Annotated in this window: 44 protein-coding genes, 1 tRNA gene and 1 riboswitch (1 of these 46 running past the window's edge); of the genes, 18 read left to right on the top strand and 27 right to left on the bottom strand. The window is 70.4% G+C overall.

What is annotated here, in order from left to right:
- Positions 1-368: 368 nt before the first annotated feature.
- From ACFWRV_RS05535 to ACFWRV_RS05550, 4 genes are all read left to right on the top strand, one after another.
- On the top strand, positions 369-1,349 hold the full coding sequence (locus ACFWRV_RS05535) for a carbohydrate ABC transporter permease (RefSeq protein WP_384328614.1): 981 nt from the start codon (positions 369-371) through the stop codon (positions 1,347-1,349).
- Positions 1,346-2,260 carry a carbohydrate ABC transporter permease gene (locus ACFWRV_RS05540; RefSeq protein ID WP_384328617.1) on the top strand — a complete coding sequence of 305 codons (915 nt, stop codon included), beginning with the start codon at positions 1,346-1,348 and terminating at the stop codon, positions 2,258-2,260. The genes ACFWRV_RS05535 and ACFWRV_RS05540 overlap by 4 nt, the downstream gene beginning before the upstream one ends.
- 64 nt (positions 2,261-2,324) lie before the next feature.
- Entirely contained in the window at positions 2,325-3,755 is a 1,431-nt protein-coding gene (locus tag ACFWRV_RS05545; protein ID WP_384328620.1) for a GH1 family beta-glucosidase, read from the top strand.
- 558 nt (positions 3,756-4,313) lie between these two features.
- On the top strand, positions 4,314-4,901 hold the full coding sequence (locus tag ACFWRV_RS05550) for a DUF417 family protein (protein WP_384328623.1): 588 nt from the start codon (positions 4,314-4,316) through the stop codon (positions 4,899-4,901).
- A gap of 5 nt (positions 4,902-4,906) precedes the next feature.
- Here the strand turns inward: ACFWRV_RS05550 and ACFWRV_RS05555 are convergent, their stop codons facing one another.
- Entirely contained in the window at positions 4,907-6,307 is a 1,401-nt protein-coding gene (locus ACFWRV_RS05555; protein ID WP_384328626.1) for an MFS transporter, read from the bottom strand.
- 480 nt (positions 6,308-6,787) lie between these two features.
- Between ACFWRV_RS05555 and ACFWRV_RS05560 the strand changes: the two genes are divergently transcribed.
- Together ACFWRV_RS05560 and ACFWRV_RS05565 are read left to right on the top strand one after the other, a co-directional pair.
- The gene (locus tag ACFWRV_RS05560) at positions 6,788-7,471 is read left to right on the top strand and encodes a hypothetical protein (RefSeq protein WP_384329169.1); all 684 of its coding nucleotides are present in this window, start codon (positions 6,788-6,790) and stop codon (positions 7,469-7,471) included.
- A gap of 184 nt (positions 7,472-7,655) precedes the next feature.
- Positions 7,656-8,207, top strand: coding sequence for a DinB family protein (locus tag ACFWRV_RS05565; RefSeq protein WP_384328630.1), 552 nt, complete (start codon positions 7,656-7,658; stop codon positions 8,205-8,207).
- Between the two features lie 20 nt (positions 8,208-8,227).
- Here the strand turns inward: ACFWRV_RS05565 and ACFWRV_RS05570 are convergent, their stop codons facing one another.
- Entirely contained in the window at positions 8,228-9,184 is a 957-nt protein-coding gene (locus ACFWRV_RS05570; RefSeq protein WP_384328633.1) for an NAD(P)-dependent alcohol dehydrogenase, read from the bottom strand.
- Between the two features lie 106 nt (positions 9,185-9,290).
- On the opposite strand from ACFWRV_RS05570, the gene ACFWRV_RS05575 reads away from it, so the two are divergent.
- Positions 9,291-9,962, top strand: a complete 672-nt coding sequence (locus ACFWRV_RS05575) for a TetR/AcrR family transcriptional regulator (RefSeq protein WP_384328636.1) — start codon at positions 9,291-9,293, stop codon at positions 9,960-9,962.
- Between the two features lie 115 nt (positions 9,963-10,077).
- Here the strand turns inward: ACFWRV_RS05575 and ACFWRV_RS05580 are convergent, their stop codons facing one another.
- The 12 genes from ACFWRV_RS05580 to thrC form a co-directional block, all read right to left on the bottom strand.
- Entirely contained in the window at positions 10,078-11,322 is a 1,245-nt protein-coding gene (locus ACFWRV_RS05580; protein ID WP_384328639.1) for a mannosyltransferase family protein, read from the bottom strand.
- 131 nt (positions 11,323-11,453) lie between these two features.
- Entirely contained in the window at positions 11,454-11,954 is a 501-nt protein-coding gene (locus ACFWRV_RS05585; RefSeq protein ID WP_384328642.1) for a hypothetical protein, read from the bottom strand.
- Positions 11,947-12,447, bottom strand: a complete 501-nt coding sequence (locus tag ACFWRV_RS05590; RefSeq protein WP_384328645.1) for a SigE family RNA polymerase sigma factor — start codon at positions 12,445-12,447, stop codon at positions 11,947-11,949. The genes ACFWRV_RS05585 and ACFWRV_RS05590 overlap by 8 nt, the downstream gene beginning before the upstream one ends.
- A gap of 225 nt (positions 12,448-12,672) precedes the next feature.
- On the bottom strand, positions 12,673-14,526 hold the full coding sequence (locus tag ACFWRV_RS05595; RefSeq protein WP_384328648.1) for an ABC transporter ATP-binding protein: 1,854 nt from the start codon (positions 14,524-14,526) through the stop codon (positions 12,673-12,675).
- Positions 14,465-14,950 carry a lasso peptide biosynthesis B2 protein gene (locus ACFWRV_RS05600; protein ID WP_384328651.1) on the bottom strand — a complete coding sequence of 162 codons (486 nt, stop codon included), beginning with the start codon at positions 14,948-14,950 and terminating at the stop codon, positions 14,465-14,467. The genes ACFWRV_RS05595 and ACFWRV_RS05600 overlap by 62 nt, the downstream gene beginning before the upstream one ends.
- Positions 14,947-15,198, bottom strand: coding sequence for a lasso peptide biosynthesis PqqD family chaperone (locus ACFWRV_RS05605; protein ID WP_384328654.1), 252 nt, complete (start codon positions 15,196-15,198; stop codon positions 14,947-14,949). The genes ACFWRV_RS05600 and ACFWRV_RS05605 overlap by 4 nt, the downstream gene beginning before the upstream one ends.
- Positions 15,195-17,144, bottom strand: coding sequence for an asparagine synthase-related protein (locus tag ACFWRV_RS05610; RefSeq protein WP_384328656.1), 1,950 nt, complete (start codon positions 17,142-17,144; stop codon positions 15,195-15,197). Before ACFWRV_RS05610 ends, ACFWRV_RS05605 begins: the two co-directional genes overlap by 4 nt.
- Before the next feature lie 50 nt (positions 17,145-17,194).
- On the bottom strand, positions 17,195-17,317 hold the full coding sequence (locus ACFWRV_RS05615; protein ID WP_205081835.1) for a keywimysin-related RiPP: 123 nt from the start codon (positions 17,315-17,317) through the stop codon (positions 17,195-17,197).
- A 681-nt stretch (positions 17,318-17,998) separates the two neighbouring features.
- The gene (gene groL, locus ACFWRV_RS05620) at positions 17,999-19,621 is read right to left on the bottom strand and encodes a chaperonin GroEL (RefSeq protein WP_361333079.1); all 1,623 of its coding nucleotides are present in this window, start codon (positions 19,619-19,621) and stop codon (positions 17,999-18,001) included.
- Between the two features lie 349 nt (positions 19,622-19,970).
- A complete protein-coding gene (locus ACFWRV_RS05625; RefSeq protein ID WP_003967346.1) occupies positions 19,971-20,177 on the bottom strand; it encodes a cold-shock protein in 207 nt (68 codons plus the stop codon).
- A gap of 443 nt (positions 20,178-20,620) precedes the next feature.
- A complete protein-coding gene (locus tag ACFWRV_RS05630; RefSeq protein WP_384328661.1) occupies positions 20,621-20,899 on the bottom strand; it encodes a MoaD/ThiS family protein in 279 nt (92 codons plus the stop codon).
- Positions 20,900-20,931: 32 nt separating this feature from the next.
- Positions 20,932-22,227, bottom strand: a complete 1,296-nt coding sequence (thrC, locus tag ACFWRV_RS05635; protein ID WP_384328664.1) for a threonine synthase — start codon at positions 22,225-22,227, stop codon at positions 20,932-20,934.
- Between the two features lie 18 nt (positions 22,228-22,245).
- Positions 22,246-22,373, bottom strand: a riboswitch (SAM riboswitch).
- A gap of 153 nt (positions 22,374-22,526) precedes the next feature.
- Here thrC and ACFWRV_RS05640 point away from each other — a divergent pair.
- Positions 22,527-23,477, top strand: a complete 951-nt coding sequence (locus ACFWRV_RS05640) for a glucosyl-3-phosphoglycerate synthase (protein WP_384329172.1) — start codon at positions 22,527-22,529, stop codon at positions 23,475-23,477.
- Between the two features lie 64 nt (positions 23,478-23,541).
- Positions 23,542-24,930 carry a trehalose-6-phosphate synthase gene (locus ACFWRV_RS05645; protein WP_384328667.1) on the top strand — a complete coding sequence of 463 codons (1,389 nt, stop codon included), beginning with the start codon at positions 23,542-23,544 and terminating at the stop codon, positions 24,928-24,930.
- Positions 24,931-24,981: 51 nt separating this feature from the next.
- Here ACFWRV_RS05645 and otsB read toward each other — a convergent pair whose 3' ends face one another.
- The 3 genes from otsB to ACFWRV_RS05660 all read right to left on the bottom strand — a co-directional run bounded on the left by otsB (position 24,982) and on the right by ACFWRV_RS05660 (position 29,489).
- Positions 24,982-25,833: a trehalose-phosphatase gene (otsB, locus tag ACFWRV_RS05650; RefSeq protein ID WP_384328669.1), complete on the bottom strand. Its 852-nt coding sequence runs from the start codon at positions 25,831-25,833 to the stop codon at positions 24,982-24,984.
- Positions 25,834-26,016: 183 nt separating this feature from the next.
- Positions 26,017-28,611: an FtsX-like permease family protein gene (locus ACFWRV_RS05655; protein ID WP_384328672.1), complete on the bottom strand. Its 2,595-nt coding sequence runs from the start codon at positions 28,609-28,611 to the stop codon at positions 26,017-26,019.
- Positions 28,605-29,489 carry an ABC transporter ATP-binding protein gene (locus ACFWRV_RS05660; RefSeq protein WP_384328675.1) on the bottom strand — a complete coding sequence of 295 codons (885 nt, stop codon included), beginning with the start codon at positions 29,487-29,489 and terminating at the stop codon, positions 28,605-28,607. The genes ACFWRV_RS05655 and ACFWRV_RS05660 overlap by 7 nt, the downstream gene beginning before the upstream one ends.
- A gap of 356 nt (positions 29,490-29,845) precedes the next feature.
- Here ACFWRV_RS05660 and ACFWRV_RS05665 point away from each other — a divergent pair, with 356 nt between their 5' ends.
- From ACFWRV_RS05665 to ACFWRV_RS05695, 7 genes are all read left to right on the top strand, one after another.
- Positions 29,846-31,069, top strand: a complete 1,224-nt coding sequence (locus ACFWRV_RS05665; protein WP_384328678.1) for a sensor histidine kinase — start codon at positions 29,846-29,848, stop codon at positions 31,067-31,069.
- On the top strand, positions 31,069-31,713 hold the full coding sequence (locus tag ACFWRV_RS05670) for a LuxR C-terminal-related transcriptional regulator (RefSeq protein WP_384328681.1): 645 nt from the start codon (positions 31,069-31,071) through the stop codon (positions 31,711-31,713). Before ACFWRV_RS05665 ends, ACFWRV_RS05670 begins: the two co-directional genes overlap by 1 nt.
- A gap of 227 nt (positions 31,714-31,940) precedes the next feature.
- On the top strand, positions 31,941-32,885 hold the full coding sequence (locus tag ACFWRV_RS05675) for an ABC transporter ATP-binding protein (RefSeq protein ID WP_384328684.1): 945 nt from the start codon (positions 31,941-31,943) through the stop codon (positions 32,883-32,885).
- The gene (locus ACFWRV_RS05680) at positions 32,882-33,856 is read left to right on the top strand and encodes an ABC transporter permease (RefSeq protein WP_384328687.1); all 975 of its coding nucleotides are present in this window, start codon (positions 32,882-32,884) and stop codon (positions 33,854-33,856) included. Before ACFWRV_RS05675 ends, ACFWRV_RS05680 begins: the two co-directional genes overlap by 4 nt.
- Before the next feature lie 46 nt (positions 33,857-33,902).
- Positions 33,903-34,307, top strand: coding sequence for a GntR family transcriptional regulator (locus ACFWRV_RS05685; RefSeq protein ID WP_384329174.1), 405 nt, complete (start codon positions 33,903-33,905; stop codon positions 34,305-34,307).
- Between the two features lie 66 nt (positions 34,308-34,373).
- The gene (locus ACFWRV_RS05690; RefSeq protein ID WP_384328690.1) at positions 34,374-35,618 is read left to right on the top strand and encodes a sensor histidine kinase; all 1,245 of its coding nucleotides are present in this window, start codon (positions 34,374-34,376) and stop codon (positions 35,616-35,618) included.
- Positions 35,619-35,722: 104 nt separating this feature from the next.
- Positions 35,723-36,373 (top strand): response regulator, encoded by a 651-nt coding sequence (locus ACFWRV_RS05695; RefSeq protein ID WP_384328693.1) that lies wholly within the window; start codon positions 35,723-35,725, stop codon positions 36,371-36,373.
- Positions 36,374-37,515: 1,142 nt separating this feature from the next.
- Here ACFWRV_RS05695 and ACFWRV_RS05700 read toward each other — a convergent pair.
- From ACFWRV_RS05700 to ACFWRV_RS05720, 5 genes are all read right to left on the bottom strand, one after another.
- Positions 37,516-39,156, bottom strand: coding sequence for a protein kinase (locus ACFWRV_RS05700; protein ID WP_384328696.1), 1,641 nt, complete (start codon positions 39,154-39,156; stop codon positions 37,516-37,518).
- 74 nt (positions 39,157-39,230) lie between these two features.
- Positions 39,231-42,452, bottom strand: coding sequence for a type I restriction endonuclease subunit R (locus ACFWRV_RS05705; protein WP_384328699.1), 3,222 nt, complete (start codon positions 42,450-42,452; stop codon positions 39,231-39,233).
- 13 nt (positions 42,453-42,465) lie between these two features.
- Positions 42,466-43,788, bottom strand: a complete 1,323-nt coding sequence (locus ACFWRV_RS05710) for a restriction endonuclease subunit S (RefSeq protein ID WP_384328702.1) — start codon at positions 43,786-43,788, stop codon at positions 42,466-42,468.
- Complete coding sequence (locus tag ACFWRV_RS05715) at positions 43,785-45,815, bottom strand: N-6 DNA methylase (RefSeq protein WP_384328705.1); 2,031 nt, start codon at positions 45,813-45,815, stop codon at positions 43,785-43,787. Before ACFWRV_RS05715 ends, ACFWRV_RS05710 begins: the two co-directional genes overlap by 4 nt.
- Complete coding sequence (locus ACFWRV_RS05720; RefSeq protein ID WP_384328708.1) at positions 45,812-47,539, bottom strand: N-6 DNA methylase; 1,728 nt, start codon at positions 47,537-47,539, stop codon at positions 45,812-45,814. Before ACFWRV_RS05720 ends, ACFWRV_RS05715 begins: the two co-directional genes overlap by 4 nt.
- A gap of 162 nt (positions 47,540-47,701) precedes the next feature.
- On the opposite strand from ACFWRV_RS05720, the gene ACFWRV_RS05725 reads away from it, so the two are divergent.
- Both ACFWRV_RS05725 and ACFWRV_RS05730 read left to right on the top strand, forming a co-directional pair.
- Positions 47,702-48,280 carry a hypothetical protein gene (locus tag ACFWRV_RS05725; protein ID WP_382201255.1) on the top strand — a complete coding sequence of 193 codons (579 nt, stop codon included), beginning with the start codon at positions 47,702-47,704 and terminating at the stop codon, positions 48,278-48,280.
- A gap of 224 nt (positions 48,281-48,504) precedes the next feature.
- On the top strand, positions 48,505-50,196 hold the full coding sequence (locus tag ACFWRV_RS05730; RefSeq protein WP_384328712.1) for a DUF6119 family protein: 1,692 nt from the start codon (positions 48,505-48,507) through the stop codon (positions 50,194-50,196).
- A gap of 362 nt (positions 50,197-50,558) precedes the next feature.
- Here the strand turns inward: ACFWRV_RS05730 and ACFWRV_RS05735 are convergent.
- The 5 genes from ACFWRV_RS05735 to topA all read right to left on the bottom strand — a co-directional run.
- A tRNA-Thr gene (locus ACFWRV_RS05735) sits at positions 50,559-50,632 on the bottom strand.
- A gap of 106 nt (positions 50,633-50,738) precedes the next feature.
- Positions 50,739-52,268 (bottom strand): alpha/beta hydrolase, encoded by a 1,530-nt coding sequence (locus ACFWRV_RS05740; protein WP_384328715.1) that lies wholly within the window; start codon positions 52,266-52,268, stop codon positions 50,739-50,741.
- A 79-nt stretch (positions 52,269-52,347) separates the two neighbouring features.
- Positions 52,348-53,553: a DNA polymerase III subunit delta' gene (locus ACFWRV_RS05745; protein WP_383263238.1), complete on the bottom strand. Its 1,206-nt coding sequence runs from the start codon at positions 53,551-53,553 to the stop codon at positions 52,348-52,350.
- 185 nt (positions 53,554-53,738) lie between these two features.
- Positions 53,739-56,993, bottom strand: a complete 3,255-nt coding sequence (gene tmk, locus ACFWRV_RS05750) for a dTMP kinase (RefSeq protein WP_384328718.1) — start codon at positions 56,991-56,993, stop codon at positions 53,739-53,741.
- A gap of 162 nt (positions 56,994-57,155) precedes the next feature.
- On the bottom strand, positions 57,156-57,671 hold the 3' portion of the coding sequence (gene topA / locus ACFWRV_RS05755) for a type I DNA topoisomerase (protein ID WP_384328721.1). It continues 2,400 nt past the right edge of the window; 516 of the gene's 2,916 nt are visible here — the last part of the coding sequence; its start codon lies off the right edge, out of view; its stop codon occupies positions 57,156-57,158.

The following is a 57,671-nucleotide window of genomic DNA, read 5'->3' on the forward strand; positions in this document are numbered from 1 at the left end:
CGCGGGCGCGCGGGCGCCCCCCGCCGCGGCGGGCCGGCCCGGCCCCACCCCCGTAACGCCTGACGCGCGGGGCGGACCCGCCGGGGCCCGTATCCGTGACGCGCGGGGCGGACCCGCCGGGGCCCGTGCCCGTGACGCACGGGGCGGACCCGCCGGGGCTCCGCACCCGTGACGCACGGGGCGGACCCGCCGGGGCTCCGCACCCGTGACGCACGGGGCGGACCCGCCGGGGCTCCGCACCCGTGACGTGCGGGGGCCCGGCCGAGCCGGCCACGCGCCTGGCACACGGCAACGGGCCCGCCGAGACCCCGTACCCCTCATCCCCGTACCTCATCGACTCACCGCCCCCGATCCCGAAGGGCCGCACCGTGTCCCTCACCGCCACCGCGAAGGCCGGGCCCCGCAGCCCCGCCGGAACCGGGCCCGGCCCCGACGACGGCCGGGCCGCCGCGCTCCGGCGCACCTGGCGCAAGGCCTCCCCGTACGCCTACATCGCCCCCTTCTTCACGCTCTTCCTGGCCTTCGGCCTCTTCCCGCTGCTCTACACCGCGTTCGTCTCCCTCTACCGGGTCGAGCTCCAGACGAGCGGCGAGATGGAGTGGCGGGGCATCGCCAACTACACGGCGCTGTTCACCGACGAGTTCTTCTGGACCTCGCTGCGCAACACGTTCACCATCGGCGTGCTGTCCACGGTCCCGCAGCTCGCGATGGCGCTGGGCCTGGCGCACCTGCTCAACTACAAGCTGCGCGGCCGGACCTTCATCCGCACCGCGATCCTGCTCCCGTACGCGACCTCCGTCGCCGCCGCGACGCTGGTGTTCGCGCAGCTCTTCGGCAAGGACTTCGGGCTGATCAACTACGTGCTCGGGCTGGTCGGCTTCGGCCCGGTGGACTGGCAGACCGGCACGGTGGCCTCGCAGATCGCGGTGTCGACGATCGTGATCTGGCGGTGGACCGGCTACAACGCGCTGATCTACCTGGCGGGCATGCAGTCGATCCCGCACGAGCTGTACGAGGCGGCGGAGATGGACGGGGCGTCGCGCTGGCGGCAGTTCATCCACGTGACGCTGCCCGGCCTGCGCCCCACGATCGTCTTCACCGTCATCATCTCGACGATCGGCGCGACCCAGCTCTTCGGTGAGCCGCTGCTGTTCGAGGGGTCGATCTCCGGCGGCATCTCGCACCAGTACCAGACCCTCGGCCTGTACATGTACGAGCAGGGCTGGGGCTTCTTCCACCTGGGCCGGGCCGCGGCCATCGCCTGGGTGATGTTCGTCCTGATCGTGGTGCTCGTCGGGGTCAACGCCCTGCTCGTGCGCCGCCGCGCCGTCAAGGAGGCCGGCCGATGACCGCGCTCGCCGCACCGCCGACCGCCCCCCAGAAGGGCGATCCGCCGCAGAGCCCGCCCGCCGCCAGGCGCATCGGCCGGGGAGGCGCGGGCCGCACGATGAAGGGCGGCTGGCTCTCCTACCTCATCCTCGGCTTCGCGCTGCTGATCTCGGCGTTCCCGTTCTACTGGACCATCGTCACGGCCAGCCGGTCCAACGCCGACATGGCGAAGGTCCCGCCGAGCCTGCTGCCCGGCCCGAACCTGATCAAGAACTTCGAGCAGGTCCTCGAAGAGGCGGACATCGGCAAGGCGCTGCTGAACTCGCTGATCGTGTCCGGTTCGATCACGATCGGCACGGTCCTGTGCTGCACGCTGGCCGGATTCGCCTTCGCCAAGCTGAAGTTCAAGGGCCGCAACGCCCTGCTGACGCTGACGATCGGGACGATGATGATCCCGCCGCAGCTCGGTGTGATCCCGCTCTTCATGCTGATCGCCGAACTCCAGTGGGTGAACCAGCTCCAGGCGGTGATCCTGCCCGGCCTGGTCTCCGCCTTCGGTGTCTTCTTCATGCGCCAGTACCTGGTGCAGTCGCTGCCGGACGAGCTGATCGAGGCGGCCCGGGTCGACGGCGCCTCCACCGCGCGCATCTTCTGGTCGATCGTGATCCCGATCGCGCGGCCCGGCATGGCGGTGCTCGGGATGCTCACCTTCATGACGGCGTGGAACGACTTCTTCTGGCCGATCATCGCGCTCTCCTCGCAGGAGCCGACCGTGCAGGTCGCGCTGCGTCAGCTCGGCGGCGGTTACGTCAACGACCAGTCGGTGATCATGGCCGGCACGCTGCTCGGCACGCTGCCGGTGCTGCTGGTCTTCGGCCTGCTGGGCCGGCAGATCGTCGGCGGCATCATGCAGGGCGCGGTGAAGGGCTGACCCGAGCGCCCTCCCGCTGCCCGCCCCTCTCCCCCTCCTCCCCTCACTCTGGAGTGTCCGTCTCATGACCGCTGTCGATGAAGCCCGCCCGGCGACCTCCCCAGGCGCCCGCCCCGAGACCGGTACGGTGCTCCGCTTCCCGACCGGCTTCCGGTGGGGCACGGCCACCGCCGCCTACCAGATCGAGGGCGGGGCCGCCGAGGACGGCCGTACGCCGTCCATCTGGGACACCTTCAGCCGCACCCCCGGCAAGGTGCGCAACGGCGACACCGGCGACATCGCCGCCGACCACCTGCACCGGATGCCGGACGACGTACGCCTGATGAAGGAACTGGGCGTCACCGACTACCGCTTCTCCGTCTCCTGGCCCCGGGTCCAGCCGACCGGCCGGGGCCCGGCGGTGGAGCGCGGCCTGGACTTCTACCGCCGCCTGGTCGACGAGCTGCTGGCGGCCGGCATCAGACCGGTGGCGACGCTCTACCACTGGGACCTGCCGCAGGAGCTGGAGGACGCGGGCGGCTGGCCGGAGCGGGACACGGCGCACCGGTTCGCGGAGTACGCGGGCCTGGTGGCGGGCGCGCTGGGCGACCGGGTGCCGACCTGGACAACCCTCAACGAGCCCTGGTGCGCGGCGTTCCTCGGGTACGGGAACGGGGTCCACGCCCCCGGCCGGACCAGCGACCTCGCGGCCCTGCGCGCGGCCCACCACCTGAACCTCGCGCACGGCGCGGGCGCGAGGGTCCTGCGCGACCGCCTGCCGGAGACGGCGGAGATCTCCCTGACCTTGAACCTCCACGCCCTGCGCCCCTTGAGCGACACCGAGGCGGACCGGGACGCGGTGCGCCGGATCGACGCGGTGGCGAACCGGATCTTCCTGGACCCGGTGTTCCACGGCCGGCTGCCGCAGGACCTGGTGGCGGACACGGCGGCGGTGACGGACTGGTCGTTCGTGAAGGACGGCGACCTGGAGGTCACGTCGGCCCCGATCGACTCGCTGGGCATCAACTACTACTCTCCCAGCGTGGTTTCGGCGGGCGCGTCGGAGTCCCCCTCGCCCTGGGCGGGCGCGGAGCAGCATGTGGCGTTCACCCCGGCGGCGGGCCCGCGCACGGCGATGGACTGGCCGGTGGACGCGAACGGCCTGTACGAACTGCTGACCCGCCTGCGCGACGAACTCCCCGGCCTGCCGCTCCTGGTGACGGAGAACGGGGCGGCGTACGACGACTACGCGGACCCGGAGGGCGAGGTACACGACCCGGAGCGGGTGGCGTACCTGGACGGTCACCTGACGGCGGTGCACCGGGCGATCGCGGACGGGGTGGACGTACGCGGCTACTTCCTGTGGTCGCTGCTGGACAACTTCGAGTGGGCGTACGGCTACAGCAAGCGGTTCGGCATCGTGCACGTGGACTTCGCGTCCCAGCGGCGTACGGCGAAGGACAGCGCGCGGTGGTACGCGGACGTGGTCGCTCGGGGCGGGCTGGAACGGGGCTGATCCCCCACCTGCCCAGGGCCCCGGGGTGCGGACACCCCGGGGCCCTTCAGCGTGCGCGACGGCTGATTCCTCCCGGATTCGGCCGGGCGGCTTTCGGCCGGATGGCAGATCGGGGATGCGCGGGAGGCGGGCGAGCAGCAACCGCGACGAACAACGGGGCCCCGGAGTGGCCGAAGGCCCATCCACCCCGGTGAACCGAGGGCGGACCCCGCCGGGCTCTGCGGAGGGCGCACCCCGCCCCCGTACGGCGACCGCGCGAGCAACCGCTTTCACTCCCCCAAGCAACATGGCGCGAATGCATCCCTCGGGACGGGCCCCGCGGGACACGCCCCTTGACGACCGCCCAACCCTCGTCCGTATGGTCTAGACCAAGCAGTGAGGGCGGCCGGCCCCGTCGATCACGCACCGGCCCCAGCTTTGCTTCCCGCCCCCCACCTCCGGGCGCGCACCGCCCCGCACGATCCACGAGTTCCCCCCGTCGCCCCAGGTGCCCGACGAGCCGCGCGGGTCCACCCATGCACGTTTTCCCACCCCCACAGACATCACGGGAGATCGCACATGAGCAGCCACGCCGTAGAGCCGAGCCTGCCCCCGACCGCCGACAGGCCTGAACCCCCGCCCCACAAGAACGAGTTCGACCGCGCCCGCCGCCCGGCCGGTTTCCGGGCCCTTCGACGGCTCACCGAGCACGTCGACGCCCACGCCCTCGCCCTGCTGAGGGCGACGGTCGGCATCGTCTTCGTCGGCTTCGGCGTACTGAAGCTGTTCCCGTCGGCGAGTCCGGCGGAGCAGCTGGCCGTGGACGCGGCGACGAAGATGACCCTGGGTTTGCTGCCGGAGACGGTGCTGCTCCTCTCCCTCGCGGCACTGGAGACGGCCATCGGGATCGGCCTGATCGCGGGCCGCCGCCTGTTGCGCCCCGCCCTGCTCGCGTTCTTCCTCCACATGGGCGGCGTGTTCTCGACCCTCTTCCTTCTCCCCGACGCGATGTGGCAACCCCACTCGCCCGCCCCGACCATGGAGGGGCAGTACGTCGTCAAGAACGTCGTCCTGGTGGCCGTCTGCCTGGTCGTGGCGGCGAACGAATGGAGTCGCGGGGCCGGCACCCGGAGGCCGGACGGAACGGCCCGGCCGCCGACGGGGTGAGGGCGTCAGCCGACGTGGGCCGGCACTTCGGCGGCCTGGTGCGCGGTGATGGCGAGCCGGGCGCCCCGGAGCATGGTCGCGGCGATGACCGCCGCGAGGGCCAGGGTGACGGCGGTGGCGAGGAAGACCGCGGAGTAGCCGTCGGTGATGGCGGTGGCCCGGCCGCCGCCGTCGGCGCCGGAGCGTTCGACGGCACCGAGGTAGATCGTGGTGAACACCGACAGACCCACGCATCCCCCGATCTGCATCGCGGAGTTGACCAGGGCCGATGCCGCACCGGCATCGTGGTGGCCGACGCCGACGAGAGCGACGTTCTGCACCGGGATGATCACGAAGGCGATCCCGACGCCGACGACCACGAGGCCACCGAAGACCTCCGTCCAGTAACTCCCGTCGGCGGTGATGAAGGTCAGCCACAGCATCCCGGCCGCGGCGATCAACGGGCCCGCGGTCATCAGCACGCGGGGGCCCCGGGTGGGCAGCAGCCTGGCGGCGACGGGCGCGGTGATCATGGTGGCGAAGGTCATCGCGAGGCTCGCGAGGCCGGCCAGGAGCGGGGAGAGCCCGAGCACGATCTGGAGGTGGAACATCAGGTAGAGCGTCATCCCGATGTAGACGGCGCCGATGGTCGCCTGGATGAGGAACGCCCCGGCGCGAACGCGGTCGCGCACGATCCGCAACGGCAGCAACGGCTGCGCGGCACGGGCCTCGATCCCCACGAAGACCGCCAGCAGCGCCAGTCCGCCGGCGAGGAAACCGATGGCGTCCGGCTCCATCCAGCCGGACTCGGCCAGGGTGAACCCGTAGACCAGGGCGGCCAGGCCGAGGGTGACGGCGAGGGTGCCCCAGATGTCGTAACCCCGGCCGCCCTCGACCCGGCTCTCGGAGACGACGAGCAGAGCGCCGACCAGCCCGACGACGGCGAAGACGATGTTGACCAGCAGGCACCAGCGCCAGTCGGCGAACTCGGTCAGGACACCGCCGAGGGCCAGGCCCACCGCGGCACCGGTGCCGGCGACGGTGCCGAAGACCGCGAACGCCGTCCCGCGCTCACGCCCGGCCGGGAACGTGACGGTCAGCAGCGCGAGCGCCGCGGGCGCCAGCAGCGCCGCGAACACCCCCTGCAACCCGCGCGCCGCGATCAGCTCGGTCCCGCTCTGCGCGAGACCACCCCACGCGGAGGCGGCGCCGAAACCGAGCATGCCGACCATGTAGCTGCGCTTGCGCCCCCAGTAGTCCGCGACGCGTCCGCCGAGCAGCAGCAACGCACCGAACGCCAGGACGTAGGCGGTGATGACCCACTGGCGCTCGGTGTCGCTCAGCTCCAGTTCGAGCTGGGCCTGAGGCAGGGCCACGTTGACGATGGTCGCGTCGAGCACGACGACCAGCTGCGTCAGCGCGATCACGGCCAGGGCCCACCACCGCCGGGGATCAGGGCCTGTGGACGAGGACGGGGATGGAGACGGAGACGGAGACGGCACGACAGACATGAAGAAACCTCCGGGGTTCTGTCAAAGGAGCGCCGGAGGTTTCAAGCCTCGGACCGGACGCGGGATGCCGGGTCCGACCACCTCGACCACGGGGCCGAGCGCATCCATCCTAACCACCGCCCACCACCCGCTCCGCGCCGGAAAGGCCCGTGATCCGGCTCACAGAAGGGCGGCGGCGACCGACGCGAAGGAGCCGCGCGGACGGATTCTCCCTACGCCCGATCGACCCGGATCGAGCCCCGTGATCAGGTAATTGGCGCGAACTGATGCCGCTTCGAAGGAACGGATTCGCTGAGACAGAACCTGGACGTTCACGCAATCGTTTGAAGATCGACCCGACCCTAACGTCGTCGTTGTCAGCAGGAACACCGCACACGACAGCCGTTGGAGATCATGATGCGCACGCGTCTCACCACCCGTTCCGCCCGTCTCGTCCTGGCCGCCGCCGTCGTGACAGCGCTCGCCGCCACCACCGCCTGCGGACCCGAGGAAGCCTCGGAGAGCGGGGCCGCGGCGCCCTCCGCGGCGTCCTCCTCCGCCGAGGGCGGGAAGGGCGAGACGCACTCGGGCGACAGCGCCTCCGCAAGCGAGAGCGCGTCGACGAGCGGTTCCCGGTCCAGCGGTGCGGCAGGCGACAAGGGCGAGTCGAGCAACGGCGACAAGAGCGGTTACGGGCAGTCCTGCGGCACCAACGACCTGGACTTCACGGTCACGTGGGAAGCCCAGCCGATCAGCCACTACCTCGTCACCGCCAAGGCCAAGTCCGGCATCACCTGCTACCTGGACGTCAACACGCCCAGCGTCTCCTTCGGCTCGGGCGCCGACGGCGTGGCCTCACCCGTCGGGCAGGGCGGCGAGGACCCCGTCAAGCTCTCCGGCTTCTCCGTCGCGTACGCCGGGATCGACGTCAAGACCACCGAGGGCGAAGGCGGCAAGCAGTTCGAACACGTCATCATCGCCACCACCGAGGACGACCCGAACCCCGCCCAGGTCGAGCTGCCCGACGCCCCCACCGTGGACAAGCCGATCGTCACGAACTGGTCCACCAAGCGCGACGAGGTCATCCCGCGCGTCATCTGACGGACCCCCGGTCCGTCACCGTTGCGGCGACCGACCGAGCTGCTGAAATTTGGGACACCGGGTTCGAGGATGCGCCGAGCCCGACCACGGCCGACCTGCGCCGGCCTCCGTCCACCGTCCGGCTTCTGGACGCCGATCCCGCATCCTGGGCCGCTGTCAGCCGTGTCGGCTAAGGTCTGCTGCCATGACGGAGAGCACAGTCGAAGCATGGCCGGAACCTCCGCTCGCCGGCACCGAGGCAGCGGCCGTCCTGGGCGCCCTCGAACGCCAGCGGGCCACGCTGGCCTGGAAATGCTCCGGCCTGGACGCCTCCGGTCTTCGCACCGCCCTCGGCACGTCCACGATCACGCTCGGCGGCCTCCTCAAGCACCTGGCGCACGTGGAGGACAGCCACTTCGCCCGGCTGTGGCTCGACTCCCCCGTCGGGGCCCCGTGGGACACCGTCGACTGGGCGAGCACGCCCGACTGGGACTACCGCTCCGCCGCCGGAGACACCCCGGATCAACTGCACGCCCTCTGGCGGGAATCCGTCGCCCGCTCCCGGGCCGTCGTCGACGAGGCCCTCAGCAAGGGCGGGCTGGACCAACTCGGCGCCTGCACCACCCGCACCGGCGAACGCCCCAACCTCCGCCGCATCCTCCTCGACCTCATCGAGGAGTACGCCCGCCACGCCGGCCACGCCGACCTCATCCGCGAATCCGTCGACGGCCTCACGGGCGAGGACCCGCCGAGGTGAACATCGCACCCTCTCGACGGTCACACCAGCTGGATCACGTGCTTGCCCCGCACCCCACCCGCCTCCAGCGCGCGGTGGGCGGCGGCGACGCCCGCCAGCGGATGGACCGTGTCGACGACGGGCCGCAGGTCACCCCGCTCGACGTATGCGGTCAGCTCGGCGAACAGGTCGTGCTTCGGGTTGCCGCTGAAGAACCGGACCCGCTGACGGCCGTGCACGGCTGAGCCCAGCAGATAGCCGATGCTCCGGACCGGATGGTCGATGTCGAAGGCGATCGAGACCAGCCGTCCGCCGGGGGCCAACCGCGTTCGCAGCAAGCGGTGTTCGGTGCCGACGGTGTCCATGATGACGTCGTAGCGGTCCAGTTCGGACAGGGGCGTGGTCCGGTGATCCAGCACCTCGTCCGCGCCCAGCTCCCGGACGAAGCCGGAGTTCTTCGCGCTCGCGAGGCCGGTGACGTGGGCCCCGAGGGCCTTGCCGAGCTGGACGGCGACACTGCCGACGCCGCCGGACGCCCCGCGGACAAGAAGGCGTTCGCCCACCCGGAGTCCGGCCTTGTCGCGCAGGGCGGTGAGGGATGTGGTGCCCCCGGCGGGCAGCGAGGCGGCCTCGGTCAGGGTGACGTTCTCGGGGGCGTACGCGATCTGGCGGGGCCGGACCGAGACGTACTCCGCCGCGCTGCCGAAGGAGCGCCCCAGGATGCCCCACACCCGGTCGCCCACCCGCAGCCCGGTGACCGAGGCGTCCACCTCGGCGACCTCGCCGGCGAAGTCGAGCCCGGTCCGCTGCGGGAAGCGCCGGCCGGTGACCAGGCGGACCTTCCCGGCGCGCCCGTACAGCTCACCGCCGTTGACGCTCGCCGCATGGACCCGGACGAGCACCTCGCCCGGCTTGCGGACCGGTACGGGGACCCGGCCCTCGTAGAGGACCTCGGGCGGTCCGTAGCTGTCGTAGAGGGCGGCGCGCATGTCGTTCACGGTGGAGGGTTCCTGTCTGTTCCGTCGATCCGGGGTGAGTGCTGCTCCCGATCCACGGTAGGCGGGTAAACGGACGACCCCCTCCATTTGCCGTAAAGTGAGAGACATGCCTGCTCAGCCCTCTCACAACCCGCCCCCGGTCACCCCGGGCCCCGGCCCCGAAGCGCTGCGGGCGGACGCCCGGGAGAACCGGGAGCGGATCCTGCGGGCCGCCCGCGAGGCGTACGCGCTGCACGGCATCGACGTCCCGATCAGCGCCATCGCACGGCGGGCAGGCGTCGGCGTGGCCACCCTCTACCGCCGCTTCCCCACACGTACCTCGCTGATCACCGAAGCGTTCACCGAGCAGCTCACCGAGTGCGCGGGCGCGCTGGACGAGGCGCTGGAGGACCCGGACCCGTGGCGCGGCTTCTGCGCGGTGTTCCGGAAGGTGTGCGCGATGCAGGCCGCCGACCGGGGGTTCACGCACGCGTTCCTGGCCCGGTTCCCGGGCGACACGGCGTACGCCGGGGAGCGCGACCGGGCGGAGGAGGGGCTGGCCCTGCTGGTCCGGCGGGCGAAGGAGGCGGGAGCACTGCGCCGGGACTTCGACGTCTCGGACGTGGTGCTGGCCCTGCTGGCCAACAACGGCGTGGCGAACGGAGCGGGCCCGGAAGCCGCCGCGGCGTCCCGACGACTGGTGGGCTACCTGCTGGAGTCGTTCCGGGCCGGCCCCGCCACCGGCCCGCTCCCGCCGCCCGCGGGGCTGGAGTTGGACCGGTTGGGCGGGGCGGGATGAGGGCGGAGGAGCGAGGGTGCGCGGACCCGCGCAAGCGAGGGGCATCCCGCCCGCGGGCCTCCCGGCCCGCCCTCCGACTCAGGAACGCAAGGAGCGCGATCGGGCGACCCGCGCCTCACCCCGCCCACCTCCCCGTCAGGAACGTCAGCGCGACGAGCGTCGTCACCGGGGCCGCCACGCACAGGTACGCCGTCCTGAACCACGGGCGGCGCAGGCTCAGCGCCGCGAGCCCGATCCACAGCGGCCACCACAGCAGCGTCGCGCGCGGGATGGACGTGTACCAGTACGAGGTGCCCAGGGCCCAGAGGCTGAGGGCCACGTACACCGCTTCCGGCCGGCGACGGCGGCGCAGGAGGACGGCGACCAGCGCGAGCCCCACCAGCATCGCCGCCAACTCGGCCTGGAACATGAGCGCGTAGCCCGTCGTCTGCGTGCCGCCGAACGCCCCGGCCCACGTGTTCGCCCACGCCTCCCAGGGGGTGTGGAACGTGCGGTACCAACCGCGTTCCTGCGCGTGCTTCCAGGCCATCCAGTCACCCGTGTGCGTGTGCAGGTACCAGCTGTACGCGGCCGGGGGCAGCACCGGAAGCAGCGTCCAGCCCGCCGCCCGCCACCCCCCGCCCGCACGCGCGGACAGCAGGAACAGCAGCGCGACGGCCGCCGCGAGGAACAGGCCGCTGACCCGCACCGTCGTCCCCAGGGTGGTCAGGACGGCGGCCGCCGCCCACCGGTGCTTCATCGCCGCGAGCCAGGCGGGCAGGGCGAAGGCGAGGAAGAGCGCCTCCGTGTAGCCCGCCGCCAGGAACACCGCGCAGGGCGAGAGCAGGAAGAGCAGGGCCGTACGGTGGCCCGCCGCGCCCTCCGGGAGATACGCCCGCGCCATCCGGGCCAGGGCCACGACCGCCACGGCCCCCGCGACGAACGAGATCAGCAGCCCGGCCGCCGTCCAGTCCGGCACGACCGTGTGCACGGCGCGGAGGAGGACCGGGTAGCCCGGGAAGAACGCCTCGCGGTTGTCCCAGCCGCTCGTCCACGGCCCCGCGCCCGCCGGGAAATAGCCGTCACGCGCGATGTTGAGGTAGTGGTTCGCGTCCCACCGCTGAAAGGGCGCGAGGACGGGGGCCGCCTCCCGTGCGTCGGACTGGGCGGGGAACAGCCAGCGGGCGAAGTGGGCCGTGATCCACAGCGATATGCGGGTCAGGAGGTAGAGCCACAGCACGCTCCGGTCGGCGGGGGTCAGGCGGGCCGCCACCCGGCCGAACCACCCCTGCCGGGGCTCGGGCGAAGCGGTGGCCGCCCGGGCATCGGGGTGCGCGGGACGGACGGGAGCAGGTCGCAGCCCGGGGGAAAGCGTGGACAACTCAGGCACCTTTCGGGCGCGCCTCGCAACGACACCGAGGCGAGGGCACAGGGGATCGCCCGGTGAAGCCGCCGGGGCACGGAAGGGGGAGAAGCGAGAAGGGGAGGAGGGGCGGGGAACGTGCACCGATGTCAGGGCATCGACGCGCCCCCATCAGTTGTCGCCGTCGCCGTCGGTGGCGTCGTCGTACGTGCCCCCGTGGGCAGTCCGCCCGGCGCGGTGGTCCGGTCCGACGCCCCCTCCGTCCCCGGCATCGTGTTGCTCGGCGTCGGCGGCGGTGACGGCCGCTCCGTCGGCTGCCGGTCCGTCGGCACGGGTGACGGGTAGCTCGGCGACGGGCCGGTGGCCGGGGCGACCGGCTCCGGCCGGACCGGCAGCAGGCCCACCGCGACCGCGCCGCCCCCGCCGACGACCAGGCACACGCCCACCGCGACCACGGCCATCCGGCGGCGCTGCGCGCGCATTCCCCGTCGGGTGATGCTCGCCGCGGCGTCCGCGTCGGAGCGGACCTGCCCGAACTCACCGGCCTCCCGGAACAGGGACCGCAGCGGATCCCCGGAGCTCTGAGGGCCCCCCGGACTCTGCGGGTTCTGCGGATCCCGCGAACCCTGTGGATCCCGCGGATCAGACATCACGTGCCTCCTCGATGAGGGGGTCCCGCAGACGGTGCGCGAGCGCCGCCCGGCCACGGACCAGATGCGTCTTGATCGTGCTGGTGGAAAGCCCGGTCTCCCCGGCGATCTGCTCGACCGTGAGGTCGCACAGGTAGTGCAGGGTCAGCGTTCGCCGCTGCTGGGCGGGCAGTTCCCGGAGCGCGTCGACCAGCACCACATGGTCCGGATCCGGCGGCGCGACGTGCTCCGCCCCGCCGCTCCCCCGGCCCCAGGCGTCCGCCGAACGCCGCCGGAAGCGCCATCGGCTCACCGCCAGACGCCAGGCGACCGTACGGATCCACGCCTCGGGCTGCCCGTCGCGCTCCAGCCGGGCGCGCCGGACCCACGCCTTGACGAACGCTTCCTGCACGACGTCCTGCGCCTCCTGGAGGTCGCCGGTCATCACGTACAGCTGGCCTGTGAGGCGCGCGACCGCCTGGACGTAGAACTCTTCGAACTCCTCGACGGTCAAAAGTCGCTCCCGGATCTTCCGCTTCACCGGGTATACGCCCGCCGCAGGTCATCCGGTCGACACTACCCACGAGGAAATCCGGGTGACGGTCGTCACAGCACCCGAAGGGCCCGGGTCGTCAGCGCTGGCGGCCACGCCCGCCGGCCCGTTCTCGGCCCGCGAGGACGCGGGGCTTTCGACCGTTCCGGTTCCCAGGTCGCCATCACGGCATTCGCCGCCGACCCGTCATCGCGCCGCATCCGCCGCCAGCTGCGTCGTCGCCAGCTCGCGGTACAGGTCGTCCGACGCGATCAGCTCCTCATGCGTGCCCGCCGTGCGGACCCGGCCCTCCTCCAGGACCACGATGCGGTCCGCGTGCCGGACGGTGGAGAGGCGGTGCGCGATGACCAACACCGTCGTGCGCTCCGCCAGTTCGAGAATCACGTCGCGCAACGCCTGCTCGTTGACCGCGTCGAGCTGCGAGGTCACCTCGTCGAGGAGGAGCAGCCGGGGGCGGCGCAGCAGGGCCCGGGCGATGGCGATGCGCTGGCGTTCGCCGCCGGAGAGGGTGACGCCCCGGTGGCCGACCGCCGTGTCCAGGCCCGCGGGGAGCCGGTCGACCAGGGCGTCCAGGCGGGTACGGGCCACCGCCTCCGCCAGGGCCTCCTCCTCGGCGTCCGGGGCGGCGAAGACGAGGTTCTCCCGCAGCGTCCCGGCCAGGACCGGCGCGTCCTGTTCCACGTACGCGAGCGAGGCGCGCAGCTCGGCCAGCGGCCAGTCACGGATGTCCCGGCCGTCCACGGTGATGGTGCCGGAGTCGTGGTCGTAGAAGCGTTCCAGCAGGCTGAACACCGTCGACTTGCCCGCCCCGGACGGGCCCACCAGCGCCACCATGCCGCCGGTCGGCACGTCGAACGTGACGCCCTTGTGGGCGGGGGCGCGCTCGTCCCCGTACCCGAAGCCCACGTCCTGGAACGTGACGCCGAGCGGCGTGCCGACTCGCGGCACGCCGCCGGAGCCCGTCGCCGGTTCGCCCGGCAGCGACTCCACCTCGTCGATCCTGCGCACCGCCGCGAGCCCGCTCTGCAGGCCGGTCCAGCCCTCGACCAGGCCGCCGATCGGGCCCATCAGGTAGAAGAGGTAGAGCAGGAACGCGATCAGGGAGGAGATCTCCAGCGAGCCCGACGCGACCCTCGCTCCCCCGACGCCCAGCACGGCCAGGAAGGCCAGTTGGATCGACATCATCATCGTGACGTCGGAGACCGAGGACCACTTCGCCACCGAGACGCCCCGGTCGTGCGCGTTCCGGGCCGCCGCCGCGACCGCCGCCGTCTCCCGCTCCTCCGCGCCGCTCGCCTTGACCGTACGGAACGCCTGGAGCACCCGGTCCAGTGCCGCGCCCATCGCCCCGACGGACTCCTGCGCGCGGAGCTGCGCGCGCTGAATCCGGGGCATGAGCAGTGCGGTCACGGCTCCGATGCCGACGATCACCACCAGCGTCACGCCCAGCAGCGTCAGGTCCATGTACGCCATGAACGCGACCGTCCCCAGCAGCATCAGCACGCTGTTGAACGATTCGACCAGGCCGCTGGAGAGGACCGTGCGGAGGAGGGTGGTGTCGCTGGTGACCCGTGACTGGAGGTCGCCGGGGGTCAGCCGGTCCACCGCCGGGACCTTCAACCGCATGATGCGGCCCACGAGTTGGTCGCGGGCGCGCAGGACGACGCCCTCTCCCGTACGGGCCATGAGGTAGCGGCCGTACGCGGAGAGGCAGGCCCCGGCGAGGACGAGGGCGGTCAGCGCGACGAGCGGGGCGACGGGCGAGCGGTCGGCGGCGAACGCGTCCACCGCGTGCTTCGCCATCAGCGGCATCGCCAGCCCGGCCGCGGACCCGGTGAGCGAGAGGAGGCCCGCGCGGATCAGCACGCCCCGGTGGGGGCGGACCCGGGCGAGGAGCAGACGGAGGGGGGAGGGGCCGGGAGCGGGCGTGGACCGGACGTCGTCCGGGGGCGCCGCCGCCCCGGACGGCTCCGCGGTCTCAGGCGGTCCGCCCGGCTCCGTCCGCCCCGCCCCCGCCGTCTTCCCCGCCACCGTGCTCATCGTGAACCCCCTCGCGTACCGTCACCACCATCAAGGGACGCAGATCCGCCGGTTCCGCCTGCTCCCCGACCGTACGGCCCCCCGCCTGTACCCAAGCATGCGGCGAGAACGGCGGCGTCGCCCACACCCCCGCGCACCAGTCGGGCCAGACGCCGGACATGCGGCAGGCCAGGGCGACGGCCACGGAGCGGGGCAGGCAGCCGTACCGGCTCGCGCAGCGGCGGCTGAGGGCGACGACCGCCTCCCGTGCCTCCAGGGTCTCGGCGTGCGAGGCCGGTCGCGCGCCCCGGGCGCATCGGGCCAGCACCCGGCGCAGCCGCCCGGGCTTGAGCCGGGCCAGGACGAACGCGGCGGCGACGGCGGTGCGCAGCCGCAACCCGCCCGCTCCCGCGCCCCGGCGTGGCATCGTCATCTCGGTGGTCATGGGCGCAGGATCTTCGCCTCGACGAGCCGGCGGGTCAGCTCCGCGACGTCCGACTCGGCCTCCGCGCGCTCGACGTCGAACTCGGCGACGATCCGCTCGACGGCGGCCTCGGGGGTCCGGCCGGCCGCGAGGGTCTCGACGACGATGACGCCGGTGTCGTTCAACTGCCAGTAGCTGCCGTCCTTCTCGTCGAGGAGGACGCCGCCGTACTCGGTGGTCGTGACGGCGATGCCTTTTCTGAGCTTCACAGGGTTGCCTCGCTGGCGCTGGTAGGGGTCCGGTGGGGGGCCGGCCAGGCGTTCTCGGCCGTGCGGAGCCAGGTCTCCCCGGCCACGGTGGAGCTGATGGAGTGTTCGACCAGGACCGGCGAGAAGGGTTCGGCCGCCAGTCGGAGCAGGTGGCGGGCGTCCACCAGGCCGTGTTCGGCGAGGCGGGAGCCGGTCCACAACTCGGCCAGCTCCGGGGCGTGTTCGCGCAGGCCCTGGTGTTCGTCGGAGGCCATGTGGTCCTTCGTCGTCCGGGCGAGCAGCGCGTCCGGCACCACCCCGCGCATCGCCTCGACGAGGAGCGGCTTGTAACGCCAGGGGCTGATGCGCTCCGGCAGGCGTACGGCGAGGGCCGCTTCCAGGACCCGGTCGTCGTAGAAGGGCGCGGCGACCGGCAGCCCGATGGTCATGCCGATGTCCTCCATCGCCTGGAAGTGCCGGGCCCCCATCCGTACGCCGTCGATGTCGACGTGCCGTCCCCGCCACGGGTCGATCGGTTCGGCGTGCTCGGCGGCGGTCCGGAACTCCTGGGTGATCAGGGTGCTCGCGTGCTCGGTGAGCCAGGGGTGCGGGGACTGCCGTACGCCCCAGGAGAGCAGCGGGGTCCGGGCGACGGGCTGGGGTTCGGCGGTGACCGCCCCGGCGAGCCAGCGGGGGAACGTCGAGCGGTCCAGCAGGGCCTTCAGCGTCGGCAGGAGCGGCCAGCCGAGCTGGTGGCGCAGGCCGCCGAGGTGGTTCCAGGCGGTGAGCGGGTTGCCGTGGAAGAGGTCCTGGTAGGCGTGGGGCAGGCCGAGGAAGATCTCGTCCCCGCCGTAGCCGGTGAGGTGGTAGCGGGATCCGGTGGCGCGGGCGCGGCCGAGGAGCAGTTCCGCCCGGGCCCGGCCGGGGGCGACGGGGAGCGGTTCGTCGTTCAACTCGGCGGCGGTGGAGGCGAGGTCGGCGTAGAAGTAGGGGGCTTCGTCGGCGGGGACGACGTGGTGGTCCGGGGCGGGCCCGGCCGTGCCGCGTGCCGCCTCCACCGCTCTGCGCGCCCAGGTCTCGTCCTCGCTGTAGCGGTCCCGGGCGGCCACGGTCAGCAGCGCCAGCGCCTCGGGTCCGGTCTCCCGGGCGGCGAACGCGAGGGCCGTGGAGTCCAGGCCGCCGGAGAGTTCGCAGCTGATCCGGTCCAGGCCGCCGACATGGGCCCGTACGGAGGCCGCGACGGCGTCCGCGACCCTGCGGGCCCCCGCCGCCAGGGGGAGTTCCCCGGGCGGCGGCTCCCACCAGCGGTGCTCCGTGGGACCGGGGACGGCGGCCGTGCCCGGTGCTGCGACGGGCAGGGCCAGGCCGTACCCGGCACCGGTCTCGTGGACGCCCCGCCAGACGGCGCGGCGGCTCAGGGGGTGCGGCAGGAAGTCCAGCAGCCGGAGCGCCAGCGCGCCCTCGTCCAGGGGCGCGTCGATCAGCCGGGCCAGGACGGCGGGGCGGTCGGAGGCGATGGTTCCGGCCTCCGGGTGCCGGGCGTGGTAGATCCGGCGCAGTCCGGTGGCGGTGCCCCGGATCCAGCTCTCCCCGGACAGCCGGGCGACCACGTGGTAGAGGCCGGGCAGCCGGGCGAGCCGGCGCTCCAGCCCGGCCCGGTCGCGGGCGCCCTCCAGCAGTCCGGCGAGCACGGCGTCGGGGACGCGGTCCGGGCCGACGAGAACAAGGGCGTCCTCGCCCCGCGCGAGGTGGCTGACCTTGCGGACCAGCCGGCGGGCGACGACCCAGGGCCGGCCCGAGGGGTGGGCGACGGTCAGGGTGTCGCCCACCCCTCGGGCCGGCCCGGCGGCTCCCGGCGCGGGCGACCGGCCGGTCGCCGCTCCCGGCGCGGGAAGCTGCCCGGCCGCTGCCGCTCCCGCCACGCTGTCCGGCAGGACGACGAAGTAGTCACGCGGCTGTCCGGGCATCTTCACCTTTCGGAAGTTCTCTCACGGTGCACAGGGAACGGGTCGGCGGATCAGATGATGCGCCGGCTCCAGTACTCCTTGTACGAGCCGACGAAGTAGCCGGCGGTCTTCTTCGAAAAGTCGCCCTGCTTGAACATCGACGGCTTCACATAAGCCTTCTTCTGCTGCTTCATGACACCTTCCCTTCTGTTCGGTTGACGACCGTTATGCCCAAATGGCTTCTGCATAACTGGAGTTATTCCTGCGACTGGTGTTCACCACGTGAACACCAGAGCCATCATGTCCCGCTGTTGAACCGGTACGCATGATTCCGACTTACCGTGCGAAGTTGGCTGGATAGCGCGAGCGGCGAGGTCCGGGGCGGGCCGCTTCGGGGTGGCTCCGCCCGGGCCCGGGCGGCCGGCCTGTCGCCCTGTGCAGTCGCACACCACCGAGGCATGGACGCGCGGTGGACTGGACCAATGACTGGACGCCGCCGTCCGACCGGGCAGTGAGCTGCCACGAGAGGGAACAGCTCCCGGCGGCACCGACGAACCGGCCGGATCGGGCGTCCGGGCGGCTTCGCGTGCGCCGTACCCCAGGGATCGCGGGCGCGCCACCGCCATCGGCACAGCCGCGCCGACCCGTGCTGCCGTACGGGGAAGGCCACGGCAAGTAGTCATTCGGCCACGCCGACCGCCCCCAGCCGCCCCGCGACCACGTACGGGCAGCCGGCGGCCGGTACCCGCCCGACGCCTGCCCACGTCACTGGCCCGGACACGCCACAGGGGCGGCACCTCCGGTGAAGGAGATACCGCCCCTCTGGGACGTACGCGGAGCTTCGATCAGCTGGAGGCCGGAACCTCCGTGGCCGATCAGAAGTCCATGTCACCGCCCGGCATGCCGCCCGGAGCGGCCGCGCCGGCCTTCTCGGGCTTGTCGGCGATGACGGCCTCGGTGGTGAGGAAGAGCGCGGCGATGGACGCGGCGTTCTGCAGAGCGGAGCGCGTGACCTTCGCCGGGTCGAGAATGCCCTCGGCGATCATGTCGACGTACTCGCCGGTCGCAGCGTTGAGGCCGTGACCGATCGGCAGGTTGCGGACCTTCTCCACGACGACGCCACCCTCGAGACCACCGTTGACGGCGATCTGCTTGAGCGGGGCCTCCAGCGCGAGCTTCACGGCGTTGGCGCCGGTCGCCTCGTCGCCCGTGAGGTCGAGCTTGTCGAAGACGGCCGAGGCCTGGAGCAGAGCCACGCCACCACCGGCGACGATGCCCTCCTCGACGGCGGCCTTGGCGTTGCGCACCGCGTCCTCGATGCGGTGCTTGCGCTCCTTGAGCTCCACCTCGGTGGCGGCGCCGGCCTTGATGACGGCCACGCCGCCGGCCAGCTTCGCCAGGCGCTCCTGGAGCTTCTCGCGGTCGTAGTCCGAGTCGGAGTTCTCGATCTCGGCACGGATCTGGTTGACGCGACCCTGAACCTGGTCGCTGTCACCGGCGCCGTCGACGATCGTCGTCTCGTCCTTGGTGATGACGACCTTGCGGGCGCGGCCGAGCAGGTCCAGGCCGGCGTTCTCCAGCTTGAGACCGACCTCCTCGGAGATCACGGTGCCACCGGTGAGGATGGCGATGTCCGCGAGCATGGCCTTGCGGCGGTCGCCGAAGCCCGGGGCCTTGACGGCGACGGACTTGAACGTGCCCTTGATCTTGTTGACGACCAGGGTGGAGAGCGCCTCGCCCTCGACGTCCTCGGCGATGATCAGCAGGGGCTTGCCCGACTGCATGACCTTCTCCAGCAGCGGGATCAGGTCCTTGACGCTGCCGATCTTCGAGTTGACGATCAGGATGTACGGGTCGTCGAGCGACGCCTCCATACGCTCCATGTCGGTCGCGAAGTACGCCGAGATGTAGCCCTTGTCGAAGCGCATACCCTCGGTGAGCTCCAGCTCCAGACCGAAGGTCTGGGACTCCTCGACGGTGATGACGCCTTCCTTGCCGACCTTGTCCATCGCCTCGGCGATCTTGGCGCCGATCTCGGTGTCGGCGGCGGAGATGGAGGCGGTCGAAGCGATCTGCTCCTTGGTCTCCACGTCCTTGGCCTGCTCCAGCAGAGCGGCGGAGACGGCCTCGACGGCCTTCTCGATGCCGCGCTTGAGGGCCATCGGGTTGGCGCCTGCGGCGACGTTGCGCAGACCCTCGCGGACGAGAGCCTGGGCGAGAACGGTGGCGGTGGTCGTACCGTCGCCGGCGACGTCGTCCGTCTTCTTGGCGACCTCCTTGACCAGCTCCGCACCGATCTTCTCGTACGGGTCCTCGAGCTCGATCTCCTTGGCGATGGAAACACCATCGTTGGTGATCGTGGGCGCGCCCCACTTCTTCTCGAGGACGACGTTACGGCCCTTGGGGCCGAGGGTGACCTTGACGGCGTCGGCGAGCTGGTTCATCCCGCGCTCGAGACCGCGCCGTGCCTCCTCGTCGAACGCGATGATCTTGGCCATGTGAAGTGGTCCTCCCGGACAGGGGTGGATTTCTCCGGACCGAGAGGCGCCCGCGACGGACGGCCTGCCTGCGTGGTGGTTCCTTGCCCCACCGCGCCTGCGGGCCTCACCGGCCCGGTCCAAGTTTCTGTCACTCTCACCTGGAGAGTGCTAACGCCAATGATTAGCACTCGACCCCCGAGAGTGCAAGCGCCTCCGGCGAGTGCCCGCCATGCGGTCCGGGGGTGTGACGGCGCGCGGTCCGGGGCGCGGCGCACCGCCGCCCCCGGACGCGCGTAGGGCCCGATCCCCTGATCCCGGGGTCGGGCCCTACGTGCGTGAGTGGTGTCGTCGGACGACCGCGCCGAGCTCAGCCGACGGCGAGCTTGACCATGTCGGCCTGGGGCCCCTTCTGGCCCTGCGAGATCTCGAATTCAACTCGCTGACCCTCTTCGAGGGTGCGGTACCCGTCCATCTGGATCGCGCTGTAGTGGACGAAAACATCCGCACCACCGTCGACCGCGATGAAGCCGTACCCCTTCTCCGCGTTGAACCACTTGACGGTGCCCTGAGCCATGCCTAACTCCCCTATTACTGGCCCTTGCACGGGACCGCACTTCGCGGACCCGGGTCGGAACTCACCCTCCGACAGGAGAGGGTGTGCGGCGCCGCAGCGCGTCGACCGCGGCCGAATGTATCCGCCCAACTGCCCTCTGCAACAGGTCAATCGGACGACAATTCTGGGCGCAGAAGACCGCGCGAATATGCGGGTTTGCTGTGAATTACGGGCAAGTCGGGCCAGGCAAAGGGCACTTATGCCGCAAGAGGTTCACGTACTTTGGCTGCTTCTTATCGCGGCCGGGCGCATTCTCATATGCGGGCGGCACGGGCAGCGGGTGGGGCTTCCCCAACTGTACCGCGCTCAACCATGCAGAATTGCCCCCTCCGCTTCTCTCGCGGAGGGGGCAACCGTGGTCACACAGTGGTGCGGTGGGGCCGTCGGCGAGCGGCCCGGGCGGTTCAGCAGCCGCCGGCCACCGCGGGGATGATCGAGACGCCCGCGCCGTCCGGCGTGGCCGCGTCCAGGCCGCCCTCGAAGCGCACGTCGTCGTCGTTGACGTACACGTTCACGAAGCGGCGCAGCTTGCCCTGGTCGTCCAGGACGCGGGCGGCGATGCCCGGGTGGTCCTTCTCCAGGGACTCGATGACCTCGGAGAGCTTCGAGCCCTCCGCCGAAACCTCGGCCTGGCCGCCCGTGTACGTACGGAGGATGGTGGGGATGCGGACCTTGACGCTCATGGTGGTGCCCTTCTTCCTTCGTGCCGGTGTGGTCAGGCGGTGCCGAGGCCCGCGGCGCGGAACGCGTCCAGGCTCGGCTTGATGGTCGCCGTGGCCTGCGAGGTGGCGGAGACCGCGTCGAGCGTCTTGAGGCCGTCGCCGGTGTTGACCACGACGGTGGTGAGCGTCGGGTCGATGACACCGGCCTCGATGAGCTTCTTCGTCACGCCGAGCGTCACGCCGCCCGCAGTCTCGCCGAAGATGCCCTCGGTGCGCGCCAGCAGCTTGATCGCGTCGACGACCTGCTCGTCGGTGACGTCCTCCACCGCGCCGCCGGTGCGGCGGGCGATGTCCAGGACGTAGGGGCCGTCCGCCGGGTTGCCGATGGCCAGCGACTTGGCGATGGTGTTCGGCTTCTGTGGCCGTACGACGTCGTGACCGGCCTTGAAGGCGGCGGAGACCGGGGAGCAGCCCTCGGCCTGGGCGCCGAAGATCTTGTACGGCCTGTCCTCGACCAGACCGAGCTTGATCAGCTCCTGGAGACCCTTGTCGATCTTCGTGAGCTGGGACCCGGACGCGATCGGGATGACGATCTGGTCGGGCAGCCGCCAGCCGAGCTGCTCGCAGATCTCGTACGCCAGGGTCTTCGAGCCCTCGCCGTAGTACGGGCGGAGGTTGACGTTGACGAAGCCCCAGCCCTCGCCGAGCGGGTCGCCGATGAGCTCGGAGCAGAAGCGGTTGACGTCGTCGTAATTGCCCTCGATGCCGACCAGCTCACCGCCGTACACCGCGGCCATGACGACCTTGCCCTGCTCCAGGTCGTGCGGGATGAACACGCAGGAGCGCAGTCCGGCGCGGGCGGCGGCGGCGCCCACGGCACCGGCCAGGTTGCCCGTGGAGGAGCAGGAGAGGGTGGTGAAACCGAAGGCGCGGGCGGCCTCGACGGCGATCGCGACGACGCGGTCCTTGAAGGAGTGCGTCGGGTTGCCGGAGTCGTCCTTCACGTACAGGCCGCCGGTGACGCCCAGCTCACGGGCGAGGTTGTCGGCCTTGACCAGCTTGGTGAAGCCGGGGTTGATGTTGGGCTTCTGAGCAACGTCGGCGGGCACCGGCAGCAGCGGGGCATAGCGCCAGATGTTGTCCGGCCCGGCCTCGATGCGCTTGCGCAGCTCCTCCGGGGAGCCGGTGGGCAGGTCGTAGGCCACTTCGAGCGGCCCGAAACAGGACGCACAGGCGAAAAGCGGGCCGAGCTCGAAACGCTCGCCGCACTCGCGGCAGGAAAGCGCCGCGGCGGGACCGAGGTCCGGGGAAGCGGTGGTGGCATTACCTGCGACGGTCTGAACAGCCATGATGGCGGAGGCCCTTTCTCCTCATCTTCCTCGCGACGCATTTCGCCGCAAGACGGAATTGGCACCTTCCCCACCGTGACCTCGCGGTCGGCAGGAGGGTTGCCGGGACTTCAACGGGCCGTTCCCTCAGTCCCTCTGGATGAGCTCTATGGCACGGGATCTTCGATCCAGGCGTTTATGTGCGCTCCGACCCCGACATGCGAGGGTCATCCGCGTTGTTCAAGACTGTAACCGAAGCACCGGACCGTTGAGATAGTCGTCCGAACCGCGAGATGGATCACACACAGGGAGTGCCGACCGTGCTCGAAGAGGTGGAACGCTGGCTGACCAGGCGTTCCTGGTCGTCCGGCGACCGCCCGCTGAACCGGCTCACCGACGCCCGGAGCGCCGATCCGCGCGTCACGTCGGTGAGCGTGGTGCTGCCCGCGCTGAACGAGGAGGCCACGGTCGGCGCGATCGTGGCGACGATCCGCCGGGAGCTGATGGAGAAGGTCCGGCTCGTCGACGAACTCGTGGTGATCGACTCCGGCTCCACCGACGCCACCGCCGCGGTGGCCCGGGCGGCGGGCGCCCGGGTGGTCCACCGGGACGCGATCCTGCCCCGGATCCCGGCCCTGCCCGGCAAGGGCGAGGTGCTGTGGCGGTCGCTCCTGGTGACCAGGGGCGAGATCGTCTGCTTCGTGGACGCCGACCTCAAGGAGTTCTCGGCGGACTTCGTCTCGGGGACGGTCGGCCCGCTGCTCACCGACCCCACGGTCCACTTCGTCAAGGCGATGTACGACCGTCCGCTCGGCGACAGCGCAGGTCAGGGCGGCCGGGTCACCGAACTGGTGGCGCGCCCGCTGCTCAATCTGCACTGGCCGCAGCTGGCCGGCTTCGTCCAGCCGCTGGGCGGCGAGTACGCGGTGCGGCGCTCCCTGCTGGAGCGGCTGCCGTTCCCCGTCGGTTACGGAGTGGAGCTGGGGCTGCTCGTGGACGCGCTGCACACCGTGGGCCTGGACGCGCTGGGCCAGGTCGACGTCGGGGTACGCAAACACCGCCACCAGGACGGGCAGGCGCTGGGCCGGATGGCGGCGGCGATCTACCGCACGGCGCAGCTGCGGCTCTCCCGGGGCCATCTGGTGCGGCCGGCGCTGACCCAGTTCGAGCGCGGCGAGGAGGGCTTCGTGCCCCGCACCCATGCGGTGGACACGGAGGAGCGGCCGCCGATGCGGGAGATCGCGGAGTACGCGGAGCGCCACGCGGCGTGAGGCGGTGGGCGGCGTGGAGCCCTGAGGCGTTTGGCGGCTTCCCGAACGGGCTAGGTTCCGCTACATGGTCACCGAGCATCCCGAAGCCACTGCCCAGGTCCTCGTCGCGTCCAACCGCGGCCCGGTCTCGTACACGCTCGGCGAGGACGGGACGCTCGACGCCAAGCGCGGCGGGGGCGGTCTCGTCTCCGGGCTGAGCGCCGTCGACGACAAGCTGTGGGTCTGCGCGGCCCTCGGCGACGGCGACCGCGAGGCGGTGCGCCGCGGGGTAGGGGAGCCGGGCGTGCGGATGCTGGACATCGACGCCGAGGTGCACGCCGACGCGTACAACGGGATCGCGAACTCGGTGCTGTGGTTCGTCCACCACCTGCTCTACCAGACGCCCGTCGAGCCGGTCTTCGACGCGGAGTTCCGCCGGCAGTGGGCTTCGTACGAGACGTACAACCGGGCCTTCGCCGATGCGCTGGCCGAGGAGGCGGGCCCGGGGGCGGCGGTCCTCGTCCAGGACTACCACCTGGCCCTGGTCCCCGGCATGCTCCGCGAGCTGCGCCCGGACCTCAGGATCGGCCACTTCTCGCACACCCCGTGGGCGCCCGTCGACTACTTCCGGCTGCTCCCCGACGACATCGCCGAGCAGTTGCTGCGCGGCATCCTCGGCGCGGACCGGGCCGCGTTCCTGACCCGGCGCTGGGCGGACGCGTTCATCGGCTGCTGTACGGAGATCCTCGGCGGCACGGGCCGGACCAGAATCGGGGTGCACGGCCTCGGGGCCGACGCCGACTTCCTGCGCCGCCGCTCGCACGAGGCGGACGTGGACGAGCGGATGGAGGCGCTGCGGGAGCAGGTGGGCGAGGGCCGGAAGACCATCGTCCGGGTGGACCGCACCGAGCTGTCCAAGAACATCGTGCGCGGCCTGCACGCGTACCGGACGCTGCTGGACGCCCACCCGGAGTGGCGCGAGCGCGTCGTGCACATCGCCTTCGCCTACCCCTCCCGCCAGGACCTCTCCGTCTACCAGGACTACACGGCGGCGGTGCAGTCCCTGGCCACGGAGATCAACGGGGCGTACGGCACGGAGAGTTGGACGCCGGTCGTCCTCCACGTGAAGGACGACTTCGCCCGCTCCCTGGCGGCGTACCGGCTGGCGGACGTGGCGCTGGTCAACCCGATCCGCGACGGGATGAACCTGGTCGCCAAGGAGGTCCCCGTCGTCTCGGACCACGGCTGCGCGCTGGTGCTGTCGCGGGAGGCGGGGGCGTACGAGGAGCTGGGCGAGGACGCGCTCGTGGTGAACCCGTACGACGTGACGGGCACGGCCGAGGCCCTGCACGAGGGGCTGACGATGAGCGCGGACGAGCGTTCCGGGCGCACGAAGCGACTGGCCGAGGCGGCGACCGCGCTGCCGCCGCAGCAGTGGTTCCTGGACCAGCTGGAGGCGCTGCGGCAGGACTGACGGCCCGGAAGCGGGCCGGCCGCCCCTCCCGCTGCCCCAGCCGCTCCGCTTCTACAGCCGCTCCGCCAGGGCCGCCAGGAAGTCCACGACCGCCGCCGGGCCCGGCACCGACAGGTCGGCGCGCTCGGCCAGTTCGGGCACCTCGGCGCTGCCGCTGCACACCAGGAGGCCGGGGAGGCCGTCCGGGCCCTCCGTTCGCAGCTTCTCCACGGCGGCGAACGCGGCGAGGTCGCCGAGGTCGTCGCCCGCGTAGATCACGGACTCCGCGTCCAGCTCCGCGACGAACTTGGCGAGCGCGACTCCCTTGTCCATGCCGGGCGGCCGCAACTCCAGCACCAGACGGCCCGGTTCGACGATCAGACCGTGGGCCGCGGCCAGCTCGCCGAGGGGCCCGCGCAGCGACTCGAAGGCCGCCTGCGGGTCCTCGGCGCGCCGGGTGTGGACCGCGACGGCCTGCCCCTTCTCCTCGATCCAGGTGCCGCGCCACGCGTCGAACTCGTGGAGCACACCGGGGAGTTCGGCACGGACAGCGGTGACGCCCGGGTGCGGGGCGGGGGCCCGGACGGTGCCGGTGACGGCGTCCCAGCGTTCCGCGCCGTAGTGTCCGAGCACGACGAGGTGCTCCAGGCCGGGAACGCCCGCGAAGCCTCCGTAGCGCACGGCGACGCCCGCCGGGCGGCCGGTGATCACGGCGATGGCGGCGACCTTCGGCGCGAGTGCGGCGAGCGCCTCGACGGTACCGGGGTGGGCGCGGGCCTGCTCGGGGTCCGGGACGATGTCGGCGAGCGTGCCGTCGAAGTCGAGGGCGACGACCGCGCGGTCCGGCCGGGCGAGGACGGCGTCGAGCCCCTCGCGGCCGGCCGGGGTGGTCGGGGTCGGAAGACGTTCCGGGTGACTGCCCATGGAGCGAGCCTAATCCCTGGACGGATCGATCACGAGCGTTGTCGGGCCGGTGACGACTGCGCGCGGGCTCACGGACGCCGGTGAGCACGCGGCGACGTTCACGCGCGCGCTCACCGGCCCGTCAGAATCAGAACACGGTGACGACTCCGTGCGGCTCACCGGCGCCCTTCAGTGCGGCGACGACTACTCACGCGCGCCCGCGAGTTCGACCGGCCGGGTCCGCAGGGCGAACGCGGCCGGCAGGACGGCGGAGCCGGCGGCCAGGAGCGCGGCGGCCGCGACGACCAGGCCGAGCGTTCCCCACGGCACGACGACGGCGGACGTGACGCCCAGCAGCGCCAGGGCGCCCCACACCACCAGCAGGTTCACCGCCGCGACCACGCCCCCGAGTACGGCTCCCACCCCGACCGCCGCGACCGCCTCGGCTGCGACGAGCCGCAGGACCTGCGGGACGGTGGCCCCGGCGAGGCGGAGCACGGCTAGGTCCCGGACCCGGTCGGAGGTGGCCATGACCAGGGTGTTGGCCAGAGCCGTCCCCGTACAGAGGAGAGCGATGGCGAGGATCATCCGGAGACCGGTCCGGGTGTGGTCGTTCGTCCCCGGGCTGTCCGCGGCCAGCCACGCGTCCCGGGTCTCCACCCGCGTACCGGTGGCGGCAGCGGCGGTGCCCAGGGCGGCGGCGACGGCCTGCCGGTCACCGCCGGGGGCGACCTTGACGTCGATCCGGTCGACGGCCGCGCCCCCGGCGTTCCGGGCGGTGACGTAGACGCCGTTGTCGCCGGTACCGGTGGCCAGGACGGCGGCGATCCGCAGCGACGCCTCGCGCCCGTCGCCGAGCCAGACGGTGACCCGGTCGCCGACCCGCGTGGTCAGCCACTCCTCGTTGACGACGATCGCGCCGTCGTCGAGATCGGTGAGCCGGCCGGCCGTCACGGGCAGCTCCGACACGGCCGCCAGCCGGGCGGGGTCGACCGCGCGGGCCTCGGAGGAGACGAGGGCCGTGCCCTCTTCGAGGACGGTGACGGCCGTGGACCGCGACACGCTGACCACGGCCCCCTCGACGGCCCGCGCCCGCTCCACGAAGGCGGGGGCCAGCGGCCGGCCCTCCTGTCCCGACGTCACCACGAAGTCGGCGGTGGCGGCGGTGCGCGCCTCCGTGGCTCTGGCCTCCTCCAGGGTCGCGACGGTGCCGGTCAGGGAGGCGGCGAGGGCGACGGTGATCAGGACGGGCGCGGCGACGGCGGCGGTCCTGCGCACGCCGGCGGCGGTGTTCTCCCGGACGAGTACGCCGGTGGCGCCGGGCAGCCGCGCGGGCAGCCAGGTCAGCAGCCGGCCGACCGGGCGCACCAGGACGGGGGCGAGGAGCGCGCAGCCGACGATGAGGAGCATGGGCCGGGTGATGTAGGACTTGCGGCCCAGCAGATTGCCGGGGTCGACCGCCAACGCCAGGGCGGGCAGGCCGAGTCCGGCAAGCACGACCAGGACGGCGGCGGCCCAGCGGCTCATCGGCATGACCCGGCTGTCGACGGCCGCCTCGCGCAGCACCTCGGTCGGGGCGGTCCGCCCGGCCCGATAGCAGGAGACGAGCGCGGCCGCGGTGGCGACGAAGACCCCGGTCCAGAAGGCGGTGTGCAGCGGCCAGGTCGGGTCCCCGAGGGCGAACCAGGACGGAGCGAGGCCCGCGTCGGTCATCCGGCGGACCAGCAGGGGCGCGCCCCGGGCTCCGAGCCAGGTGCCCGCCGCCGAGGCCAGCACTCCGAGGAGGACCGCTTCGGCGCAGACCGTACGGCGGATCTGGCCGGGCGTCGCACCGGCCGTGCGCAACAGCCCGAACTCCCGCCGCCGCCCGGCCACGGCGAACGAGAACGTCGACGCCACGACGGCGGCGGAGACGAACAGGGTGATGACCGCGGCGGTGCCGAGCAGCGCGTTGACGGAGATCAGGGCCCGGGCGTCGCGGTCGGGGTCGGGGTCGGCGCGGCGGCGGTCGTGGCCGGTGAGGACGTCCATGCCGCTGTCCGGTCCGAGCGCGCCGCGTACGGCGGTGGCGTCGGCGTGCACCACGAGGGCGTCGATGTCCGGGGAGATCCGGGCGGCCTCGTCGTCGGTGAAGAAGACGGCCTCCTCGAAGCCCCGGCCGGCCACGGTGCCGACGACGGTCCTGGTGTCGGTCCCGGCCGGGGTGCGGACCTGGACGCGGTCCCCGGTACGGAGCGGGGCGCCGCCGGGTCCGGTGGTGACGACGACTTCGCCCGGGGCGGAGGGGGCGCGGCCGGTGGTGAGGCGGTACGGGGCGGCGGCGGCGACGGACCAGGGATGGCCGGCCCGGGTCTGGGCACCGGCATCGGTTCCGGTGCCGGTGCCGGTGCTTCTGTCGGTGCCGGTGCCGGTGCCTGTGCCTGTGTCGGTGTCTCTGTCGGTGCCGGTGCTTCTGTCGGTTCCGGTACGAGGGGCCGTGAGGTCCGCCGGGAAGGTCCGGTCCTCCACCGTGCGTCCCAGGGCGGCCAGTTGGCCGGCGAGGCCCGGCGGGACCGGGCCGGGGCGGTCGATGGGGCTGGTCCGGGTCCCGATCGGGGTGTCGACCCGGAGCTGGTCGACGGCCCGGACGACGACGGGAGCTGCGGCGAACCGTTCCGGCCCCCGCTCCGGGGCGTCGAACGTCGCGGCGAGGGCGAGTCCGGTGGCGGCGATGAGCCCCGTTCCCAGGGCCAGGGCGACGAACGACCCGACGAAGGTGACCCACCTCTGCCGAACACCGCGCAGCGCGAGCATCAGCACGGGACCACCGCCGGAGACGTCAGAGACGCAGAGGACGTCAGGGACGCGGAGGACGTCAGGGACGCGGAGGACGTCAGGGACGCAGGAGACGCCGGGGAAGCCAGGTCATCCCCCGGGACCGCCTCAAGCCCCGGAGCGGAGAGGGCCGCCATGCGCGCCGCGATCCGCTCCGCGGAGGGCGCGTCCAGGTCGTCCCGGATCCGGCCGTCGGCGAGGAAGAGGACGCGATCGGCGAAGGAGGCGGCGATCGGGTCGTGGGTCACCATGATCACGGTGCGCCCGTCGTCGGTCATCGCGCGCAGCAGGCCGAGCACCGTGCGCCCTGCGGTGGAGTCCAGGGCGCCGGTCGGCTCGTCGCCGAAGAGCACTTCGGGCCGGGTCACCAGGGCGCGGGCGATCGCCACCCGCTGCTGCTGGCCGCCGGAGAGCTCGCCCGGCCGGTGACCGGCCCGCTCGCGCAGCCCGACCTTGTCCAGGGCGTCGAGCACCTCCGCCTTGCGCGGCCGCCGTCCGGCGAGCCGCAGCGGCAGGGCCACGTTCTGCGCGGCGGTCAGGGAGGGCAGCAGGTTGAACGCCTGGAAGACGAAGCCGATCCGCCCCCGGCGCAGCTTGGTCAGCCGGGCCTGGCTGAGCCCGGTCAGATCGGTGTCGCCCAGCAGCACCCGGCCGTCGGTCGGCCGGTCCAGGCCCGCGACGCAGTGCAGGAGCGTCGACTTGCCGGAGCCGGAGGGCCCCATGACGGCGGTGAACGTGCCGCGGCGGATGGTGAGGCTGACGTCGTCGAGCGCTTTCACGGTGCTGCCGTCGCGGCCGTAGGAACGGGTCACGGACCGGAGCCGAACGGCCGCTGTCGGGTCGGTGGTCGCTGCTGGATTCATGGTGTCCACTCAACCGGCGACGCTCGCCCGGCACATCGCGGCGAGATGGAGTCCTCGTGGTGGAGCCAGCTCCACCATGAGAGGGGAGAGAGCGGGGTGGCCGGCCGGGGAGACCGTCTCGTAGCGTGCCCGGCATGCTCTCCCCCAGCCCGCCGTCACCGCCACCGCCCACGCCACAGTCACCGCCACCGCCACAGTCACCGACACCGGAATCCTCGCCCGCGCTCCTCCGAGCGGCCCTCCTCCGAGCGGCCCTCCTCCGAGCGGCCCTCCTCCGAGCGGCCCTCCTCCGAACCGTCCGCCGACAACTCCTCGACGGCCGGCCGTGGCGTGCCGCGCTCTACCTCCTGACCAGCGTGCCCGTCGGTGTCGTGACGCTGGTCGCCCTGCTCCTGCTGGCCGGTGCGGGCAGCGCGCTGGCCGTTCTCGTCATCGGGGTGCCGCTGCTGCTGACGCTCGTCCTGGCCGGGATCCCGCTGGCGGCGCTGGAGCGGCGCAGGCTCCGGCTGATCGACCCGGTCCCCGTCCTCGACCCGCACCGCGATCCGCCCGAGCCGGGCCTGGCGTCCTGGCTGCGCACGCGGCTCCAGGAGCGCTGCACCTGGGCGGAGTTGGCGTACGCACTGCTCTTCGCGTTCGTCCTGTGGCCGGTGGAGGCTCTCGCCGTCGGCACGGTTCTCCTGGTGTGCGGCGGGCTGATCGGGACGCCGGTGATGATGGCGGCGGGCGGGGACGGGGAGGCTCGGGTCCTGAAGCTGTGGCTCGCCGACTCCTGGCCGGAAGCGTTCGCGGTGATGCTGGCGGGGGTGGTGCTGCTGCCGTTGCTGATCCGGCCGCTGGCGATCGTCGCCCGGGCCCGCGCCGTACTGACGCGGGCCCTGCTCGCCCCACCGGACTCCGCGCTCGACTCCCGGATCGCGGAGCTGGACCGGTCGCGGATGCGGCTGGTGGACGCGTTCGAGGCGGAACGCCGCCGTATCGAGCGCGACCTGCACGACGGGGCGCAGCAGCGGCTGGTGGCGCTCTCCATGACGCTGGGCCTCGCCCGGCTGGAGAAGCCGGCCGAGCCGCTGGGCGGGCTGCTGGCGCGGGCGCACGAGGAGGCGTCGGTCGCACTGGTGGAGATCCGGGAGCTGATCCACGGGATCCATCCCCATGTCCTCACCGACCGGGGGCTCGTGGCCGCCGTAGAGGACCTGGCGGACCGCTCCCCGGTCCCGGTCGAGGTGCGCCTGACGGTACCGGGCCGGCTGCTCGAAGCCGTCGAGACCGCGGTCTACTTCGCGGTGAGCGAGGCGCTGGCGAACGTGGCGAAGCACAGCGGGGCGACCCGGGTCACGGTGACCGGCGGGACCGCGCGCGGGCGGCTGACGGTGGAGGTCGAGGACGACGGACGCGGCGGCGCGCGACTGGGCGGCGCCCCCGCAAGGGATGAGAACGCTACCGGTGGGACCGGTCTCCAGGGCGTCGCCGATCGCCTCTCGGTACTCGGCGGAACCCTGCTACTGTCCAGTCCGCCCGAGGGGCCGACGGTGTTCCGGCTGGAGGTCCCCTGCCCGCCCGCCCGATCGAGGACCTGATGCTGCGCGTCGTACTGGCCGAGGACAGTGTGCTTCTGCGCGAGGGCCTGGTCGGCCTGCTGGAACGTTTCGGGCACCGGGTCCTGGCCGCGGTGGGCACGGCCGAGGAGCTCGACGCCGCCGTCCTGGAGCACCGCCCGGACATCGTGGTGACCGATGTCCGGATGCCGCCCGGTTTCACGGACGAGGGCCTGCGGGCCGCCGTCACGCTGCGCGGGAAGCTGCCGGGCCTGCCGGTCCTGGTGCTCAGCCAGTACGTCCAGCGCACCTACGCCGAGGACCTGCTGGACACCTCGGACGGTACGGGGGTGGGCTATCTGCTCAAGGAGCGCATCGGCCACGTGGAGGAGTTCGCCGACGCCCTGCGCCGGGTGGCCGAGGGCGGCACGGTGGTGGACCCCGAGGTCGTACGGCAGCTGATCCGGCACCGCCGCGACCCGCTCGCCCGGCTCACCGCCCGCGAGCTGGAGGTGCTCGCCCTGATGGCGGAAGGCCGGTCCAACGCGTCCGTCGCCGAGGCCCTGCACGTCGGCGAAGGCACGGTCAGCAAGCACTTCGGCTCGATCCTCACCAAGCTCGACCTCGACGTCTCGGACGCCACCAACCGCCGGGTGCTCGCGGTCCTGGCGTTCCTGCGCGGCTGAGCCCACCGCCGCACCCCTCCGCACACCGCCGCACGCCTCCGCACACCGCCGCACGCCTCCGCCCAGCGCCGTACCCCTCCGCACACCGCCGTACCCGGAAGCCCCGGCCGCCCTCCCCCTCCCCCTCACCCCGCACCTCCTCCACCCCGCGACCTGCCGCGCTTGACAGCTATTCCCCCATGACTCCATGATTCCATTAATTGACTAATGGAATCGAGGCGAGGCGCGTGGCAGACACGACCACCCCGAACGCGACATCCGGCAGCTGGGCACTGGAAGCCCGCGGCCTGGGAAAGCGCTACCGGCGCGGCTGGGCGCTGCGCGACTGCTCCTTCCGGATCCCGGCCGGCCGCATCTGCGGTCTGGTCGGCCCGAACGGGGCCGGCAAGAGCACCCTGCTCGGACTGGCGACCCGGCAGGTGCAGCCGACGACCGGCGAACTGCGGATCTTCGGCGTACCGGTCGACGACCCCGCCGTGATGCCAGGATTCGCGTTCCTCGGGCAGGACAAGCCGCTGTTCAAGCGGTTCACCGTGGCCGAAACCCTGCGGATGGGCGCCGAGTTGAACCCCGGCTGGGACGCGGCGGCGGCGACGCGGATCGTCCGCTCGGGCAACGTCCCGCTGCACGCGAGGATCGGCACGCTCTCCGGCGGCCAGCGCACCCGCGTGGCCTTCGCGCTCGCCTTCGGCAAGCGGCCCGACCTGCTGCTCCTGGACGAGCCGATGTCGGACCTCGACCCGCTGGCCCGCGACGAGATGAGCACGCTGCTGATGGCGGAGGCCGTCGAGCGCGGCACCACGGTGGTGATGTCCTCGCACATGCTGACCGAGCTGGAGGACATGTGCGACTACCTGCTGGTCGTCGCCGAGGGCCGGATCCGGATGGCCGGTGACGCCGACGCGCTGGTCCCGGCCCACGCGCTGGTCACCGGGGTGGCCCGGGACGGCTCGCTGCCGACCGAGCTCGACCACCACACGGTCGTCGAAACCCGGCTCCAGGGACGGCAGTTCCAGGCGATGATCCGGCCCAGGGGCCCCCTCCCCGCCGAATGGGAGAGCGCCGAACCCTCCCTGGAGGAAGTCCTCCTCGCCCATCTCCGCTCCCCGGACGCGCCCTCGCTCTACACCCAGGGCGCCCGCGTCGAAGCCGAAGGGAACCAGGCCGCATGAGCACCACCCTCACCGAGAAGTCCGCCGAACTCGGCACCGGCCACCGTCTGTTGCGCGGAATGCCGTGGCTCGTCGTCCGCCAGCACCGCGTCGCGCTGGCCTGCGTCCTCGGCCTCACCCTGCTGACAGCGCTGTGGATCGTGTACGAGCGCAACGAGCTGGTGCAGCTGCTCGACGCGAAGGGCTGGCCGGAGAAGGACGCCGGCCGGCCGATGGACAACAACCGCGGCTACAACTACATCACCACCATCATCAACGGCCTGCCGCTGATCCTCGCCGTCTTCATCGGCGCCCCGCTGATCGCGGGCGACCAGGAGAACGGCACCGCGCAGCTCGTCACCACCCAGTCCGCGACCCGCCGCCAGTGGCTGATCGCCAAGCTGGGCCTGGCCTACACCCTCGCGCTGGTCTCCGGCGTGGTGCTCTCGGCGCTGTTCACCTGGTGGTGGAAGCCGCACCGCTCCCTCTTCCTCAGCGAGTGGATCGACGGCGTCATCTTCGACAACACCGGGCCGGTCCTGCCCGCGTTCCTCCTCTTCCTGACCGCCGCGGGCATCACGATCGGCACCCTGGTCCGCCGGGTGCTCCCGGCGATGGTGCTCACGTTCCTCTTCACGGCGATCACCACCATGTTCGTCTGGGACGAGGTACGCGTACGGCTCGGCTCCCCGGAAATGTTCACCTACCCGATGGACACCGACCTCCCGGCCCGCTTCGACGACGCGTACGAGGTGGACCGCTGGGTCGGCAGCGCCGACGGCACCCTGTACGGCTGGGGCACCTGCGCCGAGGCGACCGAGAAGGCGTCGAACGCGTGCATCAAGGAGCACGGCATCGTCAACGACGTGATCGAGTACATCGGTTACAACCAGATGGCGGGAATGCAGTGGCTCGCGGCAGGCATCCTGCTCGCCGGAACGGCCCTGCTCACGGCGTTCACCCTGTGGCGGGTGTCGCGCCGCCCGCTGTAGGTGCGGCCCTCTCCCCCTACGTAAAGTGTCGGCAATCGAGCGGAAGGTGAAGGCCGTGGTCGTGTTCCGCATCGACCGGCGCAGTGGAGTGGCGACCTATCTCCAGATCGTCCGGCAGGTCGAGCAGGCGCTGCGGATGGGCGCGCTGGAGGAGGGCGACCGGCTGCCCACCGCGGCCCAGGTCGCCGCGACCACCAAGGTCAACCCCAACACGACGCTCAAGGCCTACCGCGAACTGGAACGCATGGGCCTCGCCGAGGTGCGCCAGGGAGCGGGCACGTTCATCACCCGCACCCTCGCGCAGCCCCAGTCCGGCCCCGGCTCACCGCTGCGCGCCGCGCTCACCGACTGGCTGACCCAGGCCCGTACCGAAGGCCTCACCGGCCAGGACGTCACGGCCCTGTTCCACTCGGCGTTCGAGAGCGCGTACCCGGGCGAGGCACCGGACTGACCGACTCCGGACCGACCGGCACCGGACCGACCGGCACCGTCCTGACGGGTACGTAGGATCGCGGGAATGGGGACGAACACGGGGAACCGCCTCCGGAGCCGCTTCCCGGAGCGTGCCGCCGGTCCGGTCTGCGCGGTCCTGGCGCTCTGCTTGGTGCCGGCCGGCCTGCTGGCGGGCCCCTCGGCGGGCTGGCGGGCGGCCCTGCCCATGACGGTCGCGGTGCTGGGCGTGCTCGCCGTGGCCGCACTGCGCACCCGGCACCGGATCGTCACGGAGGCCGCCGTCGTGGTGGCCGTGAGCTCCGCCCTCGGCACGCTGTTCGGCGCCCCTTCGGCACTGGGGAGGACGACCGGAGCGACCACCCTGGTGGAGATCACAGGGCTTCTTCTGCTCGTCCTTCTGGTCGCCCGGTACGCCGAGACCCGCCAGGCGTTCGTACTCTGCACCGTGCTCGGGGCCCTGGCCTCGACGGCGCTCCTGCGGCTCCGGATCCCCCCGACCGCGATGGAACTCGCCGCCCAGAGCGCGTTCTTCGCCCTCGGCGCCATCGTGGCGGCAGCCGCGGGCGGCGGGCTGCGCGCCCTGGAGACACGCAGGATCCGGGCGGTGCACGAGGCCCGTCGCAGCCAGCGCCTCCAACTGGCGGGCGATCTGCACGACTTCGTGGCCCATGACGTGTCGGGCATCGTCGTGCTGGCCCAGGCGGCACAAGTGATCGGCGCGGACCGGCCGGAGAAGGTTCTGCCTCTCCTCCAGCAGATCGAGGCCTCCGGCGTCCAGGCCCTCGGGTCCTTGGACCGTACCGTCCACATGCTCAGGGCGTCCGACGGAACGGCCCCGGGCGGCCGGGACACGGCGGACGTATCGCAGCCGAGCGCCTACGGCCTGGAGGACATCGCCGAGGCCGTCGACCGCTTCCGGCAGGCGAGCGGCCGGGCCGAAGTGCGCCTGGACGCCGACCGGTGGCCCGAGCGGACCGGCCGGGTTCCCCGCGAAGTGGCGAGCACCGCCCACCGGGTGGTAGTGGAGGCGCTGACCAACGTACGGCGGCACGCCGGCACCGCGCCCTGGGTGACCGTGGCAGTGGGGCTCGCCCCCGAGCACCCGGAGCCGGTGCTCACCGTGTCCGTGACGAACGGCCCGCCCTCCGTCGGCGAAGCCGGCGGCAGGCGCTTCGGTGACCGGGGACAACGCGGCGCCACCGGCCTGGAGGGGCTCGCCGAACGCGCCCGGGCGCTCGGCGGAAGCTTGGAATCCGGTGCCCACGGGGAGCGCGGCTGGCGGGTCGTCGCGACCCTGCCACTGAGCTGAGAGATCCGGGACGGCCCGGCTTCCCGTAGAGCCTTCTTCGGCACCGGCGGCCACGGTCGCAGCGAAAAGGCTGACCGACCCCGCCCCGAACTACCGTACAGATCATGGCCATTCGCATACTCCTCGCCGACGACCAGGAATCCGTACGCGTCGGATTCCGCCTCATCCTGGATTCCCAGCCCGACATGGAGGTGGTCGGCGAGGCGTCCGACGGCCGCCAGGCCGTCGAACTCGCCGCGCGACTGAACCCGGACGTCGTGCTCGCCGACATCCGTATGCCGCGCCTGGACGGCCTGGAGGTCACCCGACGGCTCGCCGGTCCCGACGTCGAGCAGCCGATGCGCGTGGTGGTGGTGACGACCTTCGGACTCGACGAATACGTCCACACCGCGCTGCGCAACGGCGCCTGCGGCTTCCTGCTGAAGCGCTCGGGACCGACGCTGCTGGTGGAGGCGGTGCGCGCCGCGATGGCGGGCGACACACTGATCAGCCCACAGCTCACCGTCAGCCTGCTCCAGCACCACCGGGACGCGGGCAGGCCCAGGTCCGCGCAGCCACTGGACGCCCTGACGTCCCGGGAGACGGAGATAGCCCGGCTGGTCGCCCAGGGGATGACCAATGCGGAGATCGGGGCCGAGCTCTTCATCTCCGCCGGCACGGCCAAGACGCACGTCGCCAACATCCAGCGCAAACTGAGCGTCCGCAACCGGGTCGGCATCGCCGCCTGGACATGGGCCAACGGCCTGGAGGAGTGAGCTCGCCGAACACCGGATCAACGCCGACCACATGAAACCGGACCGCATCGACGTCGCCGTGCACAAGGACACCGCCGGGATCTGTGCCCCGGCCGACGCGTGGACCGCCCACCACGACTCCCCACCCAGGACGAACATGAGCAGGCACCACAGGGCAGACGGGCGGGCCCTGATCATGGAGCCCGGCAAGGGGCGCTGGTCGTCCCGCATTGACCCACAACAGAAAACCCCAGGTCACATGCTATGTGACCTGGGGTTTCGCTGAGCCGCCTTCGGGATTCGAACCCGAGACCTACGCATTACGAGACCGAAAGCAGTCATGCTGTCCGGGGCCACGCTATGTCGCCGAGTGCCATTACGCCTGATCAGGGTAGGTGCGGCCAGCTATACCATGTTGCCTAATAGGCAGGAGTCCAGAGGCGTCCGGCCACCGAGCGGCCACCGCCGACATGATGACCACGAGTGGTGCTATCTCCGCGGTTCCGTTACGCCGACTGTAAGAACTCTACAATCGAGGTTGAGCCTCGCCTACGAATCCCGCAGGGTCCGACACCGACAACGGCAGCAGCAGTCCTGTGCTGCTGCCCTTTTCGCGGGAGCGCTCGCCTGGACTCGCGGCTGGGTCGCGGGTGCTGGCTCCTCTGCTGGTTCATCGACGGCCAGGAGACGCTGCAGGTCGGCGATCACTACCCGGTAGGCGTTACCCAGTTTCAGTACCTTGCACGGATACTCGCCACGCTTGGCCAGCCCGTAGCCGGTACTTCTCCCTAGCGAAAGAATTCCGTTGGCTGTCTGCAAGCTCACCGTGGGCGGTAATGCCATGAGATACCTGCGGGTAAGAGCCGCACCGCTAACTATTCCGGGTTCCTCAACCACCGTGCTCTCCTAACGCCGCCGGGGTGACATCAGGACGCCTTCCGTCCCCGGGTTGGTACCCAGCGTTGCCGACGCGCACAATGAGAACTTCCGTGGGCCGACCGATTCACTCGTACGAGTGGTCTTGATCGGCAGTGTGCTGACCGCCCCTGAGCGAGATCGGTGACAGCACCAGCAGGCCCCATCTGACGATCGCCAGCGAAGCACCCGCTTGAACCTCACCCACGGGACAGCGCCGCCAGATGCCGGGCAACGTGCCCCACCGGTCAGCCGAGGTCGTCGCGAAGGCGGCGGAGATAGGTGTCGATCTGCGCCAGGCCTGGCCAGTCGCTTCCTCGCAAACGGGAGGTTTCTGACCGGAGGAGGTCACCGACCTCAAGCGCTTGGGAGAGATTTTCCGCCGCTGCGTAGAGGCTCATGAGTCGTGCGAGGGTATCCAGATAGCGGTTGACAGCATCCTCGTCGTCAGGAGCAGGAATGGTCTCTGCAACGTGGCCGAAGGCCCGGATGGCAGCCGTGGCTTCGCCGAGTTCCATCCGGCACTGCGCGACGTAGTACCAGCACAACTGGGCCTGCTCGTCGTGGTCGCCATAGCGATCAGCGTAGTGGCGGGCCAGAAGTTCGAAGAGCGTGAGCGCCTCGCGGTGACTTCCGGACAGGAACTTCACCTGGGCCAGGCTGAACTGCATGCCGTCTTTGAGCTCCGGGTCAGCGGCTCTCGTGATGGCTTCGGAGAGTGCATCTGCCGCCTGGGTGAACTGGCCATCCTGAGCCAGTCGCGCTGCCTGGTCGGAGACCTCGTCTGCCTCTTGCTCGGTCAATACGGCGGAGCTTGTCCCAGGCCCCTGCGGTGTGGCGAGTGGCGAGGGAACGACGAGCGCGGGGGTATACGCGGCAGCAGCATGGGAGCTGGGTGCCCGCCCGCCGAAGGGCCGCAGGAAGGGCAGACGGGGGTCGAGAAGGCTCTCGTCGGGCATGACTGCGGCGCCGGTGGAGGGGTGAACGAAGGGCAGGAGCGCTTCGTAGACCTCCATCGCGTCCATGCGCTGCTCGGATTCCTTGGTGAGCATCGCCAACAGAAGCTTCTCGATGTCGGTCGGCACGTCCGGGCGCAGGGTGCGAATGGGCGGGGGTGGGGTATGGACGTGGTGCCACATGTGGGAGCGACTGTCGTCAGGGGTGAACGGCGGCTTGCCGGTGAGGAGTTCGTAAAGTACGCAGGCGAGAGCGTAGACGTCTGCGGCGGGGCCGACGGCGTTGGCCAGGCTCTGCTCGGGGGACATGTAGGGCGGAGTGCCTACAGTCATGCCGACCTGAGTGAGGCGGGGAAGGATACCGACTCCTCGCAGCGCGGCGACACCGAAGTCGAGGACCTTGACCACACCGCCAGGCGTGAGCATCAGGTTGGCTGGTTTGACGTCGCGGTGAATGACGTCACGGCGATGGACGGTGTCGAGTACGGAGGCGATCTGGGCGCCGACGGCCGCAGCCCAGGAGAGGGGGACCATCTCGTTTTCGTAGTCGGTCTCGTCGATGAACGTCTGCAGTTCGCGTCCCTGCAGTAGCTGCATGACGACGAACAGTCGTCCGCTGACCTCGTCGGTGCCGGTGTCGTAAATGGCCGGCACACCCAGGTGCTCGATGCCGGCGGTGATCTGGACCTCGCGCAGGAATCGTGCGCGGCGCGTCTGCAGAGTCTCCTGGAAGGCCGCGCCCTGGAATCCGGGTGGGACCGGGCTCTCGGCCAGCATCATCTTGACCGCGATCCGGCGGTCCAGGCGCTCGTCGTACGCCTGCCAGACCTCGCCCATGCCGCCCGCACCGATCGGCGTGTGCAGCCGGTACCGGCCCGCAATCACACGGGCCGGTACGTCGGCCTCAAAGCTCGGCATGCCGCCCTGCACCATGCGAGATACCTCTCTGTATAGCCGGAGCATGACCACCCGTCCGGTCTCTTGCCCGACGTGTCACGGAGCACAGGCTATGCGGTCGGCGGTTCCGTCGGACGGCTTCCGGACGACTTAAGCTCAGCGGCCCGCTGCTCGGTGGCGCGGCGCTCGGCCTCGCGCCGTACCGGGCGTCGGATGAGCTGGTACGCCTGCTGGGTCGCAACCTGCTTGAATAGACGGTTGACGTCGGTGTTGTCGAAGTAGCGCACCATCAGGGCGTCGTTGGACGCCGCTTGGTCGATGACAATCCGGTCGAGGTCCTTCTCCAGTTCCCCGCCGAAGACGTCTTGGTCCTGGTGCAGGGCGATGGCCCGGAGTTCGGGGTCCTCGCTGACGGCGACGACGAGCTGGCCGAGCAAGATCTGATCGGTGGTGGAGAGCCCAGTCCCATACTCGTTGTTGACGGACTGGATGACCTCCGCCAGAGACATTTCCTCCGCCTCGGCCACCGCTCCGGCAGCCTCGGGCACCAAACCAGGGAGTACCTGGGCCCCCGCTGCCTCCAGGCTGAGCTCCGGGGTACCTGTCTGAGCGATGCGCATGTGGCTCGGGGCGGCCGTCCCTATGTCGGCGCCGGCGCTGCGGGCGGGCGCCGGGAGGCGGCGCAGCAGGAAGCGTCCGTACTGGTAGAGGCGTTCCAGTTCGAGGTTCTCGAATCCGATGACGTGGGAGAGCCAGCCGTACGCCTTAGTGTAAGAATCCAGAGCGCGGCGAAACTCGGAGGCTGTGTCCGGTTCGGCAGCGTTGAGGGCGTTGAAGCGGTCCAGTGCGGGCTGTAGGTAGCCGTATAGGCGGGCATGGGCCTTCATGATGGCGGTGTCGGTGGCCGAGCCGCCTTGGAAGGCTGCGAAGTACGCGGTGGCGAAGGCGTCCATCTCGGCTTCCACCAGGAGCTGGTAAGCCATCACCTCGCGTTCGCGGTCGAACAGCAGGTTGGGGTCGGTGGGCTCGCTGACCGACGCCTCGTAGTACTGCTGGAAAGCCTGCTCGATGTCTTCGGGCCGGTTGGCGAAGTCGAGGATGAACAGGTCTTCGGTGCTCTTGAACCGGTGAGTGCGGTTGAGCCGGGAAAGCGTCTGCACCGCGGCCAGGTTCGCCAGGATCTTATCCACATACATGGTGGTCAGCAGCGGCTGATCGAAGCCGGTCTGGTACTTCTCGGCAACGACGAGGATGCGGTGCTCGGGCTTGGGGACGGAGGGTGGGTTCGGGTCATCCGCGCGGGTGTAGCCGAAGCGTGTCGGCAGTTCACGTTCGGGAAATCCGTTGAGCTTGGGCTCGGTGTACTCAATCCCGTCGAGGGTCAGCGCTCCGGAGAACGCGACCAGGGTGCCGCAGTCAGTGAAGCCCCGCTGGTCGATGTAGGCCCGCATGGCCTGGTACAGCCGTACGGCGTGGTCACGGCCGGAGGTGACCACCATCGCCTTGGCTCGGCCGCCGAGGCGCGGGCTGGAGTGGGACCGGAAGTGGTCGACGATGATCTTCGCGCGGGAGGCCATGGACGCCTCCGACATCAGCGCGGCCCTCACCAGCCGCGAGCGGGCCTTGCGCGGGTCCACCTGCTGCTCCGCCTCCTCGGCGGCGGCCTCCTGAAGCTTGAAGTACGTGGCGTAGGTGATGTAGTTGCCGAGCACGTCGAGGATGAAGCCCTCCTCGATGGCCTGCCGCATCGAGTAGACGTGGAACGGACCCTTCTCCGGCTCCCCCGAGCCGGGATTGGCGTAAGGCGTGCCGAAGAGATCGATCGTCTTCGCCTTGGGCGTGGCCGTGAACGCGAAGAAGGACAGGTTCGGCTGCTTGCCGCGCGCCAGGGCCGCGGCCGTCAGCGGGTCACCGTCCTCATCCACCGCATCCGAACCGAGGCGCCCCAGCGCCTTCTTCAGGGCTGCCGAGCTTTCCCCACCCTGCGAGGAGTGGGCCTCGTCGATGATCACCGCGTAGCGCTGTCCGCCAAGCCCTGCGACCTTGTCCAGGACGAAGGGGAACTTCTGCACCGTGGTGATCACGATCCGGGCCGTCGGCCCGGTCAGCGCGTCCGCGAGCTGCTGGGAGTTCTCGTCGATCCGCACGACCACGCCGGCCTTGTGGTCGAACTGGTGGATGGTGTCCTGGAGCTGCTTGTCCAGTACACGCCTGTCGGTGATGACGATGATTTTCTCGAAGACCAGCTTGTTCGCTCCTAGACCCGAGGCGAGTGCGGCGGGCGCGATCTGCCCAGGGTCGTGGGAGGTGTGCAGGCTGGACAGGTGGTGCGCGAGCCAGGCGATGGTGTTGGACTTGCCCGAGCCGGCGGAGTGCTGGATCAGGTAGTTCTCTCCCGCTCCGTGGCGGGCCACATGCGCGATGAGCTTGCGCACGGCGTCCCACTGGTGGAACCGTGGAAAGATCAACGGCTGCGTGTGCGCGCTGCCGGGCTTGTGTGATGGCGCGCGGCCTGCCTTCGCGGCGGCGTCCTCGACGTGCAGGAACCGCTGGATCAGCTCCAGCCAGTTGTCGCGGGCCCACACCTCGCCGAAGAGGTAGGAGGTGGGGTACTTCCCGTCAGTCGAGGCCGGGACGTTACCCGCGCCGCCGATCTGGCCAGGGCCACCGGAGCCGGTGTTGAAGGGGAGGAAGCGGGTGGCGTCGCCCGCAAGGCGGGTCGTCAGGAAGGCGAGCGTCGGATCGACCGCGAAGTGAACCAGACTGCGCTTGGCGAAGAAGAGCTCCTTCGAGTCGCGGTTGCGGCGGTACTGCCACTTGGCGTCCTCGACGGTCTGGCCGGTCAGTCCATTCTTCAACTCCACCGATGCGACCGGCAGTCCGTTGAGGAAGAACGCCATGTCGAGGGTGTCGGTCGGGCGTGCGGCGGAGTAGTGGAACTGGCGCACGAAGGTAAGCCGGTTGGCGTTGTACTCGTCCAAGGCATCAGCGGCGAGGGTGTGCGCGGGGCGGAAGTACGCAAGTTGGATCTTCACGTTGCGGTCATTCACGCCCCGACGCAGCACATCCAACAGCCCACGGGAGTCGATCTCCCGCGCCACGCGCTTCGCGAACCGGCCGATGGCCCGCTCTTCGTCCTCATCATAGGCAGCCTGAAGCGCCACCCACTCGTCGCGCTGCGACTCCCGGAGAAACTCCTTCAACTCGGAGGTGTCGATACCGAGAGCGCGGTCGTAGGCATTCGACAGCCCGCGCTGCCAGCCGCTGCGCACTAGCGCCGCCTCCACGGCGTTCTCAAATGCCTTCTCGGTGTATACGCGAGCGTCGTTCATCTGAGTCTCCCCCTCAGAGGTTGCGGTCGTGCGCGGGGCGGGCGGTGGTGACGTCGAGGTGGCCGGTGACGGCAGCGATGATCAGTGCCTGTCGACGCTCGGCGAGAAGCTGAAGCTGGGCCCGTAGGCGCTGCTTTGCCCGCGCGCACTCGTTGAGCTTTCGCTGAACTGCCTGGACCCTGAGCCGCTGAACTTTCAGACTCGGCAACGGAATCGGGAATCCCAGAATCTTACCGCTGTTCGTCGAAGCCAAATTGGTTGTCTTGACACCCGTACTCTCGAAGTAGCAACGACCGTGGACCGTGCGGGTCATGAGCGACAGATAGTCGGCATCCAACCTTGGGCCATCAGGGCGCACAGCGAATACATGATTCTGATGAAGGCATTCTTCCAGCTCACCACGCCACACCGTACCCCGACCCAGCTTGTCAAGATCACCGCCTTCGGTCATTAGAACGTCGCCCGCCAGCAGCGTGCTCCGGTCAGCAATATTTGCTGGCACGGTGATATTACTGACGTTGTCCACGTTAATTCTATCGGCTTGAACATTTGCCACGCGCAGATACGGCCGTGTCACCACGTCACCTGACAAATCGCGCTTCCCGTCGATGGTCAACCCGCTTTGAAGTCTCGCGATATAACCAAGGCGTACCAACGGTGCATCATCGACCGGGGCAGGAAGCCAAGCCCAAGGCCACTCTCCTGCAGGAGAGGTGAGGGAGCCGGGAATCAGCTCGTCAGTGACCTGAGCATACTCACACTCGTCTAGGACGGCGATCTGCCTCTCGCGCGCCGAAGTCATTCGGTCGATGCGCGCAGTTTCGGCATCGAGGAATTCGACGATACGGAGCTGCTCATCAACTGGAGGGATAGGGATCGGGACGTTACTCAACTCTTCTTTCGTTACATGGACCATACCGATCATGCCGCTAGTGAGTTCTCGCTCAATCCAGTACGTTGCCGCTCGCAACGACCAGTACAGCCAGTTCTTGTCACAGCCCTCGACGGAGACCTTGAAGATATGCTGGTTGAGAAAATAGAGCCCTGGCTCGTTCCACCTGAAGGGTCCGAAGGATGTACCTGGGTTCCCGGACCAAGAGAAGAGCAAGTCTCCCGCGCTTACGTGGTGCTTTTCATTTAGTGCCAGATTAGAGCGATTGAAACTCTCGGAGCCGTTCAGGTTTTCGATTCGAATGATGGGTGTGCCAGAATCTGTCCAGCCATCAGATTTGAAGACATATCCGTTGTGCAATTTCGCAAGGTGCTTGAGTGGAACTACTCTCCATGAATCAGGCGGCGGCGCGCCATACGGAATCTGGTTAAAGGCGGAGGTCACGCGATCACCTCACCCAGCAGGCTCTGGATCTCTGACTCCAGAGACTTCAGCTCCGCATCGATCTCTGTGAGCGGCCTCGGCGGGGTGAAGACATAGAAACGGCGGGTGAAGGGAATTTCGTACCCAAGCTTGAACCGCTCCATCTCCTTCGTCTTCAGGTTGCGGGTTTCCGCGATCCAGGCGTCCGGAACGTGTGGCAGCACTTCGCGAGTGAGGTACTCGTCGATGTCCTCGCCGAGCGGGACGTTCTCGTTGTCACGCAGGTCGGGATCCGGCTCAGGCTTGCCCTTGATGAGCTGAACCTCGCCCTCTGGGTCGGAAACCCCAACAGCATCACGCAGGGCCTTCTGGAATGGCGCGGCGGGGGGCCAAAGCACGCCTCCGGCCACCATCGCCGCCCGTAGGGCGTCCCATGCTTCAGCTTTGGTGGACCACTGCGATCCGAGGAGCGGCTTGAGTGCAGCTAGCAACAGCTCGACCGCCACCTCGCCCCCGACCGCCTTCTTCACGGCGGCCGATGCGCCGAGCTGCGCAAGGCTGTCATCGGTCAAATCGAAGCGGAGCTTGAGCGGCCGGTCCACGGTGATGCGCTGATAGCCGAAGTCTCGGTTAGCGAAGATCTTCACCCGCCCGTGATCCGGGTGGGCCTCATCACCGACGATGCTCAGCGCATCGCGGTAGATCGCGCAGATTTTTCCGATCTGCGCCTGCGTGATCTCCTTGCGCTTCTCCCCAAGAGACTTGCGCATCTTGGTCCATTGGTCGCGGGAATCGAGCAGGATAACACGCCCCTTGCGGTCAGAGGGCTTGCGGTTGGTGACGATCCAGAAGTACGTAGAGATGCCGGTGTTGTAGAAGAGCTGGTCCGGCAGGGCGATGATCGCCTCCAGGTAGTCGTGCTCGATGATCCACCGGCGGATCTCCGACTCACCAGACCCGGCGCCACCGGTGAAGAGCGGGGAGCCGTTGAAGACGATGGCCAGGCGGGTTCCGCCGACCTCATCGCCCGCATCGTCCTTTTTAAGCGGCTGCATCTTGCTCATCATGTGCTGCAGGAACAGCAGCGAGCCGTCGTTGATCCGAGGCAGGCCGGCTCCGAAGCGACCGTCGAATCCGCGATCGTCGTGCTCCTGGCGTACGCCCTTCTCGACCTTCTTCCACTCCACACCGAAGGGCGGGTTGGCGAGCATGTAGTTAAAGGTCTCGCCTTCGTGGCCGTCCTGGCTGAAGGAGTTGCCGAAGCGGATGTTCTTCGCCGTGTGGCCCTTCAAGAGCATGTCGGAGCGGCAGATAGCGTACGACTCGGCATTCAGCTCCTGTCCGAACAGGTTGACGCGCACGCCCGGATTCAGCTTGCGGATATGCTCCTCGGCCGCCGAAAGCATGCCGCCGGTGCCGCATGCCGGGTCGAGGATATCGACAACCTGTCCCGGTTTCTGCAGCCGTTCGGTATCCGGGGCGAGCAGCAGCTCGACCATCAGCTCGATAACCTCGCGGGGGGTGAAGTGCTCACCGGCGGTCTCGTTAGAGGCGTCGGCGAACTTGCGGATCAGCTCCTCGAAGACATAGCCCATGGCATGGTTGTCCACGGCCTTGAAACTCAGATTCAGTCCGGCGAACTTCCGCACCACCTGGTAAAGCAGGTCGGCGTTGTCCAAGCGGTCGATCTGGAGGTGGAACTCATAGCGGTTGATGATCTCGGTAGCCTCCGAAGAGAACCCCCGGATGTAGTCCTTGAGGTTCTTCGCCACGTTGGCCGCGTCGCTGCTAATCGTGTCGAAGGTCTGCTCGGAGAGGTTGTAGAACTTGAGCTTGGACGCCGCCAGCAGAAGTCCGTCCTTGTTCTCTCCGGTGTAGGAGGCCGCCCGGTCCCATACCGCCTGGCGGGTCGGGGCCATGACGCAGTCCAGCCTGCGCAGCACCGTCAGCGGCAGGATGACCTTTCCGTACTCCGAGCGCTTGTAGTCACCACGCAGCAGGTCGGCTACCGACCAGATGAAGTCAGCCAGTTCCTGGTTCTTACTCAAAGCGTCCTGTCCTCTCGCCCCACTGCGGCGTCTCCGTCGTTCGTCGTGCTTTGGTGTTCAGGCCCGCCGCCATCGAAGGGCGGCGGATCGAGTGCGCCACCCGTGAGGCCGTCGCGGGCAAGCCTTGCAGCTCGGTTACCGATCCTGGCGAGTTCGGCAAGTTCATGCTCGAACGCACCCAACGAGCGGAAGGCGTCCCCGTAGCGGTGCTGCCGTTCAGCGTCCATGCGGGGTAGACGCGCAGCCTGCAGGTCCGCCCGGAACGTACCCGAAGAGGACGTGCTACGACGGACGTTCGCCGCGCTACTGGCGAATCCGCGCACATAGTCGGGGTCCAACTGGTCACTGACAGAAACGAGCTCATCACCATCCAGACGGACCAGACCAGCGGCCAACAGATCACTCACCGCCACCGGAACGCCATCGTCTAGGTCGCCGGCCCTGCCACGCGTCGGCAGCTCGGGAAGCAGCGCCCATAGACGACTCAGACGCGCGTCGAGCTCCTCGCGCAGCGTGGCGTACTCCGACGCGTAGTCGGGTTCCGGCTCGCGTACGTAGCGGCTGGGCGAGAGGTCCACCTCGTTGTCCAGCAGATCAATCAGAGGCACCTCGACCTCTTGGTGCAGCTGCGCCTCCCACGGTCCGTCCGGACTATTGGTGCTGAGATCCACCATGCGTACCGTTCCCGTCGACCGCCCATGGGCGGAGGGACGACTCAGCAGCCACAGGTGTAGCGGAAGCGCGTGGCTAGCGGCGAGGCCCGGTGGCAGAGCTACGACCGCGGCGACACAGCCGCGACGCACCAACTCCGCCCGAATCCTGCGCCCGGAGCGACGATGGGCGACCGACGCCGGCAGAACTACTACAGCTCGGCCGCCGAGTGCCATGTGGTGGTAGCAATGCTGAAGCCAGGCAAGTTCACTTTCCCCGCGTGAAGGCACACCCGCCTCCCAGCGCGGATCTACGAGCAACTGCTCGCGGCCCCAGTCGGCCACGGCGGTCGGAGGCTCGCACACGACCAGGTCTGCGCGGAGCTCAGGGAACGCGTCAGCCCGCAACGAGTCGCCTGCCACGACCTGAACCGGCGCGGCCGTCCCACTGGCGGCCAAGGCCGCACGCACCTGGGCTACGCGCACCGCATCCGCCTGTGTGTCCTGTCCCAGCCTGCTCTGGACCGCAGCGCCGCCCACTGCAACGAGAAGCGAGCCGATTCCGCACGCGGGGTCAAAGACGGTGCCTGAGGTCTCACCAGCGAATTCCCGGACCGCGCGAGCCAGCCGCAGTGTCGAGGCTCCGTCCAACGCAGAGCGTGTGGTGGACTCCAGCAACCGGGCGACCAAAGCATCCATCACCTCGGTGGGCATCCGGTCGACGACCAACCTGTCCACCGCCTCTCGGGCGACTTGGCCAGAAAGCCCTTCCTCGTCGCCCCGGAGATACTCCCCGACAGCAGCCAGCGCCCCGGCCATTCCCTCACCGTAGGTGTCACGCAGCGCCTGCCAGAGTCGGACCTCCTCACTGGCTTCGCGCCCTTCGCGCTGCCCCGCCAGCCACTGTCGCACCTCGGCGAGCGAGAACAGGGGACTTGTCGAGGATCCGCCGACAGGAGCCGGGAAGTCCGGCCGACGCCTGCGCCAGTTGGACACCGCGGCCCGCGTCACTCCCGCAAACCGCGCAATCTCAGCGGCGGTCACCTCGGCACTAGGTACGTCGTCTGCGGTCATGAGCGTAACCGTACACCGATGCCGCTTCAAGTCCAAGTTACATTCCGTTGACACCGCCAACTGAATCGTGGACCCTGAGGTCAACCGCCTGACCTCTCGGGCAATGCCCAACCCAGCCCCGGCTCCTGCCCGTCGGGAGAGTCCGATTAAGGAGAAGCAACCATGTCCATCGACCACGAGCACGAGCACGACGATGACGACTACCGCGAGAGCGTGGAGAGCCTCTACAGCGATTGGGAACATCTGATTTTCCGGCTGCGCAGAACTGGTGATGAGATCCGCGCCCTCCACGCTCAAATGACCCCGTGGCATGGGACGGAGCCGCGAAGCGCGGCGGACTGGGACTGGCTCGTTAAAGCCTTCACGCGCGAGGCCTCGGCCGTCAGCCAGAGCGACTTCGAGAGCTTGATCCTCCGCACCACAGAGCTGCACCACCGTGGTACGGGGATCCTCAATCCGGACCAAGGGCCCCAGCCCATCCCGTCACCGTTTGTGCGACGCATGCCAGAGGATCAGGGCAAAACCGAAGCCGGACGCCGCCAGCGCCAAGTACGACATGTGGTTGCATACCAAGAGCACATCCGCCACTGCCTCGACCATTTCGTTGCAGCTTGGACGGCCCTCATCGACGGCTGCTTGATCTGCGACTGGGACATGATCGACGACGAGTTCCCCAAGCTCGCCGAGCTGACCACGGAAGCCCAGAGGGCCTTCGGAATCTGGGACTCGCTCGATCGATAGCTGCAGCTCATCGCAAAGACGGTTCGGCGCGGCACTCGATCAGAACTACCGTTCCCGCGCTCTGTCCACCGCCGCATAGCACGCCAGGGATAGAGCAACACATGAGGCCGAGCCGGTGCCCCAATCGGAGGTTGTCTCAGCCCATCGCACAGATGCCCAATCAAGAGATCATCGCCGACTGCATCTCTCGACGGCGTTCCCACCCGGACTCGAAGGAGCATGACGTGACCGCCACGAGGAAAAGCAGCACCGGCACCCGTAAGTCCACGCTGCACCGACTGACTGTCCCCGACGGTGGCGAGGTGGAACTCCGCTCCCTGGTGCGCTCCCACTATCTCGACAGACCCGGTTACCAGGTCCGCGAGTTCGCCTGGGAGGGCGTCGCCGGGCTACTGGTGAACGGAGGAATCCCCCGGGACCGTGCCGACTGGTGCCCAGCCGTCGAGCGAATCACCGGCCTGGAGGTCAACGAACGAAATCACTCCGCCGCGGGCTTGGTGCTGCTGCGCAGTCAGCGCGGTCTATACGCGCTGAGCTATGGCGTCGGCCAGCACATGCTCGACCCGTACTATCGGGACGACGAGTTCGGGTTGGAGTTCGCCACTCGCTGCCTCGACGAGAACGGCATAATCAAGATCCGCAACCAGATCATGGACGGTCGGGGGCGCGTCGATGAGTACTCCGTTGCCAGAGGCGAGCGCATCGACGGCTTCGGACTCGACCGCTTCGGCGCCGTCGTCCGACGCATCTGCGGAACGGTCAGCGGCATCCCATTGACCTCACTGCCCTCCGGCACCTCCAAGCACGTGCGGGTCGAGTGTTCCGAGTCGACTATCAAGCTGCCACTGGCCACCACCCCGGAGGAGTTTCTCAACGACCTGCGCGCGATAGAGGATGTCTGCTCGCTCCCGGATCCGCTGCCCGAACTGGGCTTCGTCGATCGGCTCCACACACTGGACAACCGAAGCCGCAAGGCGGTGGACGCCCAGACGATTCTTGAGCGCATGCTCGCCGATTCGAGTCACCCGAGGCTCACGCTGGGGGTACCGGAGAGCGGCCAGGAGGGCTTCGGCTCCGCTCAGGCGTTCCGGATCAGCTCGGGCAGTCGCAGCATCGACGTCACCGACCTTGACCTTCCGGTCCTCCTCAAGTTCGTCTCAGGCAAGACGGAGGGTGAGCGCCTCAAAGCGCTTGGCCAGGTGCGGGTCGTCATGTTCAGCGACGACGATCTGAAGACGCCGGCCAGCGCCGCGACCACCGGCAAGGAGTGGCTCATCGCAGACGTCCCGGTGGGAACGGCACGGTACTTCTATGGCCACGGAAAGTGGTATGAGGTGGGAGCCGGGTTCCTGGAGACGCTGGAGGAAGAGCTCCGGGCGCTACTGAGCAAGCCGTCCAGCGTTCAACTGCCAGCCTGGCCAAAGGGGGTACCGAATGCCAAGAGACGGGACTCCCATGATGAGGACTGGTACAACAAGCAGGCGGCAGACCAGAAGAACTACCTGCTCTTCGACAAGAAGAACATCGTCACGGACAAGTTCAACGGTGGCGGGCTGGAGGTCTGCGATGTCCTCGGCCCGGACAACCAGCTGATCTGCGTCAAAAAGGCCGCAAGCAGTGACGGCACCGCGCCGCTGAACCACCTCTTCGCCCAAGCGGTCACCGCCGTCGAAACCCTGCGCAGTGACGAGGCCATCCGCAGTGCCTTCCTGAAGCAGGTCGCGGACCGTGATCCCGACCACCGTCTCCTGAGCGACTTCGGCACGCTGAAGGTCGTGCTCGCCATCCTCCTCAAGGATGGAAGGGAGATCACCGTCGACTCCCTCTTCGCCTTCGCCCAGGTCTCCCTCCTTCAGTCGGCACGTCGCTTGCGCGCGATGAACGCTGAGGTCGAGGTCGTTGCGATACATCGGTGAATACGTGATCTCTGGGGGCGCGTCGATGTTCGTCTCAAGAAGGCAGCGACAGGTCTCATTCCTGTCGGAACAGAACAGGCCCAACATCGACAGATAGCCGACGATCTGCGAGCAGTTCTGACAGGCCATCACGCACCGATGGCCACCAGTTGCCCACCGGGAACCTCACTCGTCCCGCCGATGCCAGCACCTGGGGTACTGAAACAGCAGGTCAACGCCCTAGAGGAGGCTAGTCGCAAGCCGGGAACGAACCCATCACCTACGCATTTCCATGCACAGACCACTGGTGCCCGATTAGCCCGGATCCCGAGTCGAACAAGAGAAGAAACCCCAGGTCAGAGGCCTGACCTGGGGTTCTATTGAGCCGCCTTCGGGATTCGAACCCGAGACCTACGCATTACGAGTGCGTTGCTCTGGCCAACTGAGCTAAGGCGGCGCGCCCTGTCGCACTATGGTGCGATCAGCAGCGGAGCCAAGTCTACACAGTTTCCGGGGGTGCTCCGCACACGGCACCCCCGGAGGCATTTGTGCTGGTCAGAGGCTCAGGTGCACTTCTTGCCGTCGGTGGGCGGGGTGCCCTCCAGGAGGTACGTGTTGATCGCCGTGTCGATGCAGTCGCTGCCCCGGCCGTACGCGGTGTGGCCGTCGCCCTCATAGGTGAGCAGGGTGCCGGAGGAGAGCTGCTCGGCGAGGGACTCGGACCACTTGTACGGGGTGGCCGGATCGCGGGTGGTGCCGACGACCGCGATCGGGTCGGCACCCTTCGCCTCGGTGCGGTGCGGGGTGCCGGTGGCCTTCGTGGGCCAGTACGCGCAGTTCAGGGAGGCCCAGGCGAAGCCGCGCCCGAAGACCGGGGAGGCCTTCTCGAAGTCCGGGACCGCCTGCTCGACGGCTTCGGGGCCGTCGAAGGCGGGCGGCAGGTCGAGGCAGTTCACGGCGGCGTTGGCGAACATCAGGTTCGCGTACTTCCCGTCCGGCTCGCGCTCGTAGTAGCTGTCGGCCAGCGAGAGGAGGCCGGAGCCGTCGCTGCGCTGCGCGCCCTCCAGCGCCTCGCGGAGCTGCGGCCAGGCCGCCTCGTCGTACATCGCGGCGATCACCCCGGTGGTGGCCAGGGACTCGGTCAGCTCACGGTCGTCGCCGGTCGGGATCGGCTTGGCGTCCAGGTCCTTGAAGAGCTGTTTGAGGGCGGTCGCCGCGTCGGCGGTGTTCGTGGTGCCGAGCGGGCAGTCCGGCTGCTTCACGCAGTCGGCGGCGAAGGACTGGAAGGCCCCCTCGAACCCCGCCGTCTGGTCGCGGTTCATGTCGATGGCCTTCAGGGACGGGTCCATCGCCCCGTCCAGGACGAGACGGCCGGCCCGCTCCGGGAAAAGGTCCGCGTACGTGGCGCCCAGGAAGGTGCCGTACGACGCTCCGACGTAGTGCAGCTTCTCGTCGCCGAGCAGGGCGCGCAGGACGTCCATGTCGCGGGCCGTGTCCACGGTGGAGACGTACGGGAGGATCTCGCCGCTCCGCTTCTCGCAGCCCGCCGCGAACTTCTCGAAGGCGTCGGTGAGCTTCCCGACCTCCGGGGCGTCGTCCGGAGTCTGGTCGACCTGCGTGTAGGCGTCCATCTCCGCGCCGGAGAGGCATTCGACGGGTTCGCTGCGGGCCACGCCGCGCGGATCGATGGCCACCATGTCGTAGCGGGCCCGCACCGGGGCCGGATAGCCGAGCGCCGCGTACCCCTGGAGATAGCCGATCGCGGAGCCGCCGGGGCCGCCCGGGTTCACCAGGAGGGAGCCGATCCGCTTGCCGGGGCCGGTGGCCTTCTTGCGGGAGACGGCCAGGTCGACGTCGCCGTCATCCGGCTTGTCGTAGTCCTTCGGCGCCTTCATCGTCGTGCACTCGAACCCCTCCACCCCGCAGTCGCGCCAGCTCAGCTTCTGCGTGTAGTACGACGACAGCCCCTCGGGAGCCGCGGTGCCGGTGGCCGAGGCGTTCGGCGACGATCCGCTGCTGCTGCAGCCGGAGATGAGAAGGCCGGCAGTGCCGATCCCGATGGCGAAGGTGCGGAGCAGGCGCCTGGTATCCATTCAGGGAGCGTATCCGCCGGGTGACGAGTCGCCCGATTCCCTGCTCATTCGGGTGAACGGGGGCCCGTCGCGGGAGCCCTCAGCCCGCCCGCAGCGCCATCGTCATCGCCTCCACCGCGAGCAGCGGCGCCACATTGCGGTCCATCGCCTCGCGGCAGGCGATCACCGACTCGATCCTGCGGAGCGTCTGCGCAGGCGTCGAGGACTCCGCGATCCGGTCGAGGGAGTCCTGCACGTCCACGTTGGCGATGGCCAGCTTCGAACCCAGCTGAAGCGCCAGCACATCGCGGTAGAAACCGGTGAGCTCGGTGAGCGCCAGGTCGAGACTGTCGCGCTGCGTACGCGTCTTGCGGCGCTTCTGCTTGTCCTCCAGCTCCTTCATCGCCCCTGCCGTACCGCGCGGCATCCGGCCCCCGGCCACCCCGCCGAGCGCCGCCTTGAGGTCCTCGGTCTCCTTGACGTCGACCTCCTCCGCCATCTGCTTGGCGTCGTCGGTGGCCGTGTCGATCAGCTCCTGGGCCGCCTTGAGGCAGCCGCCGACGTCGGCGACCCGCAGCGGAACCTTCAGCACCGCCGCCCGCCGCGCCCGCGCCCGCTCGTCCGTGGCGAGACGGCGGGCCCGGCCGATGTGCCCCTGGGTGGCGCGCGCCGCGGAGTGCGCCCGCTCGGGGTCGACGCCGTCGCGGCGGATCAGGACGTCGGCCACGGCCTCCACCGGCGGGGTGCTCAGGGTGAGGTGCCGGCAGCGGGAACGGATCGTGGGCAGGACGTCTTCGAGCGAGGGGGCGCACAGCATCCAGACCGTGCGCGGCGCGGGCTCCTCGACGGCCTTCAGCAGGACGTTGCCCGCGCCCTCGGTGAGGCGGTCGGCGTCCTCCATGACGATGACCTGCCACCGCCCGACCGCCGGGGAGAGCTGGGCGCGCCGGACCAGGTCCCGGGTCTCCTTCACACCGATGGAGAGCAGGTCCGTGCGGATGACCTGGACGTCGGCGTGCGTACCGATCAGGCTCGTGTGGCAGCCGTCGCAGAACCCGCAGCCGGGCGCTCCGCCCAGTGCCCGGTCCGGGCTGGTGCACTGGAGCGCGGCGGCGAAGGCGCGCGCCGCCGTGGACCGGCCGGAACCGGGCGGTCCGGTGAACAGCCAGGCGTGCGTCATCTTCGAGCCCTGGTCCAGCGGCTTGCCGTCGGACACGGCGGTGACCAGCGCATCGGCGTCCCTGGCGGCAGCGGCGAGCTGTTCCTGCACTCGGTCCTGTCCGACCAGGTCGTCCCATACGGTCATGGGTCACCGCCCTTCCGGTGGTGTCGTGCGGTGGTGTCGTGTGCCGTGGTGTCGTGCCGTGCTGTGCCGCGGAGGAGCGGTCCGTCGTCGCCCTCCATTGTGGAGGACGCCACTGACAGTCCGGCCCGCCCGCCCCGGAGGGACGGACGGGCCGGTACGTCACCGTCGGCGCCGCGGCGAGCGCGTCAGCCGCGCGGGCGACGTCCCCGGCCGCCGTGGCCGTCGTCGTCCTGGCCGCCGAGGAGCTCGTCCGCCAGGGTCGGCAGGTCGTCCAGCGGAGTCTCCTCCGCCCAGTCCGGGCGGGGGCGCTTGCGGCGGCCCTGCTTCCGGTCGGGCGTCTCTCCGGCGTTCGGGTCCTCGACCTGCGGCAGTTCCCGCGTGCGCTCGTTCTCGCTCTCCGCGGGCGAGGGCGCGGGGCTCTCGTCCCGGAAGAAGCCCTGGGGCACCCGGTCGGAGGGCTGGTCGTCACGTACCGGAGGGAGCACGGCCGTCTCGTCCGCGTCCCGGGCCTGCCGACGGTCCGCCGGCCGCTCTTCCGTGAAGCGCGGCAGCATCGTCGTCTCGTCGTCCCCGGAAGCCCCGCCCTTGCCGGCAGCGGCGCCCGCAGGCCCCTCACTCTCCGGTCGGGCCGTCGGGACCGGCTGCGTGATCTCGTTCGGGTTCACGATCGGCGTGGGCACCGTCAGCTCGTTCTCCGGAACGGACGGACCCTCCGACTGCGAGGACGACTGCGTGGACGCCCGCGAGGACGTCTCCGCACGGGACGCCCGCGCCGCCTCGGCCCGCTCGGCCTCAGCCCGCTCGGCCTCCGCACGCGCCGACTCGACCCGCTCGGCCTCCGCACGCGCCGCCTCCGTACGGGCGGCCGCCTCGGCCTCGGCCCGGCGGCGGGCCTCCTCGGCGCGCATCAGGGTCTCTTCGGCCCTGCGCTGCTTCTCCAGCCGCTGTGCCTCGGCCTCCTGGCGCTGCCGGGCCTCCTCCTCGGCCTTCAGACGCAGCCGCTCCTGCTCGGCCTCGCGGACCCGCTCCTCGGCCTCCAGCCGGAGCCGGTCCTCCTCGGCGCGGCGGCGGGCCTCCTCGGCGCGCTGCCGGGCCTCCTCCGCCTGGCGTTCGGCCTCGCGGCGGCGGGCCTCCTCCAGCTCGCGCTGCTTGCGCTCCTCCTCCTCGGCGCGCAGCCGGGCGAGCTGCTCCTGGCGCTCCTTCTCCAGGCGCTCCTCCTCGGCCTTGCGGGCGGCCTCTTCCTCCGCCTTGCGCCGGGCCTCCTCCTCCGCCTGGCGCCGGGCCTCCTCGATGGCCTCGATCTCGGCCTCGGAGAGCGGAAGGAGCTGGTCGAGCCGGTGACGTACGACCGTGGTGATCGACTCCGGCTCCTGCCCGGCGTCCACCACCAGGTAGCGGGTCGGGTCGGCCGCGGCCAGGGTCAGGAACCCGGACCGCACCCGCTCGTGGAACTCCGCCGGCTCCGACTCCAGCCGGTCCGGCGCCTCCGTGAACCGCTCCCGCGCGGTCGCCGGGTCGACGTCCAGCAGCACCGTCAGATGCGGTACGAGGCCACTCGTCGCCCACCGCGAGATCCGGGCGATCTCGGTCGGGGCCAGGTCCCGGCCCGCGCCCTGGTAGGCCACGGACGAGTCGATGTAGCGGTCGGAGATGACGATCGCGCCGCGCTCCAGTGCCGGGCGGACGACGGAGTCGACGTGCTCGGCGCGGTCGGCGGCGTACAGCAGGGCCTCGGCCCGGTTGGAGAGACCGGCGGAGGACACGTCCAGCAGGATCGACCGCAGCCGCTTGCCGACCGGGGTGGCCCCGGGCTCGCGGGTCACGACGACCTCGTGGCCCTTGGACCGGATCCACTCGGCGAGCGCCTCGACCTGGGTGGACTTGCCCGCTCCGTCGCCGCCCTCCAGGGCGAGGAAGAAGCCGGTGGCGGCGGGCGCGACCGCCGGGTCGCCGCCGCGCAGCGCCTCGCGCAGGTCCCGGCGGAGCGGCACGCCCGCCCGGTCGTCCGTCTTGGCGAGGACGACGGCGGCGACGGGCAGCAGCAGCGCGCCGAGCAGCATCAGGGTGAAGGCGGCCCCGCCGTGGGCGAAGACGAAGTCGCCGGCGACCAGGCGGTGCCGCCCGATCGCGGCGGCCAGCAGGGGCCCGGCGACCGCGCCGAGCGCGACGAGCACCCGGACGACGGCCTGGAGGTGCTCGGTGGTCCGGGCCTGCCGGAACGCCTCCGTCTCCTGGTCGATCAGGATGTGCCCGGTGTTCGCGGCGACCCCGGCGCCGAAGCCGGCGAGCAGGGCGATGGCGATCCCGGTCGCGGTGTCCGGCACCAGGCCGAGCGCGAGCAGCGCGAGGCCGGTGACGGCGGTGGCCAGCGCCAGCAGGCGGCGGCGCGACAGAGTGGGCAGCACGTGGCGTGCGGTGCGGATGCCCAGCGCGGTGCCGCCGGTCAGTCCGAGGATCAGCAGCGCGAACGTGGCGGGCCCGCCGCCCAGGTCGTAGGCGTGCAGGACGGAGACGGCCGCCGCGGCGGCGATGGCTCCGGCGACGGCCGCGCAGACCGCGACGAGCAGGGGGACGGCGCCGGTGCGGCCCTTGTCGGGGCCGGGGCCGGTGGCGGGGCGGCGCAGCCCCTCCAGCGGGGAGCGCGGCCGGGGTGTCCGGTCGGCGGGGAAGTCGATGAAGTACAGGGTGGAGATGGAGGCGGAGAAGAGACCCGCCGCGACGTAGGACCCCAGGGCCGCCTGGTGGAAGGAGAACCACTCCAGGCCGGAGCCGAGGAGGTTGCCGACCAGCGTGGCGGCCAGCAGGACCACCGCGGCGGCGGGCACGGCGAGGAAGTTCGTGCGCAGCGAAAGGCGGCGCAGGGCATCGAGATGGTCGGGCAGGGGGCGTACGGCCGCGCCTTCGGGGGGCGGGCCGGGCAGCAGCGCCGGGGCGGCGCTGTCCTTGGCCACGGCCCACAGGCGCTCACCGGCGCCGGTCACGAAGACGGTGATGAGGATCATCATGAACGCCTTGTCGGGCGTCCAGTCGATCCACAGCGGGGCGACGACCAGCAGCGCCAGGCGCAGCCCGTCCACCCCGATCATCAGCCATCGCCGGTCCAGCTTTCCGCCGTGCCCCGTGAGGGACGTCAGGGGTCCCAGGAGTACGGCTCCGAAGAACAGGGTGGAAAGGATCCGGGCACCGAAGACGGCGGCGACGGCGAAGGCCACCCCGCGGTATCCGGTGCCGAATGAGCCCTCAAGGACCGCCGCTTGCAGCGACAGCAGCACCAGCACGAGAAGGGCGAGTGCATCGCCGATACCGCCGACGAGCTGGGCGCTCCACAACCGCTTCAGCGGAGGAATACGCAACAGGGCCCGTACGGCGCGCTCGCGTGAGTCTGCGGCAAGTGTGTCGGAGGTGGGGCTCACGACCGTTGGCTGCTCGGCTCGCGTCATCCGCCCAGCCTATCGGCAGCGGTGCGGTGACTGTCGGCCCGTCCGAACATATGGGCGCAGACGACTTCCGGCCACCGCCGTCCGGACCTTGACGCACCGCCGCCCGGCACCTGGGTGAGGTGCCGGGCGGCGGCGGGGTGTGCGATGCGGGCGATACGGAGGTCAGTCGTCCGACTGCGAGGAGGACGGGGCGGCGGATGAGGAGGCCGAAGCCGTCTTCTTCGTGGTCGCCGTCGTCTTCTTGGCGGCGGTCTTGGTGGCCGTCGCCTTCTTGGCCGTCGTCGTCTTCTTCGCCGCGGTCTTCTTTGCGGCCGTGGTCTTGGTGGCCGTCGTCTTCTTCGCGGCCGTCTTCTTGGCCGTCGCCTTCTTTGCGGGGGCCTTCTTGGCCGTCTTCTTCTTGGCCGGCCCCTTGGCGCGCTTCTCGGCGAGCAGCTCGTAGCCGCGCTCCGGCGTGATGTCCTCGACGCTGTCGTCGGTCCGCAGCGTCGCGTTGGTCTCCCCGTCGGTGACGTACGCGCCGAAGCGGCCGTCCTTCACCACGACCGGCGCACCGCTGACCGGGTCGGTGCCCAGCTCCTTCAGCGGCGGCTTGGCCGCGGCCCGGCCGCGCTGCTTGGGCTGGGCGTAGATCGCGAGGGCCTCTTCGAGGGTGATGTCGAAGAGCTGGTCCTCGGAGGT

The organism is Streptomyces sp. NPDC058576, from assembly GCF_042718715.1.
Classification (GTDB): Bacteria; Actinomycetota; Actinomycetes; order Streptomycetales; family Streptomycetaceae; genus Streptomyces.

Coding starts and splice junctions, on each gene's coding strand:
- ACFWRV_RS05540 (WP_384328617.1), top strand. CDS start 1,346: ATGACCGCGCTCGCCGCACCGCCGACCGCCCCCCAGAAGGGCGATCCG.
- ACFWRV_RS05545 (WP_384328620.1), top strand. CDS start 2,325: ATGACCGCTGTCGATGAAGCCCGCCCGGCGACCTCCCCAGGCGCCCGC.
- ACFWRV_RS05550 (WP_384328623.1), top strand. CDS start 4,314: ATGAGCAGCCACGCCGTAGAGCCGAGCCTGCCCCCGACCGCCGACAGG.
- ACFWRV_RS05560 (WP_384329169.1), top strand. CDS start 6,788: ATGCGCACGCGTCTCACCACCCGTTCCGCCCGTCTCGTCCTGGCCGCC.
- ACFWRV_RS05565 (WP_384328630.1), top strand. CDS start 7,656: ATGACGGAGAGCACAGTCGAAGCATGGCCGGAACCTCCGCTCGCCGGC.
- ACFWRV_RS05575 (WP_384328636.1), top strand. CDS start 9,291: ATGCCTGCTCAGCCCTCTCACAACCCGCCCCCGGTCACCCCGGGCCCC.
- ACFWRV_RS05585 (WP_384328642.1), bottom strand. CDS start 11,954: ATGTCTGATCCGCGGGATCCACAGGGTTCGCGGGATCCGCAGAACCCG.
- ACFWRV_RS05595 (WP_384328648.1), bottom strand. CDS start 14,526: ATGAGCACGGTGGCGGGGAAGACGGCGGGGGCGGGGCGGACGGAGCCG.
- ACFWRV_RS05600 (WP_384328651.1), bottom strand. CDS start 14,950: ATGACCACCGAGATGACGATGCCACGCCGGGGCGCGGGAGCGGGCGGG.
- ACFWRV_RS05610 (WP_384328656.1), bottom strand. CDS start 17,144: ATGCCCGGACAGCCGCGTGACTACTTCGTCGTCCTGCCGGACAGCGTG.
- ACFWRV_RS05615 (WP_205081835.1), bottom strand. CDS start 17,317: ATGAAGCAGCAGAAGAAGGCTTATGTGAAGCCGTCGATGTTCAAGCAG.
- groL (WP_361333079.1), bottom strand. CDS start 19,621: ATGGCCAAGATCATCGCGTTCGACGAGGAGGCACGGCGCGGTCTCGAG.
- ACFWRV_RS05625 (WP_003967346.1), bottom strand. CDS start 20,177: ATGGCTCAGGGCACCGTCAAGTGGTTCAACGCGGAGAAGGGGTACGGC.
- ACFWRV_RS05630 (WP_384328661.1), bottom strand. CDS start 20,899: ATGAGCGTCAAGGTCCGCATCCCCACCATCCTCCGTACGTACACGGGC.
- thrC (WP_384328664.1), bottom strand. CDS start 22,227: ATGGCTGTTCAGACCGTCGCAGGTAATGCCACCACCGCTTCCCCGGAC.
- ACFWRV_RS05645 (WP_384328667.1), top strand. CDS start 23,542: ATGGTCACCGAGCATCCCGAAGCCACTGCCCAGGTCCTCGTCGCGTCC.
- otsB (WP_384328669.1), bottom strand. CDS start 25,833: ATGGGCAGTCACCCGGAACGTCTTCCGACCCCGACCACCCCGGCCGGC.
- ACFWRV_RS05660 (WP_384328675.1), bottom strand. CDS start 29,489: ATGAATCCAGCAGCGACCACCGACCCGACAGCGGCCGTTCGGCTCCGG.
- ACFWRV_RS05670 (WP_384328681.1), top strand. CDS start 31,069: ATGCTGCGCGTCGTACTGGCCGAGGACAGTGTGCTTCTGCGCGAGGGC.
- ACFWRV_RS05680 (WP_384328687.1), top strand. CDS start 32,882: ATGAGCACCACCCTCACCGAGAAGTCCGCCGAACTCGGCACCGGCCAC.
- ACFWRV_RS05690 (WP_384328690.1), top strand. CDS start 34,374: ATGGGGACGAACACGGGGAACCGCCTCCGGAGCCGCTTCCCGGAGCGT.
- ACFWRV_RS05695 (WP_384328693.1), top strand. CDS start 35,723: ATGGCCATTCGCATACTCCTCGCCGACGACCAGGAATCCGTACGCGTC.
- ACFWRV_RS05700 (WP_384328696.1), bottom strand. CDS start 39,156: ATGGTGCAGGGCGGCATGCCGAGCTTTGAGGCCGACGTACCGGCCCGT.
- ACFWRV_RS05705 (WP_384328699.1), bottom strand. CDS start 42,452: ATGAACGACGCTCGCGTATACACCGAGAAGGCATTTGAGAACGCCGTG.
- ACFWRV_RS05720 (WP_384328708.1), bottom strand. CDS start 47,539: ATGACCGCAGACGACGTACCTAGTGCCGAGGTGACCGCCGCTGAGATT.
- ACFWRV_RS05725 (WP_382201255.1), top strand. CDS start 47,702: ATGTCCATCGACCACGAGCACGAGCACGACGATGACGACTACCGCGAG.
- ACFWRV_RS05740 (WP_384328715.1), bottom strand. CDS start 52,268: ATGGATACCAGGCGCCTGCTCCGCACCTTCGCCATCGGGATCGGCACT.
- ACFWRV_RS05745 (WP_383263238.1), bottom strand. CDS start 53,553: ATGACCGTATGGGACGACCTGGTCGGACAGGACCGAGTGCAGGAACAG.
- tmk (WP_384328718.1), bottom strand. CDS start 56,993: ATGACGCGAGCCGAGCAGCCAACGGTCGTGAGCCCCACCTCCGACACA.